This is a genomic window from Nonomuraea sp. NPDC003709, assembly GCF_040610775.1.
In the GTDB taxonomy this organism is placed as follows: domain Bacteria; phylum Actinomycetota; class Actinomycetes; order Streptosporangiales; family Streptosporangiaceae; genus Nonomuraea; species Nonomuraea angiospora_A.
In genome coordinates this window covers 57,672-115,342 of sequence record NZ_JBEXMW010000023.1, presented here as the reverse complement: position 1 = coordinate 115,342, position 57,671 = coordinate 57,672, and the positions used below count along the sequence as shown (strand labels likewise).

The following is a 57,671-nucleotide window of genomic DNA, read 5'->3' as shown; positions in this document are numbered from 1 at the left end:
GGTCGAGGTGGCGGCCTAGGCGGTCGAGCGCAGCAGCGAGGTGTGGCCGTCCGGCTGCAGCTCGTGCCGCCACACCCGGGGATCGATGGCCCGCCCGGTGAACGCGCCGTGCGCCGCGCGGGCGTAGAGCCGCCGGGTGGCCAGGTCTGGAGCCGTCTGCAGGTGCCGGCGCAGCCGTACGTCGCACAGCCGGTACCAGCGCTGCACCTGCTCAAGCTGCCCGAGATGGCCGTGGACCAGCATCAGCGCCCGGAACGCCTCCTCGTGGAACGGCTCCACCTCCAGCATCCGCTGGCACCACCTGATGACGCCGACGTGGTCGCCGCGCAGGATGTTCGTCTCCGCCAGGTAGGTCAGGCCGCACAGCAGCCTGCTGCGCAGCCACTCCCGCTGCGCCACCGCCCACTCATACGGTTCGTCCGGCAGGAAGTCGCCCGCGTACAGCCCGTCGGCGCGCAGGTAGAGCGCCGCCGCCTCCGCCCGGCCGCCGCGCCGTTGCGCCGCGTGCGCCTCGTCGGCCAGGCGGATGAAGAGCTCGAAGTCGAGCGGCACTCCGGCCGCCTCCAGGAGGTAGCCGGACTCGCGGGTGAGCAGGCGCAGGCCCGGGCCGCCCTCCGGCTGCCCGTCCAGGACCTTCCTGAGCATGTGCGCGGCGACCTTGAGCGAGCTGGAGCCCTTGGGCCACGGGCCGTCCGGCCACAACGCGTCGTACAGCACATCGCGCGAGACGATCCGCCCCTGCCGCAGGAGGAGGAACTGCAGCAGGTTGCGGGCCTTGCCCGCCTTCCACCGTCCCACCGGGCGGCCGTCGAACGCCAGCTCGAACGTGCCGAACGTGCGGACAGAGATGCGTTCTTCCACGTCTTCTCCCCGTCTCTCCGGGGACTCGAAGCTACCCGCGGGTGCGGCGGCCGGTGATGTCACATGAAGAAGGGATGCCTGGGAAACGGGGCCGCAGTTCATCCTGTGCGTATGCCATCCGTACCGCAATCGCCCGTCAGCCCGGCACAGACCGACGGTCAGGAGCGGGACGGTCATCCCAGCCGCGCAGCCCGGCCCCGTCGGCGGCGGCTCGGTGGCCGCATCGCCCTCGGCGTGCTCGCGATCGCCGTCACGATATTCGTGAGCCTGTCCATTCCGCGGTACCTCGCCTTCAACCCGAAGGTGGGCAGGATCTCGCCGGACGAACAGCCGTTGTTCTTCCCCGTGCTCATGACGCACATACTCGGCGCCACGGTGGCCATGGTCGGCTGTGTCTTCCAGGTGTGGCCGTGGCTGCGCCGCAGGCACCCCCGTGTGCACCGCGTCGTCGGCCGGGCCTACGTCGTCGCCGGCGTGTGGCCTGCCGCGACGGCCGCGGTGGTGATCTCGGTGCTGTGGGGGTTCGGCCCGGCCAGCGCGCTGAGCGACATCGTGCTGGCGTCGTTGTGGTTCACCGTCACGACCTTCGGCTTCGTGAACGCCCGCCGGGGCCGCTACGCCGAACACCGCCGGTGGATGTTGCGCAGCTTCACCCTCACCATCTCGATCATCTTCAACCGGCTCCTCGGCTTCCCGATCGGGATGATCCTCGCCAACCAGCTCGACACGACGTTCGGCGGCGACAAGCACGCCCTGGAACTGGCGGTCTCGGCGAGCGTCACCTGGCTGCCATGGACGCTCGCCTTCATCTTCATCGAGTGGTGGCTGGACCGTGAACAGCGCCACACCGTACGGGAGACGGCATGAGCGAGCTCGACTGCGTGGTGATCGGCTACAACGAGGGCGACTTCGACGACTACCGGGTCATGTGTGAGCGGGCCGGTCCCGGCACGCCGGAATACCAGATCATGCGCGCCGAGCACCTGGTGGTCGACGGTGCGGCGATGCCGTGGCTGGACGCGTTCAGCCGGCTCAGGAACCGCGGCACCGGCCGGGCCGACAGATACCACGTCGGCGAGGTGTTCAACCTGGCGGCGCTCTACCTGACCAGCTACCTGCGCAGGCGCGGCCTGCGCGCCGAGCCCGTCTCGCTGTTCACCGGCGAGCGCGACCGGCTGGCGGCGCTGCTGGCGGAACGGCCCGCCGTCGTCGCCATCACGACCACCTTCTACGTCAACATCCTGCCGGTCGGCCCGGTCGTCGAGTACATCCGCCAGATGTCGCCGACCAGCCACATCGTGGTCGGCGGCCCGCTCATCGACAACCTGTGCCAGTCCGGCGTGAACGGCGCCGTCCAGGACTTCTTCTTCGCCATGGGCGCCGACTCCTACATCCAGGAATCGCAGGGTGAGCACAGCCTGGGCCAGCTCTGCCAGGCCGTACGCGCCGGCGGCGACCTGTCCGGCGTGGACAACCTGATCCACTGCCCCGAGGACACCTGGGTGCGCACCAGGCGCCGCCCGGAGGCCAACGATCTGGACGAATGCTCGATCGACTGGGCCGGCTTCAGCCCGGACCTCATCGGCCCGACCGCGCAGCTTCGCACCGCGCGCAGTTGCGCGTTCAAGTGCAGCTTCTGCGACTACCCGACGCGCGCCGGGGCGCTCACCACGGCCTCGGTGGAGACGGTGCGCAAGGAGCTTCGCGCGCTGGCCGAGCTCGGCGTCCGCAACGTGGTCTTCGTGGACGACACGTTCAACGTGCCGCCGAAGCGGTTCAAGCAGCTCTGCCAGATGATGATCGACGAGGATCTCGGCCTGCGGTGGTACTCCTACTTCCGCTGCTCCAACGCCCGCGACGAGGAGTCGTTCGACCTGGCCGCCGCCAGTGGCTGCTCCGGCGTCTTCCTGGGCATCGAGTCCGGCGACAGCGACGTGCTGGCCAACATGCACAAGCTCGCGCAGGACAGCCAGTACCGCGCCGGCATCGCCAGGCTCAAGGAACGTGGCGTGACCACCTTCGCCTCGATCATCGTCGGATTCCCCGGCGAGACCGAGAAGACCGTCGGCAACACCATCGACTTCCTCAACGAAACCGCCCCCGACCTGTGGCGGGCCCAGGCCTGGTGGGCCAACCCCCGCTCGCCGATCTACCAGCAGAAGGAACTGCTGGGCATCGAGGGAGAGGGCTACAAGTGGTCGCACTTCAGCATGACCTCCTCGCAGGCCGCCGACCTCACCGACGAGATGCTCGACCGCGTCACCGAGTCGGTGTGGCTGCCCTTGTACGACTTCGACTTCTGGTCGCTGCCCTACCTGGACGGCAAGGGCGTGAGCGTGCGGGAGCTCATGGGGCTCCTGCGGACGAGCCAGGAACTCATGGGGGTGCGCGACCGGGGCGGCGACCCGGAGCGCCTGGCCGCTCTGGAGCGGCGATTCGCCGAAAGCGTGGCCGTGCTGGACGTGGCGCCGGCCAAGTTCAGCTACTGACGCCCGGGAGAACCGCATGACCTTGCCCGCGCCTGCCGACACGACCGACCCGGCGGCCCCGGGCCCGCGTACGGTGGTCAGCCGATTCGAGCAGACGGCCGCCGCCTGCCCGGACCGTCCGGCGATCGTCCACCGGGGCGGCGTGCTGACCTACGGAGAGCTCGCCGCGCGCAGCGCCGCGATCGCGGCCGGGCTGATCAGGCGCGGCATCGGCGCCGAGTCCCTGGTCGGGCTGCTGCTGCCGCGCGGGATCGACCTCGCGGCCGCCCTGCTCGGCACGTTGCGCGCCGGAGGCGCCTACCTGCCGCTGGATCCGGCGCTGCCCATCGACCGGCTGCGTTACATGTGCCGGCAGGCGGGCGCGGAGCTGGTCCTGTCCGACCCCGTCACCCGCCGCCGCGTCTCGCCCGCCCTCGGCAGGCAGGTCCTGACGGTGGACACCTGTGCTCGCGTCGCCGCCGGAGCGGTCCCGGGCCGCGCCCCGATCCTGCCCGGAGACCGGGCCTACGTCATCTACACCTCGGGCTCGACCGGGCGGCCGAAAGGCGTCGAGGTCACGCATGGGTCGCTGGCCGCGCTCGTGGACAAGCTGGCGCACGCCGTCGGGCCGGGGTCGGCCAGGATCGGGTGGAACGCCAGCCCGTCGTTCGACGCCTCCGTACAGCAGTGGTCGCGGTTGTGCCGGGGAGACACCGTCGTCCTCGTGGACGACCAGGTGCGCGGCGACCCGCAGGCGCTGGCGGCGCTCATCGCCGAGGAGCGGCTGGACGAGCTCGACATCACGCCGTCCCACCTGGTGTCGCTGCTCGACCACCTGACCGAACGCGCCGAGGGGCCGCCCCTGCGGCTGCTCGTCGGCGGGGAGGCCGTCGCGCCCGCGTTGTGGAGCCGGCTGGCGGACCGGCGGGCCGCCGGGGTCCTGACGCCGGTCAACCTGTACGGCCCGACCGAATGCACGGTCGACGCCACGTGGGCGCCGATCGACCACACGTCCGGGCCGCACCTGGGCGAGCCACTGCCCGGGGTCCGCATCCACCTGCTCGACGAGAAGCTGAGGCCGGTCGGCCCCGGCGTCGAAGGCGAGATCCACGTGGCCGGCGACGGCGTGTCCCGCGGCTACGCCGGCGCTCCGGCGCTGACCGCGCAGCGGTTCGTCGCCGACGTGATCGCCGGCGACGGCACGCGCATGTACCGGACCGGCGACCGGGCGCGGATCGGCCCCGACGGGCGGCTGGAGTTCGTCGGCCGCGTGGACGACCAGGTGAAGCTGCGCGGGTACCGGATCGAGCTGGGTGAGGTGGAGGCGGTGCTGAGCCGCTGCCCGGGCGTGGTCCAGGCGGTCGCGATGGTCCGCGACGACATGCCGGGCGGCGCGGGTCTCATCGGCTACTGCAGGCTCGAGCGCGCGGGCTCGTTCGACGCCGATCTGGTACGGCGCGCAGCCGCCGCTTACCTGCCCGAGTACATGCTGCCTGCCGTACTCGTCGGGCTTGATCGTTTCCCGCTGACCGGCAGCGGCAAGGTGGACCGCGGCGCGCTGCCGCCCCCGGTGCGGCAGGAGCTCCCCGCTGAGGCGGCGCCGATGAGCCCGACCGAGCGGCTCGTCGCCGACGCGTGGCGCGATGTGCTGGAGATCGAGCGCGTCGGCGTGGACGACAACTTCTTCGAGCTCGGCGGCCAGTCGCTGCTGGCCATCCGGCTGGTCGCGCACCTGCGCCGCAAAGGCGTCCCGGCGATCCCGATGGTGACGGTCTTCCAGCACCCCGTCCTGGGCGACCTCGCCGCCTACCTGGACGCCTACTTGGCGGAAGTGAGCCTGACCGGCAGGTTGCAGGTGCCGCCGAGGAAGTTGGAATAGACGCGCCGGGGGGTGCCGGTCACCTCGATCCCGCCGACCAGGTCACGAAGGGCGGCCAGGGTCGCCGCGAGCTGGATGCGGCCCAGCCGCGCGCCCAGGCAGAAGTGCGGCCCGTAGGCGAAGGTCAGGTGCCGGTTCGGCGTGCGATCCAGGAGGAACCGCTCGGAACGGGCGAACTCCCGCTCGTCGAAGTTGGCCGAAGCCAGCCACACCGTGACGATGTCGCCCGCCTCGACCCGGCCGCCACCGAGGTCCGCCGGTTCCGCCGCCAGCCGGCCGAGATGCCGCGACGGCGTCGTCCAGCGCAGCACCTCCTCGACGGCGCTGTCCAGCCCGACCTCACCCGTGCGCAGCGCCCGCCACTGATCCTGGTGCTCGGCCAGCGCGAGGACCGCGCCGGTCATCGCCAGCCGGGTCGTCTCGTCGCCGCCCAGGATGAGGCTGTAGCAGTTGAAGACGATCTCGTCGGTGCCGAGCGGCCGCCCCTTGACGCGGGCGTTGGCCAGGATGCTGACCAGGTCATCGGCGTCGCCGCCGCGTCGCTCCTCCGCGAGCTCGATGAAGTAGGCGAGGATCTCGTTCTTGGAGTTCCAGCCGTCGGCCGAGGTGTGGGCAGGGCCGTGCGAGCTGACCGAGGTGGAGCCGAGCCGGTGGATGTAGGCGCGGTCGGAGTCGGGCACGGCGAGCGTGTCGCAGATCGTGGCCAGCGGCACCTGGGCGGCCACGTCGTCGCCGAAGTCGCAGTCCTCGCGCTCCAGCGCGTTCGCCACGAGCCGCCGCACCTGATCCTCGATCCGCCGCGCCAGCCGGTCGAACACGGCCGGGGTCAGCGCGCCGGTGATGATGCGGCGTACCTCCGTGTGGCGGGGGCCGTCGGTCACCGCGAGCATCTTGCCCGTGGCCGAGTCGCCACCCACGAGCAGGGTCTCCAGCACGTTGCCCGACGTCGAGGTGAAACGCCGGCCGTCGCGGAAGACGCTGACGGCGTCCGCGTGCCGGGTGACGACCCAGAAGCCCGGGTTGCCGCCCATCGGCGGGTGCCAGTAGAGCGGGTGCTCCGACCGCAGGCGCCGCCACACCGCCGACAGGTCACCCTCGGCATGGATCGTCGGTGAGGTCAGGTCCAGGGACTCCACCTGGTCCGGGTCGAGTACGGGCAGCACCTGGGACACCTCCGGTTCGCACGTGCTCCCGACTATGCCCCGGCGTGGTTAGCCGCCGGTTACGCCTCTCTTGCGTAACCGGCGGCTAACCCCTCCCGGCTAGCGTCAGTCGGCAGTCGAGACTTCTGGAGGGCATGTGCGCCGACCATCCACGCGCTGGCTGCTGCAGGAGCCGTCGGCCGGAGACGGGCCGCTGCTGTTCGCCTTCCCCTACGCCGGCTCCGGCGCGTCCTCGCTGCGGCGCTGGCCCGGGCGGATCGGGGAGGCCGAGGTCCATCCCGTGCAGCTTCCCGGCCGGGAGTACCGGATCAAGGAAGATCCGTACCGCGACTTCGAGACGTTCGCCAAGGACGCCGTCGAGGCGCTCCTGCCCTACCTGGCGCGGCCGTACGCGCTCATCGGCCACTGCATGGGCGCGCTGCTCGCGCACGCGTTCGCCACCCGCGCCATGGAGATCGGCGTCCGGGCGCCCGAGCGGCTGTTCGTGTCGGCGTCCCTGACCCCGAGCCGGGGCTTCTACGGCTACTACCACCCGTGGATGTCCGACCACCGCATCGCCGCGGAGCTCCGGCGCGTCGCCGGAGACCTCGGCGACGGGGCCATCCCGGACGAGCTGGTGTCGTTGTCGGTGCGCGTCCTGCGGCAGGACGTGCGGATGTGCCTGGACTACGCGCCGCCGGCCAAGGCGATCGGGGTGCCGATCAGCGCCATCGGCTGGGCGGACGACCTCGACGTGGGACCGGACGACCTGGCCGAGTGGCAGGAGTACGGCGAGACACGCGTCCACCTGCTTCCCGGGGATCCGCTGAACTTCCTGGCAGGTGCCACCGGGCTCAGGAAGGTCATCGAGGAAGATCTCGACTACTGATGCGAAGAGGATGAGCGCCGTGTCTGCACCCGCGACGATTCCCGAGCTTCTCGCCAGAACCGTCGGAACCCATCCGGATCTGCCCGCCGTCAGCGACGAAGAGACCAGCCTCAGCTACGCGGAACTGGCCGAGCGGGCGGACGCCGTCGCGCACGAACTGGTCAGGCTCGGCGTGCGGGAGGAGGACCGGATCGGCGTCCACCTGCCGCGTGGCGTCGGCGCCGTGGTGACGGTGCTCGGTGTGCTGCGCGCGGGAGCGGCGTACGTGCCGATCGACGTCAGCTATCCCAGGTTGCGGCGCGAGCAGATGGTGAAGGCCGGCCGCCTGCGCCTGCTGCTCACCGATCCCGGCAGGACCAGGCGGCTGTCCAGCCTGCCCGTGGAGGTGGCCGAGCTGGACTGGCGCGTCCTACCTCCCGCTTCGGGTCCGGCGGCACACGTCGCCCCGCAGAGCGCGGCCTGTGTCCTGTTCACCTCCGGATCCACCGGTCAGCCCAAAGGCGTCGTGCTGGAACACCGCCACATGGTCGCCTTCGCCACGGACACCGCCCTCCCCACGGTCGGCCCCGGCGACCGGATGGCGCAGGCGTCGAACCTGTCCTTCGACACCTTCACCTTCGAACTGCTGCGTAGCATGGCCGGCGCCGCGGATCTGGTCGTGATGCCCGCCTTCGCCGACCTCATCGGCGCCGACCTGCGGCGGCAACTCCGGCGGCACCGCGTCACCGCGATGCTGGCTCCTGCCATCGCGCTCAACCAGGTCGCCCGCCACGACCGCGAGGCGTTCGCCTCCCTGCGGGTCCTGTGCTCGGGCGGCGACGTGCTGCTCGCCGACACCTGCCGCGAGCTGCGGGCCGGAGGCTTCTCCGGGGACCTGCTCAACCTGTACGGCCCGACCGAGGCCACCGTGGCCTGCACCGCCCAGCGTGTCCAGGAGCTCCCCGACGACTGCACCCGGGTCCCCATCGGCCGTTCGACCGCGTCAGCGCGTCTGTACGTCCTGGACGATCAGTTCGCCCCCGCCTCCACCGGTGAGCTGTACGTCGGCGGCGCCGCCGTAGGACGCGGCTACCTGGACCAGCCCGGGCACACCGCGCAACGCTTCGTCGCCGACCCGTTCGCCGCGGACGGCACCCGCATGTACGCCACCGGGGACCTGGTGCGTACCGGTGCCGACGGAGCCCTCGAATACCTCGGCCGCGTCGACAGCCAGGTCAAGATCTCCGGCCACCGGGTCGAGCCCGCCGAGATCGAACGCACCTTCTACCAGCACCCGCACGTGGGCGAGGTCGCGGTGACGGCGGTAGGAGAGCCCGGCGACCTGCGCCTGGTCGCCTTCGTCATCCCCGTGGCCGAGGAGTTCTCACCCGTCGGCGTGCGCGCCTTCCTCACCGAGCGGCTGCCCGCCGCCTACGTCCCCGCCGAGTTCGTCGTCCTGGACTCCATGCCGCTGGACGCGCACGGCAAACGGGACTGGGCGCGGCTGCGCGAGGCCGCCGAGGACCGCTCCCGGCGGCGGCGCACCTACGAACCTCCGCGCACCGCCACCGAGCGCTACCTCGTCCAGCTCTGGGAGGAACTGCTCCGCGTGGAGTCGATCAGCGTCCACGACGATTTCTTCGGCCTCGGCGGCCACTCCCTCCTCGCCGCGCGCGGCCGCATGCGCATCCGCCGCGACCTCAAGACCGACCTTCCACCTGAGGTGGTCTTCGAGAACAGCGTGGTCGAGGACCTCGCCAAGGTCATCGACCAGACCAGACCCTCCGTCGCCTGACGGTGCTTGCCGGTCCGCCCGTGCGCGAGCCGGCTCGCGCGCCCGCTCGGTTGCGAGCCCCGCGTGAACGGCGGAATGTCGAAGGTTCAACTCATTCACAGAATGATCGTCTGCGCGCTACTCTGCCTCCGGCCCAACGGAAACGGAGACCGTGGATGCACAGATTAGCCAGATCCCGTTTTGCCCTGCCCTTGGTCGGGGCCATAGTCGCCGCCACCCTGATCGCCACCGCACCCGCCGCGTCAGCCGCGCCCGCGCGCGGCAACGGACACCGGGTCACCGTCATGGTCCACGGGTTCGACCGTGAGGCCGACATCAGCTGCTCCGGCGCATGGAACAGCGCCAAGCAGGTGCTGAACGCCAATGGTTGGGGCGACGTCGTCACCTTCGGCTACTACAACAAGGCCACCAACTGCGACCTCAGGCTCCAGGGGACCACCGACACGCGCATCCAGGAGGTCGGCCGCCAGTTCGCGTGGACCGTCTACTACCTGTACTCCAGCAAGGACGTGGCGATCGACGTCGTCACGCACTCCATGGGCGGTCTGGTCGCGAAGGCGGCCATCGAAGGCGTCAACAGGTACGGCGTGGGCAAGCCGCCGCCCGACCTGAGCGGGCTGACGGTCGATCCGAACAACCTCGGCGCCACCGTGTGGCCCAGAGCCTGGCCCCCATTCCTGTACATCGAGGACATGGTCACGTTCGCCACGCCACACCAGGGCATCGGCAGCGCGGTGGTGACCGCGTGCGCCATCACCCACGAGCAGTGCAGCGACATGCGTCCGGGCAGCGGCTTCATCAGCTGGCTGGGAAAGCAGCCGCTCTCCCAGATGGGCACGGACTACACCTTCCTCGCCTCGAAGCACGATGACACGGTCAGCTCCGACTCGGCGACCAACAAGCGCACTGCCCACCATTGGGCGCTCTACGGCTCGAACGCCGATGGCGGCACGCTGAGTCACACCTCCATCCGGAACACCTCGACCGGCGACTGGCAGGCGTCGTACGGGGGAGAGTTCAGCGACGAGGGTGAGGGCTCGTACCCCGCGCCGCTCCTGCGGATGATGGACGGCCTGTACGACCAGCAGGCCCAGTAACGCGCGGACGCGTCCTCCCCCTTTCGGCAAAGGGGAGGACGCGTCGGTGGGTTATGGGTATTCGGTGAGGTTTGCGACGTTTGTGGAGGAGTTGCTCGGGCCTCCCGTGGAATTGATGACGTGGGCGATGGTTCCGGTGCCGCCCAGGGAGACCGTCACCATGTGGTGGAAGCGGACCCCCGGCGTGTTCGGCACCTCGAAGGCCCGGTCGGCCACCACCCCGGGGTTGGCGCTGAAGTAGCAGTAGCTACCCAGCCCCCAGGCCTCATGCGAGGTGACCGAAGCGGCGACCTTGTAGGCGGCCCAGCCACGGGTGGAGCCGTTCATCCAGGACGCCTGGTTGGGCGGGTCGTAGGGCATCTCGTTCTGGAAGAAGTAGGTCCGCCCGCCGTTGCCGTTCCAGATGACCTGGTACTGGTGGTAGTGCTCGACGAACAGCCCGTAGAACGTCACGTTGTCGCCGTTGACGACGAGCCCGTTGACGGTCGTGTTGGTGTTCCACCCGACGCCGCTGCCGTGGTCGGCCCGCCAGATCCAGGTGTGATCACCGATCACGTCGTCGCTGTTGATCACCAGGCTCTGTGACGCCTTGCCCACCCCGGCGCCGCCGACGCGGAAGAAGACGTCGTGCAGCGAGGTGGGGTTGGCCGCGTGTGAGGCCGCCGAGCCCGCCGGGCCGACCTGCATGAGCGTCGCCGAGTTCACGGTCCCGGCGTCGATCAGCAGCCCGGCGACCTTGACGCCGTCCACGTCGGCGACGGTCATCGCCGTGATGCCGTTGTCGGGTACGAACGTCGCCAACCCGAGACCGAGCACCACGGTGTCGGCCCTGGTGACCCTGATCGTGTCGTTCAGATGGTAGACGCCCGGCGTGACCAGCAGGTTCTTGCCCGCGGCCAGTGCCGCGTTGATGTCGCCGGCGGTGTTGCCCGGCTTGACGACGAAGAACTGGCTGATCGGCAGCGACGTGCCCGCACCCGGCCACGACACCCCGGCGGAGTTCGACTTCAGCGCGGGCACGAACACCTGGTAGGCCCCCGCCGCGTCGATGTAGAGGAACGGCTTCTCCCGTACCACCGGCGCCTGTCCCACCGTCGTGTACGGCGGGCTGGGGAAGGTGTTGCCCGGCGCGCCGGACACCCCGACGAAGGTCATGTTCCAGTTCGACCCGCTCCAGGACCCGAAGGCCGAGTTGCGGGAGATCCACTGCTGTTGCGACCCGGACCTGACCTGACCGTCGATCCGCGAGTCGGAGATCCACCCGCCGCTCGACCAGCCGCCGTCGTCCAACTGCAGGTTTCCGCGCACATGCATGCGCCGGTACGGCGCCGCCTGCGAGACCGCCCACCGGTCCGTGCCGCCCGCCGGGGTGACCGAGAGGTTCTCGGCGGAACGCCAGAAGTTCTGCGTGGCGTTGCCGCCGAACCAGTCGGCCTCGGCGTGCACGGCCCCGTTGATCGTCACCGCGTCCGGTGTCTGTCCCAGGCCGAGGACCTGGGTGTAGAAACCGACGTTGACGTCCACGTTGTAGGTGCCCGGCTTGAACAGCAGCGCGTACCGGTTGGACCCGAACTGGTTGGACTGCTGCTGGCCGAACACCGAGTTGAGCTGCGACTGGATGGTGGACGCGGGCATCGACGGGTCGAAGACGCGCACGTTCGGCCCCAGGTCGGGATCGGGGCCGCCACCGCCGCCGCCCGGCAGGGTGAACGACTGCGCCGCCGTGCCGTTGCAGGCGTACTGCTGCAGTTGCACGCTGTCGGCCGTGGAGGCGCCCGACACGTCGAGGCACTTGCCGCTGTTCCTGTTGACCAGGTGGTACGTGCCGCCGGATTCCTCCACCGGCAGCCACTGCTGGTTGTTGCCGCCGCCGTAGGCCCACAGCTGGACCGGCGCGCTGTCGGCGGTCGAGACACCGGTCACGTCCCAGGCCTGCGCGGCGTTGAGCGAGCTGTTGACCCGGTAGTAGCCGTCGCTGGTGGCCTGGAACTGCCAGAGCTGCGCGCCGCTGCCGTTGCACGCGTACTGCTGGACGGCGGTGCCGTTGGCGGTGGCGGCGCCGCGGGCGTCGACGCACTTGCCGCTGTGCTTGGCGACCACGGTGGTCAGGCCGGTGGGGACGGCTGCCTGCGCGACCGGCATGAGGACGAACCCGGCCGCGACCAGCACGAGGACGACGAGGGCACGCATCAGAACCCCGCCGTCAGCCGGGTGAAGTCCCAGGCGTTCTGGGAGACGCCGCTGCAGGTTTCGGACAGGCCTCCGGAGCAGGGGCGGTCGCGGTTGACCGACCAGAAGGCGAGCCTGGTCAGGCCATGGGAGTTGGCGTAGTCGCGGATCTGGGTCCAGGTGGCGACCGAGGTGACCTCCGACTGGTCGGACAGGCCGTTCATGCCGGAGATGCCCATGTGCGCGTACGCCGTGGCGTCCGACCAGCCGAACGCCGACTTCAGGGCGTTCTTCAGCCCTTCGGCCGCGTTGACCGTGCTCTGGTACATGTTGGACCCGCCGCCGAAGTCGAACGGCATGATCGTGTAGTTGTCGATCGGGACGCCGAGCTCCTTCGACCGGTTGATCAGCCGGGTGCCCGCGCCGGCCGGGCCGCTGGTGGAGGTGCCGAAGGTGACGACCACCTTGACGTTCGGGTTGTTCGCCTTGACGATCTTGAGGCCGTTGAGTATGCGGTCCTGGACGGTGTAGTTCTCGTACTCGTCGGTGTTCTCGATGTCGAAGTCGACGGCCGCGGGTCCCAGGGCGTTGATGACCTGCTGCACGGCGCCCGCGTACGCCTCAGGCGTGGCGCAGTTGGGCCCGAGCTTGTTGCCCGACCAGCCGCCGAAGGAGATCTGGACGCTGCCGCCCTTGGACTTGATCGTGTTGATCGCCTGCTGGTCGGCGCCGCCGGTCAGCGCACGCGAGCCGTCCCAGCGTGGCGTGCAGCCGCCGCCGGACAGGATGAAGGCCATCGTGAAGGACTTCACGCCGGTCGCGTCCATGACCGTGCCCGGGTTGGGCGGGCTCCCCCACCCCATGTAGAGGTACGGGGCGCCGGGCAGCTTGCCGGGACTGGGGGTGCCGCCGCCGGAGGGCAGCGTCCACTTCTGGTTGGCGCCGGTGCCGCAGCTCCAGATCTGCAGGGGTGTGCCGTCGGCCGAGCTGACGTTGGTGGCGTCCAGGCACTTGCCGAGCGCTCGCAGGGTGCCGTCGGAGGCGGCCGTCCACTGCTGCGCGGCGGTGCCGTTGCAGTCGTAGATCTGCACCTTGGCGCCGTCGGCGCTGCTCGCGCCGGCCACGTCCAGGCACTTGCCGAGTGCGCGGATCGTGCCGTCGGACTGCGTGGTCCACGACTGGGCGGTGGTGCCGTTGCAGGTCCAGAGCTGGACCTGGGTGCCGTTGGCGCTGTTGGCGCCCGCGACGTCGACGCACTTGCCGCCGTAGCCGGTGATCTGACCGGTGGCGGCCGAGGCCGGGGAGGCGAGGCCCGCCACGGCTAACGCCGTCACGGACGCGAGGATGATTCCTCGTCTTTTCATGGGGGGTGTCACCTTCTGTGGGGGGTGTACGCCGGCGGCCGGCCGCCGGCGTGGGTGAGCACCATGGCTAAGAGAAATCCACGGTCGTGACCTCATGGTGACCTTACGGTGACCTTACAAGAGCGTCAATACTTAATTTAAGGGTTGACGGAAACGTGGTACGGCTCTTGAATCAGGTGGGAAAACAGGCCCTCAGGCGCCCAGGAACTGATCCACCACCAGGATGGCGGCGCCGAGCTTGACGCCCTCCGACCCCAGGTGGGCGGCCCCGATCGCGACGCGGTCGTAGGAACAGCGCAGCGCGGAGCGCTCCGTGGCCGTCAAGATCGCGGGCAGGTGGTCGCGGGCGAGCAGCAGCCCCGCCCAGCCGCCCAGCACGATGCGCTCGGGATTGAGCAGGTTGACCAGGCTCGCCAGCCCCGCGCCCAGGTGGCCGACGGCCTCGTCGAACAGGGGACGCGCGCCCGGGTCGGCCAGCAGCGCCGCGAAGGCGCTCTCCTCCTCGACGCCCGCCAGGTCGATCCCCGCCCTGGCGAGGACCGACTCGGCGCCGACGTAGGCCTCCAGACAACCGCGCGCACCGCAGCGGCAGGGGCGGCCGTCGGCGATCACCGTGGTGTGGCCCCACTCCCCCGCCCCACCGGACACGCCTCGGACGGTGATGCCGTCGGTGATGATGCAGGCGCCGATCCCGCTACCGATCAACACCATGATCATGTAGTCGCTGCCCCGTCCCGCGCCGAACCAGTGCTCGGCCAGGCCCAGCGTCATGGCGCCGTTGTCGACGAACACGGGCAGGCCGGGGAGCAGGTCGGCCAGCCGTACCCCGCTCCAGCCGAACGTCGGCGAGTCGACGACCGAGCCCCGCACCATGCCGGGGACGCCGACACCGACGCCGAGGACGCGGCCGGGGTCCACGCCCGCCTGCGCGATCACCGCGGCGACGCCTTCACGGATGTGGCCGGCCACCAGGTCGGGAGCGTGCCGTCCCGGGCGCAACGGGGTCTCGGCCTTGGCCCGTGGCGTCATGGACAGGTCGAACAACTCCACACCGACGCGGGTCTCCCCCACCTCGACGCCGACCGCGTAGGCGTGGTGGGCGTTGACGCGGAGCTGGACGCGCGGCCGGCCGCCGTCCGACTCGACCCTGCCCACCTCGACGACGATCCCGTCGGACAGCAGGCCGGTGACGACGTTGCTCACCGTGGCGGGGCTCAGGCCGGTCGCCTGGGCGAGCTCGAACCTGCTGCGCTCGCCGTCGAAGAAGAGCGTGCGCAGCAGCACGGCCCTGTTGGTACGCCGCACGTCACGCGACGTCCCCCGCTGCGGCCGGATCATAGGGTGAAGTCTAGGCTCCCCTTCCTCACCAGGCCGGCCAGCAGGTCCTTGACCTCGGTCGCGTCGTAGGAGTCGCGGTCGAAGGGGCCGATGAGTAGCGGGCCGTCTTCGGGGCTGTCGGGCAGGCGGCCGTGGCTGCCCCGGACCGGTGCCGGGTCGAGTGGTACCACGGGCATCGTGTAGCGGAAGCCCAGTTTCTTCTTGGCCAGTGCGGTGGCGGCGCGGAGCTTGACGAAGGGGTCACGTGGGTTCATGAACAGTTCGGCGGGGTCGTAGCCGGGTTTGCGGTGGATGTCCACGAGCCTGGCGAAGTCGGGGGCGCGGTCGTCGGAGAGCCAGTAGTAGTAGGTGAACCAGGCGTCGGGTTCTGCGACGGCGACGAGTTCGCCGGCGCGTTCGTGGTCGAGCCCGTACTTCGCCTTCCCCGCCTGGTCGAGTACCTCGTCCACGCCGGTCAGCTCGGCGATGACGGCGCGGGTGCGGTCGAGGTCGGCGGGGTCGCGTACGTACACGTGGGCTATCTGGTGGTCGGCGACGGCGAAGGCGCGGGATGTCCAGGGGTCGAGGTATTCCATGCCGGCCTGGGTGTGGACCTCCAAGAGCCCGGCGGTGCGTAGCGCCCGGTTGATGTCGATCGGGTGGGAGGCGGGGGTGATGCCGTATTCCGAGAGCACGACCACCTCTGCCTCTTCGGCGAGGAGCGGGGCGAGGGCGGTGTCGATGGCGCGGGCGGCGGCGATGGCTTCGGGTCCGGCGGGGCCGTACCGTTGCAGGTCGTAGTCGAGGTGCGGTACGTAGACCAGCAGCAGGTCGGGGCGTTCGCGGGCCAGGATGCGGCGGGCCGCGGCGATGATCCATTGGGAGGAGGTGATCCCGGCGGTCGGGCCCCAGTAGGTGAACAGGGGGAAGGGTCCGAGGGCGGTCTCGAGGTCGTCGTGGAGTGAGGGTGGGCGGGTGTAGCAGTCGGGCGATTTGCGGCCGTCGGCGTGGTAGATGGGGCGTGGGGTGACGAGCAGGTCGGTGGCCGCGCCCATCGCGTACCACCAGCAGACGTTGGCGGTGCGCAGGCCGGGTACGGCGGTCCATAGTTGGTTGCCCTGGATGAGTGCGTTGTGCTGGCGCCATAGGAGGACTTCGCCGAGGTCGCGGAAGTACCATCCGTTGCCGACGATGCCGTGGTCGCGGGGCATCGCGCCGGTCAGGAGGGTGGCCTGCATCGAGCAGGTGACGGCCGGGAGCACGGGTCGCAGTGTGGCCGCCGTTCCCATCTTGGCCACGTTCGGCATGTGGGCGAGCAGGCGCGGGGTGAGCCCGACGACGTTGATCACGATCAGCGGTGCCATCACTGCTCCTTCATGCCGAGCGAGGTCAGCCGGCCTCGCATCCAGTCGAGTTCGGCGGCGATGCCGGCGGCGAGATCCGGGGACGCGCCGGGGAGCACGTTCCAGGTGTAGGTCTCCACTTCGACGTGCCGGGTGAGCGGGCTGGGGCCGCCGAGGAGCACGTTGAGCAGGTCACGCAGGTAGGGGGCGCTGGTGGTGAGCGGAGGGGGCGGGTCCGCGTGCAGCGGGACGTGGAAGTGCACGCGCCAGCTCTCGTCCGCGGGCAGGCCGCCGGCCAGGGCTTCTCCCAGGTCGTCGGCGTATCCGGTGGCGGAGCGTGTCTGGTGGAGGAACCTGGCCTCGTCGAACGCGGCCAGCGCCTGCTGTGCTCCGGGCGGGGCTTCCAGGGCGCATGACGCCTGGAGCTTCACGATGGGGAGCCCGGTGCGGGCGCCCGCGCCGGGTTCCTCGAAGCCCACGGCCATGTGGCAGGCGTCCAGGCACAGGCCGAGGTAGTCGTGGTCCACGTCGCTCAGCAGGGCGGTCGCCTGGGGTGTGACCTCGATGACACAGCCGGGCTCCGGCTCGAAGCCCACCCGGATCACCTTGCCGGTCCGGTGGGTCAGGGCCCGCAGCCCCTGGGCGAGCGCGTCGAGATTGGCCATGACCGCAGCCGCCTTGTCCCGTGTCCATGCGGTGCGCCAGGCGAGGGGGAGGGTCGAGATTGTGCCCTCGGTGACGTCGTCCGGCAGCAACGCGGCGAGGATCTCGGCGAGCCCGAGCGTGTACTGCAGCCGCTCCGCGTCGGCCCAGTCGGGCTGGTAGACGCGGTATTTCACGATCTCGTCGTGGAAGCCGCGGTAGGGGAACCCGTTGAGGGTCACGACCTCCAGCCCGAGCGCGGCCAGCCGCTCGCGCAGCGCGGCGAGTTCGTCGCCCCGGGCGAGCAGCTCACCGGCGGCCTGCCGGGGCAGCCACAGCCCGAGCCCGAGCCGTTCGGCGCCGAGCAGTGTTCTGACCCGCGCGGCGATACCGGAGAGTTGGCGGTGGATGCCGGGGAGATCCTCGGCCGGGTGCACGTTGGTGCAGTAGGCGAGGTGGATCGTCGAGCCGTCCGGGTGGCGCAGCCTCATGAGTCAGCCTCGCTTGATCGTGTTGCCGGCGTAGTCGGGGGCCGCCTCGGTGTCCGCCTCCAGGCTGAGCCGACCGCTCTGCCCGTAGAAGGCGACCGGATTGCGCCAGAGCACCTGGTCCACGTCGTCCTCGCCGAAGCCTGCCGCGAGCATGGCGTCGGCGACCTCGCGTGTCTTCAGCGGATCACTGCGTCCCCAGTCGGCGGCCGAGTTCACGAGCATCCTGTCCGTGCCGTGCTCCTTGAGGACGGCCACCATCCGGTCCGGGTCCATCTTGGTGTCAGGGTAGATGGAGAACCCCATCCAGCAGCCCGAGTCCGCGACCATGCCGACGGTCAGCTCGTTGAGATGGTCGACGAGCACCTGCCCGGGGGCGAGGCCCGCGGCCCGCACCACGTCCAGCGTGCGGCGGGTGCCGGCGGCCTTGTCCCGGTGCGGAGTGTGCACGAGGACGGGGAGATCGTTCTCCCGTGCCAGGGCGAGCTGTGCCTCGAAGGCCCGTTCCTCCTCCGCCGTCATCGAGTCGTAGCCGACCTCGCCGACCGCGACGACCGAGTCCTTCAGCAGGTATCGCGGCAGTTCATCCAACACGCCCGCGCACCGCGGATCGTTCGCCTCCTTCGGGTTGAGCGCGAGCGCGCAGTGATGGCGGATGCCGTACTGCGCGGCGCGGTACGGCTCCCAGCCGAGCAGCGCGTCGAAGTAGTCGAGGAAGCTGCCCACGTTGGTACGGGGCTGCCCCAGCCAGAAGGCGGGCTCCACCACGGCTCGGACTCCCGCGGCGTGCATGCGCTGGTAGTCGTCGGTGGTCCGGGAGGTCATGTGAATGTGGGGGTCGAAGATGCGCATTCAGATCCTCTCCAGGACGTCGCGCGGGACGGGCCGGCCGGCCGCCCGCAGCTCCGCCGCGTAGTCCGACAGCATCCGGGCCAGCTCAGCGTCGAACCGGCGCTCCAGGCCGGTCACCGAGGCCAGCGGGATCGACATGAAGACGCACTTGAGCACTCCCTGGCGGAAGGCGTGGTCGTCCAGCCACGCCGACCCGTACGGGCCCAGCGCCGCGGCGACCAGCCGAGCGTCGTTGGCGCGCAGCGCGTCCTCCACCAGGTCGACCGCCGCCGGGCCGAGATCGAGCTCGGACAGCGCGGACAGGATGGCCAGCCGCTCGCCGCTGTCGCCGCGCTCGTACAGTTTGCGGATCACCGCGTGGTCGCCGCCCAGCGCTTTGAGCAGCGCGCTCCGGGCGGTGGGGCCGCCCCGCCGTTCGGCCTGCGGGAAGAGCAGGTGGATCGCGTAAGGGTCAGCCTCGACCCGCCGTACGGCCTCTGTCTGCCACTCGTCCCTCATGTGCCCTCCTCAGGAACTCGATCGAGCGGCGGGCGACCTGCGGAGCCGCGTGCCCGTGCCGGGCCAGCTCCACGGCCACGAGACCGGGGTAGCCGCGCAGAGCGGCGAGCACCGGGACGAAGTCGATCTCGCCTTCGCCGAACTCCAGGTGCTCGTGGACCTCGCGGCGCATGTCCTCGATCTGGACGTGCACGGTGTACGGCAGCGCCCGCCGGACGCAGGCGGGCAGATCGTCCCGCTCCACGCAGTGGCAGTGCCCGATGTCGAGGGTGAGGCCGAACCGGGGATGGTCGCCGAGCATCCGGCGCAGCCGCTCGTAACCGTCCAGGTCCCGGACGAGCATCCCGGGTTCCGGCTCGAACCCCAGGGAGACGCCGGTCCTGTCCGCCTCGTCGAGCAGCCGCTCGCACTGGTCGGCCAGCCGTGCGTACGCCTCCTCCTCCGTCATGCCGTCAGGTTTGACCCCGCTCCACAGATGGACCACCGGGGCGCCAAGATCGGCGGCGATCCGCATGGCCGTCGTCAGGAACTCCGCTCTCCGGCCCGCGTCGTCGCTGATGAGGGTCGGATGATGCTTGCGCCACGGGTCCAGGGTGTAGCGTCCGCCCGTCTCGACGACGGCATCGAGGCGGAGGCGTTGAAGGACTCCGGCGATCCGCGACACCTCCGCGGCCAGGCCGGGGGCATAGGGGTCGAGATGGCCGCGGTCGAGCGTGATCGCCGCACCCGTGTACCCCAGATCGGCCAGGATCGCGAGCGCCTCGGGGAGCCGGTGGTCGGCGAAGCCGTTGGTGCAGTAGGCCCAGTTCATGACGTGGCCAGCCGGGACGAGAGCCATCTGCCCAGGGGCAGCGAGCACAGCAGCGCGCCCGCCGCCCCGAACCGCCCGCCACCGGCGAGCGCCGCCGCCTGGAGCGGGATCAGGGCGAGGATGCTCAGCCGGACGGCGTGCCGCACGTTCTCGGGATCGGGGTGGGTCCGTAACCCGGCCTGGACCGGGAGGGTCGAGGCGAGATAGCCGGCGATGAGGACACCGGCGCCCGTCCGGGCGGCGGCTCCCCTGCGCAGGCTGGCCGCGGCCGCCAGACCGGCCGCCGCGGTGGTGGCGGCGAGGGCACGCTCGGCGGTCCCGGGTGCCGCCCCCGCCACCTCGGCCCGGCCGAGGATGCTGATCCCGTAGGTGTGCGCGCCTATCGCCAGCGCCATCGGCACGGCGGCTCTCCCGTCCGCGCCGGCGCCCAGGAGCACGTCCAGGGCGCGGCAGGCGGCCATCGAGGCGGGGCCCGCCGCCGTCCGTTTGAGGCCCAGGTCGTAGGCCCACACCGCGCCGGCCAGCAGGCCGGCGACGGTGAGGCCGCGGCGTCCGCCGGCGACGGCGGCGGTGGCCAGGCCCGCGCCGGTCAGGGCGGCCGCGAGCCCGAGTGCGGCGCCCGGGCGGACCCGGCCTGACGGGATCGGGCGCTCGGGCCGCTCGATGGCGTCGGCCTCGCGGTCGGCCCAGTCGTTGAGCGCCATGCCCGACCAGTACATGAGCACCGAAGCCACGGCCAGCCCCGGGTTCGGGCTCCGTCCCGCAGCGACCGCACCCGCCATGGTGTCCCCCGGCACCGACAGCGCGGCCGGCGCGCGAACCAGCTCCAGCAGCGCCCTCACGACAGCTCCCCGGCGAAGGCGAGCAGGCGGGCGTATTGGGCGGCCAGGGCGTGTTCGCCGGTGCCCAAAGGGTTCTTGAAGAAGTAGCCGAGCTCGGGGAGCACCCCGCTGCGTCCCTTCTCATGCGCCCGCGCGACCAGCCGGGCCAGGTCCAGGACGAGGGGGGCCGCCAGCGCCGAATCGCAGCCCTGCCAGGTGAACTGCAGCGCCATCCGCACGCCGAGAAAGCCCTCGAAGGTCACGTGGTCCCAGGCGGTCTTCCATTCTCCCAGGTCAGCGACGTAGTCGATGTGCGTCCGCCCCTCGACGGGCTCTCCCACGACCCCGGCGACGACCTGGTCCTTGGAGAGCTCCTTGCTCGACCTGGCGGCCGGATCGGCGAGCGTCGCCCCATCCCCTCCGCCGAGCAGGTTGAGCCCTGACCAGGAGCGCACCCGTAACGCCCGATCGGCGAACATGGGCGCCAGGGCGCTCTTGACCAGGGTCTCGCCGGTCTTCCCATCACGTCCCGCGTACGGCACGCCCCGCAGGCCGGCGAGTTCCGCCAGCGCCGGCAGGGTCGGCCCGGTGGAGGGCGTGAACTCCACGTAGCCGCACCCGGCCTGGAACGCCGCATAGGCGTACAGGGAACTCGGCGGCAGGACGTCGTCCCCCGCGGCGAGCCGCTCCTCCAGATCGGCCAGCCTCTCGAACTCAGGACGCGGGCCGACGGGAGGCTCGGTCGACGACACGTTGACGACGACCACTCTGGCCAGCCCGTGCCGGGCGCGGAAGTCGGCGATGTCCCCGCTCAGGCGGGCCGCGGCCGCGGCCTGCCCGCCGTCGCCGCGGACGTGGCCGCGCCGGATCTCGGCGTCGGCGGCGTCCAGGTCCGCGGCGATCAGCCGTGGCAGGTCCGGCGGGATCACCCCCGCCCTGCTCAGCTGTTCGGCGCGTTTGCGTAAAGAGACCTCGCTGATGTCGTGGCCGCCGAAGACCAGGCCGGCGAACGGGACGAGCCTCGCGGGAAATCCCGGGGACTCGGTCACGCATCCCTGCGGGGGCGCGAGCCCTGCCCTGATCGCCGCGGCGCCGGCGGTCGCGGTGGTCGCCGCGGATCCCCGTGCCCCAATGAGCCACACCCCGACCTTGTCCATGCAAGCTCCTACGTGTCGGGCTCCATGCCGGACGAGAGATACGTCCGATATGTCACTAGCCGCGATGCTAAGAGCGACTTTTACCGATGGTCAAGCAGAAGAGGACCGGCCTGCGTCCTATCGCCCGTCGATCGGATGCGACAGACGCACCCGGCGGGCCATCACGTAGGGATCACCCAGACCTTTGGCCAGATTTTGGCGAAAGTCTTGACATTTGGTCAAAAAAGGCGCGTACTTCCATCGGCGGTCACCCTAACTACCACCCTCGACTCTCTGTGATTCCCACTCTTACACGCTCGCTCCCGAACCACACGAGCAGCCGCACCCAGCCCTCACGCGAGTGGGGCGCCGTCACCGATTGGGGAACCATGACCGAGGTAGGCAGAGGCATGGCGAAAAGCCTGTTCTCCCGGCGTGCCTTCACCGCCTCCGCGGCGTTCGCCGCGGTCGCACCGTTAGTAGCATCCAGCCAGGCCGAAGCAACGATCGACAAGCCCGCGGACAAGCCCGGCAAGGGCAACGTCCGCCGCATGACCCTCTACGCCGAGCGGCTGCCGGACGGCCGGCTGGGCTACGGCCTGGAGCCCGGCAAGCCCACAGTCCCCGGCCCTCTCCTCGAAATGGTCGAGGGCGACACCCTCGAGATCGAGATGGTCAACAACCTCGACGTGCCGGCCAGCCTGCACGTGCACGGGGTCGACTACGACGCGGCCAGCGACGGCACCCGACTGAACAACAGCGTGGTGGAACCGGGCGGCCGGCGTACCTACACCTGGCGCACCCACGCCCCCGGCCGGCGCCCGGGCGGCAGCATCGAGCCCGGCAGCGCCGGCTACTGGCATTACCACGACCACGTCGTGGGAACCGATCATGGCACAGGGGGGATCCGGCAGGGGCTCTACGGGCCGCTGGTGGTCCGTCGTAGGGGCGACATCAGGCCGGACAAGCAGTTCACCGTCGTCTTCAACGACATGTCGATCAACAACCAGCCAGCCCACCAGGCACCCGAGTTCGTCGCGAAGCTCGGCGAGCGGGTGGAGTGGATCGTGATCACGCACGGCGAGTTCTACCACACGTTCCACATCCACGGGCACCGCTGGGCCGACAACCGCACCGGCCTGCTGGAACACCCGCAGGACCAGAGCCGGATCATCGACACCAAGATCACCGGACCGGCCGAGTCGTTCGGCTTCCAGGTGATCGCCGGGGAACGCGTCGGCCCGGGAGCGTGGATGTACCACTGCCACGTCCAGAGCCACTCCGACATGGGGATGGCCGGGATCTTCACGGTCACCGACGCGGACGGGAACGTCCCCGATCACTCGGGTGACGGCCACGCGGGCCCCACGACGAGCCCCACGACGAGCCCCACGACGGGCGCGCATCACTGACGCGGCCCAGGACCCGGCCGCGGCAGAACCCTCAGCTCTTCCCCAGCAGGTCCCGAATCACCCTCAACCCGAAGGAGCGAACGATGGGCCGAAAAGCCCTCTTACCGCCCCGACCAACCGCTTGGCGCCGCTTACTGATCACGATGTCGAGCGCCGTCCTGATCCTCGGGCTGGCGACCCCCGCCGCCGTACCCGCCCAGGCACAGGCCGCCGCCCCGAAGCCGCCGGACCACGGCCCCGGAAACGGCCCTGTCAGCGTGCTGGTCTTCCACGGCCCCGCCGACAAGCAGGACGACCCGGTCAAGCAGGCCACGGCGGCGATCAAGGAACTGGGCGGGAAGAACGGCTTCTCCGTCGACGCCTCGCAGGATCCGGCGGTCTTCACCACCGACAACCTGGCGCGCTACCGCGGCGTGGTGTTCCTGTCCGCCAAGGGCGCGGAGCTGAACGACGGCCAGCTGGCCGCCTTCCAGGCGTACATCAGGAACGGCGGCGGGTTCGTCGGAGTCCACGACGCCGCGCGCGCCCAGGCGGACTCGGCCTGGTTCACCGAACTGATCGGCACCCGCCCCGCCGGCGCCCTGCCCCCTCCGGAGAAGGTGGTGGAGAGCGCCGCCAGCGCTGAGAACCCGCCGAACGAGACGAAGGACAAGCTGTTCGACGGGAGCAACGACACCAAGTGGCTGGCCCGGACGCCGACCGGATGGGTCCAGGGGAAGCTCGAGAAGCCGGTCGCGATCGCGCACTACGCGTTGACGTCCGCCAACGACTTCCCCGGGCGTGACCCGAAGGACTGGGCCCTACAAGGCTCCCAGAACGGGACGGACTGGACCGACCTCGACAAGCGGAGCGGGGAGAGCTTCCCCCAGCGGTTCCAGACCAAGGAATACACGTTCGCCAACAGCACGGCGTACCAGTACTACCGGCTCAACATCACCGCGAACAGCGGCGAGCCCCTGATCCAGCTCGCCGAGCTGCGGCTGTTCGGCCCCACCGCCGGAGAGCCCCCGGAGAGCAAGCCGCAGGAGGCCGTCGTCGACCTCGTCGACCGCCAGCACCCGGCGAACAAGGGGCTGCCCTTCACCGTGAAGCGCACCGACACGTGGATGAACTGGAGTCCCAACCCGCTGGGCAAGGTCCACACGGTCGCGCAGGTCGGCGAGCACACGTACGACCAGGGCCTGAACGGCAACGGCGCGTTCCATCCGATCTCGTGGTGCCGCGACTACGACGGTGGCCGGTCGTTCTACACCGGCATGGGCGGCACCAAGGCCGGCTACACCGGCGACGAGCAGTTCCAGAGCCACCTCGGCGGCGCCATCCAGTGGGCGGCCGGCCTGGTGCGCGGCGACTGCCAGGCGACGATCGCCTCGAACTACACCGTCGAGCGGCTGACCGCGCAGAACAAGCAGGGCCAGCTCGACCAGATCGGCGAGCCCCACGGTCTGACCATCGCCCCGGACGGCAAGGTCTTCTACATCGGCAAGGCGGCCTGCACGACCGGCCCGATCGCCGACTGGAACGACCCCAAGGTCGGCCTCGGCTGCGGCACCATCCACCAGTGGGACCCGAAGACCAAGCAGGTCAAGCTCCTGACCACGCTCGCCGTCATGGGCAACCGCGGCAGCGGCGACGAACTGGTCAAGAACGAGGAAGGCCTGATCGGCATCACGCTCGACCCCAAGTTCGAGCAGAACGGCTGGGTGTACGTCTACTGGATGCCGCACGAGTCGATCGACAGGGACAAGCGGATCGGCAAGCGGACGGTCTCCCGGCTCACCTACGACGCCGCCAACCAGACCATGGACCAGGCCACCCGCAAGGACCTGCTGCAGTGGGACACCCAGATCCACAGCTGCTGCCACGCGGGTGGCGGCATGGCCTTCGACAAGGACGGCAACCTCTACGTCGGCAGCGGTGACAGCAACTCCTCCGGCGGCTCGGGCGGCTACTCCGGCAACAACTGGACCGCGGACTACAAGGGCGTCTCGTTCCAGGACGCCCGCCGTACCGCGGGCAACACCAACGACCTCAACGGCAAGATCCTCCGTATCCACCCGGAGCCCGACGGCACCTACACCATCCCCAAGGGCAACCTGTTCACCGGCAAGGAGGAGGGCGGCGGCAAGACCCGCCCGGAGATCTGGGTGATGGGCGTCCGCAACATCGCGCGCATCGCCTGGGACAACGTGAACAACTGGCTGACCGCCGGATGGGTCGGTCCCGACGCCGGCGGCCCCAGCGAGATCTGGGGTCCCGCCAAGTACGAGACCGCGACGATCCTCAGGTCCGCCGGCAACCAGGGCTGGCCGTACTGCATGGGCGACAAGCAGCCCTACCGTGACCGCAGCAACGTCGACGCCACCCAGCCCGCCGACTGGTACGACTGCGACCACCTGAAGAACACCTCACCGCGCAACACCGGCCTCGTCGACATCCCGCCGGCGCGCTCCAACATGATCTGGTACTCGCCGCAGGGCGGCGGCCCCGTCTACCCGAAGCGGAACGACGGCAGCGGCCTGCCCACGTACAAGCCGGGCGAGGAGACCCTGACCATTCCCTACCTCAAGGGCGGCGGCCAGGCGGTCATGTCGGGGCCGACCTACCATCGCTCCCAGGTCGACACCGACAGCGGTGTGGCGTGGCCGGCGTACTGGGAGAACAAGTGGTTCATCGGTGACGAGTCCAACGGCAACAACCGCGTCGCCGTGACCGTCGACCCGAAGACCGTGCCCGAGGCGGGCCGGCCCGTGTTCGGCGAGGACCTGCGCCAGATCATCCCGGGCGGCGGCGGCACCACCCAGATGCAGTCGTGGATGGACGCCAAGTTCGGGCCGGACGGCGCGCTCTACATGCTCGACTACGCCGGCGGATTCTTCAGCCTCCACCCCAACCAGAAGCTGATCCGCGTCGCCTACAAGGGTGGTCCGGCGACGCCGAACCCGAGCTTGGCCGTGGCGCGTCCCGTCCGGCAGAGCGACCCCAGGACGATGGCGTTCTCCAGCACGAAGGCCGGCGGCGTGTCGTGGGAGTGGAACTTCGGCGACGGCGGCAGGCCCTCGAAGGAGGCGAACCCCACGCACTCCTACAAGGACTTCGGCACCTACAAGGCGACGCTGAAGGTCACCTACGCCGACGGGACGACGGCCACCGGCACGATCGACGTCAAGGTCGAATGCACCGCCCCCGACGCCCGGCCGACGGTCCGGCTGCTCGACACCGACACCGGCGTGGCCAACCGCGTGGCCGGCGGCGGCTGCACGCTGAACGACCTGATCGACGACGAGCGCGACTGGAAGAACCACGGCGAGTTCATGAGCCACCTCAACGACGTGGTGAACAAGGCCCGCAAGGACGGCGTCATCGACGACCGCGAGGCGTCCGCGCTCAAGAAGGCGGCCGCCGAGTCCCAGATCGGCAAGACGAACGGATACGAGACCCTCTTCGACGGGACGGCGCAGTCGCTCCAGGGATGGACGCAGGCCCCGTCGGGACAGTTCAGCCTGCAGCCGGACGGCACGATCCGCGCTTCCGGCGGTCTCGGAATGCTGTGGTACTCCAAGAAGGCGTACGCCGACTTCTCGCTGCGGCTGCAGTTCCGTGACGTCGCGCCCGACGCGCTCCGCGCCAACAGCGGGGTCTTCGTACGGTTCCCCGACCCGAGAACGCCGCTGGAGCAACGTCCGGCGGGAAGCTGCGGAACGACCGGCTCGGCCCGTACGTCGCCCGCCTGGGTCGCGATCTTCTGCGGTCACGAGATCCAGATCTACGACGGCGACACGGGCGAGCCGCAAAAGACCGGCTCCATCTACAACTTCGCCGCCACGGGCCTGGACAAGGCCGGGGTCACCCCGAAGGGCACGTGGAACGACTACGAGGTCCGGGTGGTCGGGCAGCACTACACGATCACCCGCAACGGCAAGGTGATCAACGAGTTCGACAACACGCCGGGCAAGACGTCGTCCCGCGCCGGCGACCCGCCCACGGACCTGCGCCAGTTCATCAGCGGGTTCGTCGGGTTGCAGAACCACAGCAACAACGACGCGATCGAATTCCGCAACATCCGGGTGCGCGAACTCTAGGCCGGTCCATCGGCCGGGTGCCGGGCCGGGGCGCCTGCCCCGCCCGGCACCCCACCCCAGCCGCGCAGACTTTGAGAGGTGCATCGATCCCATGCATGTCCGATTGATCCATGCCTTACGCAGGACGTTCAAAGCCGCTGCCACGGCGCCGGGCCTGGCCGTGGTGCTGCTGGCCGTGGGGCTTCCCGCGCTCTTCCTGTCATCGGTCCAGGCCGGCGCGCAGCCCCCCATGCGGCTGACGGCCCAGGCGGACCAGGTGCTCACGTGGAACGCCGACAACAGCATGACCGCGTACAAGTCGACGCCGGACACCGCCACCGCGGGGCCCACCACCATCGTCTTCGAGAACAGTGCGGCGACCGGCAACACCACCGGCATGACGCACACCCTGACCTTCGACGTCTCCACCCCCGGCTACAACCACGACGTCAGCCTCAACATCATCGCCAGCCCCTTCGACGCGAACGGCGGCCGGCACCAGGCGCAGGTGAACCTCACCCCGGGCAAGTACCGCTTCTTCTGCGCGATTCCCGGTCACGGCCAGATGGTCGGCGAGCTGGTGGTCACCGACGGCGGCGGCACGGACACCACCGCGCCGCAGGTGTCGGCGCAGGTGGCGGGCGACCGGAACGACGACGGCAACTACGTCGGCTCCGCGACCGTCACCCTCACCGCGACCGACACCGAGTCGGGGGTGGAAACGGTGGAGTACGCGCTCGACGGCGGGGCGTTCACGGCCTACTCGGCTCCGGTGACGGTCAACGAGGTGAGTGCGCACACTGTGCGTTACCGCGCCGCCGACAAGGCCGGCAACACCTCCGAGCCGGGCACGACGACGTTCACCGTGGTGGCCCCTCCAGGCCAGGACACCACTCCCCCGCAGGTGACCGCCCAGGTGACAGGTGACCGGAACGACGACGGCAACTACGTCGGCTCCGCGACCGTCACCCTAACCGCGACCGATGCCGGGTCCGGGGTCGACACGGTGGAATACTCCCTCGACGGCCAGCCGTACGCGGTGTACGCGAAGCCCCTCGCCGTCACCCAGCCGGGCGCCCACACCGTGACCTACCGGGCCACCGACAAGGCCGGCAACACCTCCGACCCGGGCACGACGACGTTCACGGTGGTGGCGGAGCAGGAGAAGGACACCGCTCCCCCGCAGGTGACCGCCCAGGTGACCGGTGACCGGAACGACGACGGCGACTACATCGGCTCCGCGACCGTGACCCTCACCGCGACCGACACCCAGTCCGGGGTCGACACCGTGGAGCACTCCCTGGACAACGGCGCCTTCACGGCGTACTCGGCTCCGGTGTCGGTCAACCGGGCGGGCGCGCACACCGTGCGCTACCGGGCCACCGACAAGGCCGGCAACACCTCGCCGGTGGGCTCGGTGACGTTCACCGTGGCGGCTCCTCCGGGAGAGGACACCACTGCGCCGCAGGTGACGGCGCAGATCACCGGCAACATGGACTGGGCCTGGAACTACGTGGGCTCCGCCACGGTGACACTCACCGCGACCGACGCCGGGTCCGGGGTCGACACGGTGGAGTACTCCCTCGACGGCCAGCCGTACGCGGTGTACGCGAAGCCGCTCGCCGTCACCCAGCCGGGCGCCCACACCGTGACCTACCGGGCCACCGACAAGGCCGGCAACACCTCGGCTGTCGGCACGGCCAGGTTCATGCTGGTCAAGTCCGCACCGGGCCCGGGATGCCCGAAGCCGGGCAAGGGCTGTAAGGACACGTGACCCCAGCCGGCGGGCGGCCTCCCTCTTGAACGCCGCCCGCCGGTCTCGGCGCGTATCCCTCGCAAACCGCCCTCGCAGACCGAGAGGTCGGCCACGCAGCTCGGTGATACTCGTTGATCAGTCCAGCACCGGTCCTTCGGCGAGCCAGTCGGTCGCCCCCGCCGCCCACTTGCGGAGGCCGCCAGGAATGTCTCCGCCACTACGTCCTCGGCTTGGGCTGGGCCGAGGCGTTGGGAGACATAGAAGTCACTCCCGGAGTCTGCTTCCGGCCGGAAGTAGAGCAGGGTCGGTTACGCCTCCGCACGGGCGGTTGACCTCAACTGCGGTTGAGATTGCACGATGACGGCCGGGGCGTTGCCCCACATCCGACCGTGAGGAGTATGTCCGTGGGCACGGATTCCGGTTTCTATTCCATCATCGACCACACCGTTGATGGCTTTGACACGCAGCGTGAGCTGGTGGAGGCGTTCGCGGAGATCCAGGAACGGTGGGTGCGTTTCTATCCCGGCTACCGCTCGGCCCGTTTCCATGTGAGCACCGACGGCACCCGCGTATACAACATCGTGCACTGGGCGAGTGAGGCGGACTACCGCCACTTCGTGGAGACCTCCGACACCGATGGCCCGAGATCATCTGGCGCGGCTACGAGCTCGCACCGGACGAAGGCCGAACCCCCGGCCCGACCGCCGCAGAGGCCATGGCCGGCTGGTGGGGCGAGCAGGCGCCCGCCCGCATCGCCCGGATCCGGTCGCTGGGCGCGGCCGAAGGCCTGGAGCTGAACCTGCATCTGGCCCGCCCGGTGAACACCTTCGACGCGCACCGGCTGGTCAAGCTCGCCGCTGACCGCGGCCGGGCCGACCAGACGCTGGAGCTGCTGCTGCACGCGTACCACACCGAAGGGCTCAACGTGGCCGACCTGCAGGTCCTGCGGCGCCTGGGCGGCGAGGCCGGGCTGAACGCCGGAGAGGTGCGCGCTGTCCTGGACGGCGACGACTACGCCGACGAGGTCCACGCCGACCGGCGCCGCGCGACCGAGCACGGCGTCACCGGCGTGCCCAGCCTCGTGATCGACGGCCGCCCGCCGGTCTCCGGAGTCCTGCCCGTCGCCGATCTCCAAGCGCTCCTGCGGTACGACCCGACCGGCTCACACGGCCTCCCGATCAAGCCCGACCAGCCACGCTGACGGACGATCCGGTCACGCTGGATCGGCTCACCGCAGTAACGGCGTCCAACGGCCCGTGGGCCCGCGACCGGCCACACCCGGCGGGCCCGCCCTGCTGTTCGGCGGCAACGCGAAGGCGACCTCCCCCGTCCGTGGCCTCAGGGCTCCCCGCACGCGCGGCGGGTCGAGGACACACGTGGTCGGCTCATTGAAAGGTCGGGCCGGGCGTCACCGAGGGCGAGCTGGTCCGGTCGCCGCGCGCCGACGCTGCCGAGCGGGCGGCCGCCGCGAGGCCGCCGCCCGGCCGGAGGCCGCCCAGCTGACGCTCCCCCGCGTCGGCCGACTTATGATCCCCGATGCCAGTGCCTGATCCGGACCGCCACCCGGTACACCGCTGATGTGCGGTGGAGCGGTGGGTGCTGGGAGGGCGGTTGGGGGTGGTGGGAAGAAGAAGTGGGCCTGCGACGAAGGATGGATGAAAGCAATGATCACCGTCCGGAAGGCACACTCATGACGGAGACGGACACGTGACCGCCGACGTGGGCGAGCAGGTGACCGACGCCGACCTCGTAGCCGGTTATCGGCGGAACCCCGAGCTGTTCACCGCCGTGCATGACCGCTATTTCCGCGACATCTACCTGTACGTGGCGGGCCGCCTGGACACGCAGGTGGCCGAGGACATCGCGGCGGAGACGTTCCTGCTGGCGTTCGATCGGCGGGATCGGTTCGACCCGGAGCAGGGGGGATTACGGCCTTGGCTGTTCGGGTTCGCCACGAACCTGGTGGCCAGGCATCGCCGTAAGGAGGCCCGCCACTACAAGGCGCTGGCCCGGCTGGACCCCGCACCGGTCGTGGAAGGGCACGAGAACCGGGTCGTCGCTTCGGTATCCGCCCAGCGCATGCAGCCACAGTTGGCCATGGCGCTCGCCTCGCTGAACGGTGGCGAGCGTAACGTGCTGCTGCTCCTGGCGCTGGGAGGGCTGAGCTACGACGAGATCGCACAGGCGCTCGGCATCTCCATCGGCACGGTGGGTTCGCGGCTCAGCCGGGCCCGCGCCAAGATCCACGCCCGGATCGACGGCGCCCTTATCGACAGCGCACTCAAAGGCAAGGAGACCCCATGAATGACCTGGAGGAGGTGGCCAGCCTGCTGGCCAAGCCGGAGCCGTCCGAGGAGATGGCCGCGCGCAGCCGAAGCAGGCTCCAGCACAGGACGCGGGGCCACAGGACGCTGGGCCGGGGGCGCGTCAGGTGGTTCGTACCGGGCGTGGCGCTGGTCGCCGCCGGGGCGGCCGCCGCGGTCGTGATCGCTACGGGGGCGGTCACGAACGGCGGCGCACCGGCGCAGGTGATCGCCGCGGCTCCGGTCTCGGGCAAGGAGGTCCTGCTCATGGCTGCCGTCAGCGCGGAACGTATGCCGCAAAGCTCCGGGACCTACTGGCACGTCACCGCCACGTGGTCGCAGAGTGACATTCCCCCCATGGAGAGCTGGACCTCGCGCGACGGCAAGCGCTGGACGAGGAACGGGCCGGGCGACCCTCCGGGCGACGTCGTACCGACCCCGGTCTCGCTCGCGCTCAAGGGCGCCGACGTGAGCTTCGCCGACCTCGAGAAGCTGCCGACGGATCCGGAGGCGCTGAAGGCGTGGATCGTCCAGCGCAAGGGCAACCCAAACGACATGTCCGCGTCCGAGATCCAGGGCGACCCCACCCTCACCCTGCTCGCGCTGATCACGGAGCTACCCGTGCCCGCGGAGGTCCGTTCCGCGGCGTTCCGGGCGCTCGCCGCGACACCGGGAGTCGAGAACAGGGGCGCGGTCGAAGGCGGTCAGGCCCTGCGGATGCCCGACCCCGACGGCAAAGAGAAGCCGATCGAGCTGGTCATCGATCCCGAGAGCGCCCGGGTCGTCCGTGCCAACCTCCTCCTCGCCGGTGACGGAGGCGTGGCGCTGACCGACGGGTACATCGCCGTGACCACCGATTGGACGGACGAGCTCCCCGAGACGCCGAAGGGCCGCCCGTGACCAGAGGCAAGGCATTACTCGCCGCCGTCCTGGTGACGGCGGCGACCACGGCCGCGACGCCGGCCCCCACTCAGCAAGCCACCCAGCAGCCCACCCAGCGGCCGGACAGCGTGACCCTGATCACCGGTGACCGCGTCACGGTCACCGGCCAGAGGTATCGCGTGCAGCCCGGTCCCGGCCGTGAGGTCTCCTTCACGCGGCAGGTCCGGGAAGGCCATCTGTACGTGATCCCGTCCGACGCCCTGCCGCTGCTCGCCCAGGACGTACTGGACCGGCGCCTGTTCGACGTCACCCAGCTCCTCCAGTGGCGCTACGGCGACGCCGACACCTCCGACATCCCCGTCATTTCGCAGGGGTTCACCAGCTCCCAGGGCCAGGTACGGCGGCTGTCCGCCCTCGGCATGAGCGCGGCCCGCCTGCCCAAGGCGAACGCCGCCCGGACCTGGCACGACCTCACCCGAGCCCGCACTCTGACGGCCGGCCGTACCAAACTCTGGCTGGACGGCCGCAAGGAGTTCACGCTGGACGAGAGCGTCAAGCAGATCGGCGCTCCGCGGGCGTGGGAGCAGGGGTTCACGGGCAAGGGCGTCACGGTCGCGGTCCTGGACTCGGGGTACGACCCCGACCATCCGGACCTGAAGGGCGCGGTCGCCCAGGAACGGAACTTCACCACCGACCCCGATATCCGCGACGAGAACGGCCACGGCACCCATGTCGCCTCGATCGTGGCGAGCCGCGATGAGAAGTACCGCGGGGTGGCGCCGGAGGCGAACCTGGCCATCGGGAAGGTGGGTGGCCGGAGCGGCATGACGGACTCGACCATCCTGGCCGGCATGGAATGGGCCGCCACCGAGGTCAAGGCCAAGGTGGTGAACATGAGCCTCGGCGCCCCCGACGGCCCCGACCTGGACCCGGTGGAACAGGCGGTGAACACGCTGTCGGAGCGTACCGGCACGCTGTTCGTCGTGGCGGCGGGCAACGACCGGCCCATGGTCTTCACTCCCGGCAGCGCCGACGCGGCGCTCACTGTGGGTGCGGTGGACAAGCAGGGCCGGCTGGCCGACTTCTCCGGCTCGGGCCCGCGAGCGGGCGACCACGCGATCAAACCCGACGTCACCGCGCCTGGCGTGGGCATCGTGGCCGCCGTTCCCGGAGGCGGTCACGAGTCGAAGGACGGCACCTCGATGGCCGCCCCCCACGTGGCGGGGGCGGCGGCGATCCTGGCCCAGCGCCATCCCGACTGGACGGGCGCGCGTCTCAAGGCCGCGCTGATCGGCAGCGCCGCGCCGGTCCAGGGGGCGACGCTCTACCGGCAGGGCGCCGGGCTGATCGACCTGGTACGCGTGCTGCGCCAGGACGTCGTGGCCCAGCAGGCCAACGTGTGGGCGGCGTTCCCGTACAACGGCTCGGACGAGCGTACGGCGACCAGGACGATCACGTACGCCAACGCCGGCGAGACCCCCGTCACCCTGGCCCTGGAGGCGGACGGTGAGACGCTGAAGCTGCCGGCCGGCCAGATCACGGTCCCTGCCGGGGACGAGGCGTCGCTCACGCTCACGATCGACGCCGCGGGGAAGGCGCCCGGCGACTATCCGGGCACGGTGACCGCCAGGTCGGGCGAGACCGTGATCCGCACGCTGGCCGGCGCGTACGTCGAGCCGGAGTCGTACGACGTCACCGTCAGCGTCGTCGGCAGGCAGGGCACCCCGGTCGACCCGATGATCTGCGAGATCTACGACGCGAGGACCGGGACCGTCCACGCCCTGTTCTTCCAGAACGGCGCGGCCAAGGCCCGGCTGCCCAAGGGCGACTGGAACGTCTACGCCTACATGTACGAGAAGATCGACGGCAAGACCGTCGTGACGATGTCCGACAGCCCGCTGAGGGTGGACGGCGACCAGCGGTTCACGGTGGACGCGCGTCAGGGCCGTCCGGTCAAGATCGCAGTGGACGATCCGAGCGCGGAGCTCCAGCCGGGGTTCGACGACGAAGTGGTCCACGGGGCCTGGAGCAACGGCGGAAGCCAGAGCCGGATAAACGCCAACAGCCAGCTCTTCGTCGTCCCGAGTTCCCAGGCCGGGCTGACGTACTCGCTGAGGACCACCTGGCTCAGCAAGGACCGGACGCCCAGCCCGTACGTCTACGATCTCGTCGACCGGCGTACCGGCGGCCTTCCCGAGGATCCTTCGCGCGCCTTCAGGCAGCGGAACCTGGCCAAGGTGACCGCGACCTACCGGGGTTCGGGGGAGTCGGGCAGGCCCATGCTCGGGCTGAGCTCCCGTTATTCGCCCGGCTCGACCCTCAGCGGTCCGGTCGGCGAGATCCCGCTGCCGGGGACGCTGGTCCAGTACCTGACGCCCGGGCTGGCGTACGAGAGCGGGCTCCAGGTCGGCGACGCGCTGATGTTCGGCGGAAGCAGACCGGCGAAGCGCGGTGAGAGCCGCAGCGAGGTCTGGAACGCCGCGGTCGTCGGGCCGTCGTTCCTGCTGCCGGCCGGCACGCGCACCGGCGACGAGCTGGTCTTCGCGGGGACGGGGATGTTCGCGGACGGGTTCGAGCGCAGGACGGGCTCGGACACCGCCGCCACCGGCACCGCCACGCTGACCAGGGACGGGGCGGAGGTGGCGCGGGCGGAGTTGTCCACCTGCGACGCCTTCGATCCGGGACGCTGTGAGCTGCGGGCCGCCTTGGCCGCCGGGACGGGCGCGTACACGCTCACCGCGTCGATGCGGCGGTCGTCGTCGGCGCTGTCCACGGCGGTGGAGTCGGTGTGGACGTTCCGCTCGGGGACCACCGCGAAGGAGCAGGCGCTGCCGCTGATGGCGGTCCGTTTCCGGCCCGAGGGCCTGGACGACGCCAACCGCGCCGCCGGCGGGAGCGTGACCCGGCTGCCACTGTGGATCGAGCGCGACCCCGGCTCAGGGCCGGCGGACGTACGGTCGCTCCGGCTGGAGATGTCCGCCGATGACGGGGCTCACTGGCGGGCGGTTCCGGTGGTCCGGAAGGGGTCCGGCTGGACGGCGGCGGTGCCGAACCCCCGTACCGCCGGGTTCGTCTCCCTCCGAGCAGTCGCGACCGACATGTCGGGCAGCGCGGTGACCCAGACCATCACCCGCGCGTACGCCGTGCGCTGATCGGCTGGCGCCTGGTGGCAGGTAGACCTGTCCCCAGGCGTCAGCCCAGGTCGCGGTCTCCTCGCGCCCGCATGGACCGCCGGGTCAAGCGTGCTCACGGGCGCCGCCGAGATCGCCCAGCACTCACCCAAGTACAGGGACAACGGCCGGCCGTTGAAAGCGTCTCCCCAGCTTGGGCCGTACGGCGCGGGTCTGTCCTCATCGGTGGAGCAGCGGCTTGTCAGCCAGACAGCCGGTGGCCATCGCCGGTGCCGAGCATGACCTTCCCGCGGTTGGCACGGGACTCCAAGCGCCGGTGTGCTTCCGCTGCGTCCTGCAGGGCGAAGACGGAATCCACCGGCACGCGCAGCTCGCCGCCGGCCACCTTCGCGATCAACTGCTCGAGGTCGGCACGCGGGTCGTATCCGAGCTCGACGAGGTTGGCGGACTGGTAGCCGTGGATGCTCACGTTCTTCGGATAGAAGTCGCGTGTGTCGATCACGCTCGGCGCCAGGGCGACGTTGGCCAAGGCCACGACCCGCCCGCCCGGCGCGGCGGCTTTGAGGCTCAGCGGGAAGACGTCGCCGCCGACCGTGTCGAGCACCACCTCGGCCCCGCGTCCGCCTGTCAAGGCTTTGACGTGGCCGAGGAGGTCGTCGCCGGACAACTGCCGGGAGTCGAGCACCTCGTGCGCGCCGAGTTCGGCGACCCACGTGGTCTTCTCCTTGGTGCCGGCCGCCGCGATCACCCGCGCCCCGGCCGCCGCGGCGATCTGCACCGCCGCGCTCCCCACGCCACTGGCCGCCGCGTGGATCAGCACCGTCTGACCGGGTTGGATCTGGCCGAGGGTGGTGAGGCAGTACCAGGCTGTCAGCCATGCGACCGGCAGCGCCGCCGCGTGGAACGGATCTACGCCGTCCGGCAGCGCCAGCACCCGCTCGGTCGAGACCACAGCCTGCTCGGCGTAGAAACCAGGTGCGTTGGGCTCCCCTCTCATCAGGACCTTCTGCCCGACGCGGAAGCCGTGCGTGCGCTCGCCCAAGGCGCTGATCGTCCCGGCCGCCTCCAGGCCGAGGATCACGGGCGGCGGGTCGGCCCGGTGGTAACGGCCCGATCGGAGGAGCGCGTCGGCCCGGTTCACCCCCACGGCTTCGATCTGGACCAGCACCTGGCCGGGGCCGGGTGACGGATCGGGCACCTCGACGACGTTGAGGACTTCCGGACCTCCGAATGCCTGCACCACTACAGCGCGCATGACTCTCCTCCGTGACACCGTTTGAACAGGTGTCAGCCTGCAACACCGGTTCAACTGGTGTCAACTGGTAGGGTGCTGCCATGAACCCGCAAACGTCCGAGGCCGAGCCGCTCCCCGCCTTCGTCTTCGTCGGCGGCCGACCGTGCCTGGACCTGGTGGACACGCTCGGCAAGCGCGGCACACTCGACATCGAGCGCCTGCCCACACCCGAGCGCCTCGGCAGGTGGCTGCGCGAGGTCGGTCTCGCCAACAAGCCACCGCCGGTCTCCGAGGACGAGCTGGACCAGGCCCGCAAGCTGCGCGAGGCCGTCTACCGGCTGGTGCGCTGCGTGCTCGACGGGACGCGACCGGACCGGCACGCGCTGGCGGTGATCAACCGGATGGCAGCCGTCGCCGATCTTGCGCCGCGACTGGAGGTCGCCACCGCTTCAGGGACGAGCCCGCTCACCGCGCGATGGCCAACCCTCACGCCGGTCGACGCGGCGCTGTCCACCCTCGCGCGGGACGGGATCGACCTGCTCAGCGGGCCTCTTGCCGCGAGGGTGAAAGAGTGCGAGAACCCTGACTGCACACTGGTGTTCCTCGACGACTCGCAGGCGCGCCGCCGTCGCTGGTGTTCGATGGACCGCTGCGGCAACCTTGCCAAGATCGCCAAGTACCGCTCGCGCGGGCGCGACGCCACCTCGTCCGAGGGTGCGGCCGATCGATAAGCGGGCACTGCTGGGTGGTTATGGCGAGAGGCGGCCGGCAGGATGCCGGGTTCGCCGCCTACGCACCCGGACCGGCCCGGTCGCCTGCCTGGGGCACGCCATTTCTCTGAACTAATCAGAAGTCGATGCCGAACCGGTGTCGCGAATCAGACTCTCGGTCAATCTGCGTCCTCGCAGCAAGAACCCGCCCAATGCACCATTGAACTCCTCAAGCGCCCTCTCCCATTCTTTGAGGCTCCGCCTGGCCTCGTCGCGAAGCCTGGCGCTGCGGAAAAGGAGGCCGGCGTTGCCCCTTACACCCAGATCCTTGTACCAGTAGATCGCCCCGACCACCAGCCTTATGACGAGGTTCTGCTGTGCAGTCGCCACCTGGCAAATTGGCGACAGCCTCTCCAGGGCACCCTGCGCGACCTGGAGACGCTTGGCCGCCTCGTCAAGGATCTTCACGTCTTCGTCCAGATCCCACAGAATGCGAACACGCCGGAATTCCAGCATCACTTGGCTTCCGAGATACTCGCACTCGAAGCGGACTTTATTCACACACGACGTCACATGGTCCAAATCTTCGTGGTACCCCACCACAAGATCCCACAGCTCCACTGCAGGGCTGTCCTCGTATCGCGCCAGGTCCCAGATACGTGAGGTGTGGCGTACCCTCTGCAGGGCCAGTCGGGACATCGATTCGTTGAGCATTCTGCTGGCCGTGGCACGTTCCAGGCGCTCAGCCTGGCGGCGGGTGATGTTCTGCAGAAACAGCAGGGCTATGGGAACCGCGAAGAAGAAGGCAGTGATACTGGTGATGAGGTTGGTGAGGAAGGGGAAGCTCGCCCACATCTTCGTCACATCTCCGAAGACGCCCAGGACGACGAGGGAAATCCCGGCTGCCCACATCAGCATGACGCCTCGTTTGAGGTGAGAACTGGCGTCAGTCCAAGAGTCGCCACAGAAGCGTGCGAAGCCGCCGACCACGTCAAGCAGACGTTCGCGATTTCCGGTGCTGTTGTGCATCGGCGTCTCCAAGCGGGAGGTGTTCCCCACCATGAGGATCATCTTGTCTACTACGATCGCAACGAGTCGAACGGCAGGCCTGGTTCCACGGCTGCCAAAGGGACGCTGGGCTGGGTCCGGCCGGAGGAGTGAACAAGGGACACAAGCTTGCTCATGAACGCAAGGAGTCGGCGTTCAGGGCTGCTTTCCAGCGGGTGATCCAGCGCAACGGGCACGGCTGGCATACTCATCATGATCTGGTTGCCGCGGTAGCGCAGGTCATTTGTGCTGTGTGGATTTTTGGAGCGCCACTGATGAGCACCGTCGTTGTCGTGTTGTCGATCCTGCTCGGTCTGCTGTTCCTCGGGACCGGCGGGGTCAAGGTGCTGAGTCTGCCGCAGTCGCTGGCGATCCGCGACCATCTCGGACTCCGGCCGAGGTTGTGGCAATTGATCGGCGTGTGCGAATCAGCCGGGGGTCTGGGGCTGCTCGCCGGACTCGCGGTGCCGTTGCTCGGCGTGGCCGCGTCGATCGGACTGGTCCTGTTGATGGCCGGTGCAGTCATCAGCCGGATCCGGGTGTCCGACTCGGCGGCGACGATATCCGTCGATGTCCTGGTGCTGGCGTTGGTGGCGGTTCTCGTGGTCGTACGCGCGTCGGCCTGACCCACATGCCCCGCCGACGGTTTCCATCCTCGGCGGACGTCACACCGGTGTCCCGACTCGGCCTGCTGACGACGGGCGCGGCCACCGTGCGCCATGGCCTCGAACGCCAGCGGCCGCGACCGTCATTTCGGGCCGTGACCCTTTGTCTTGATCTTCTTCGTCTTGACCTTCTTAGCCTGTCCAGGCGGGATGCCGGCCACGTCGGTGGAGAGGGGCGGTCCCGTACGAGCGCGCTCCGGTTCGCTCCTGGCGACCCGGCGCTGGCCCGAGATGAGGTGGGCCGGCAGCGCCGTGTCCGGCTCGATCGCGGTGGGCGGGGGCGAGGCCTCCGTCAGGGGTGGCGAAGGGTGCGTGCTCGGCTCGACGCGCCACCACGAGGTGGTCGCCAGCACGCTGACGATCAGCGCCGCGATGACGGCCGCCTGCCGCCAGTGCTCGACAGCCCACTGCCGGTACGGCGCCCGTTCCCCAAGCGGACGGCCGACGGGCGAACCGCTGATCTGCCCGCTGTCACCGTCAACGGTCGGAGGGTCCGAAGAGATCGGAATGACCGGTTGCTCACACAGAGTGGACAGTTGCTCGTGAAGGCGAGCCGCGTCCGTACGCCGGGCCGGATCCTTGTCCAGCAGCCCGGCGATGATCGAGGCGAGCGGCCCTGCGTGCTCCAACGGCAAGGGGTCCGAGGCCATCACCGCGGACAGGGTGGCCAGCTCACTGCTGCACCCGAACGGGGCACGGCCCTCGACCGCCGCGTACAAGGTGGCGCCCAGCGACCACAGATCGGCCTGCGGGGTGGCGGGGCCACCGCGGGCGCGTTCGGGGGCGATGTAGGCGGGTGTGCCGACGACGACGCTCTCCCGGGTGCGGCGCGCCTGGTCATCCAGGGTGCTGGCCAGCCCGAAGTCGGTGAGGATGGCGTGCCCGTCGTCGGTGATGAGGATGTTGGCGGGCTTGATGTCGCGATGCACGATGCCGCCGGCGTGGGCGGCGCGCAGGGCGTCCAGCACTTCGAGCCCGATTCGAGCGACCGCGGACGAGGGCAGCGGTCCCCGTTCGGTGATCACCTGGGCGAGGCTGGGGGCGGGGACGAGCTGAAGTACGATCCACGGCCGTTCGTCGGCGACCACGACGTCGTACACGGCTGCTATGCGCGGGTGGCTCAGCCGCGCGGTCAGGCGAGCCTCGCGCAGGGTTCGCCTGAGCAGCGCCTCGCGCTCTGGCCCCGGCCGGTGCGGGATGCGAATCTCCTTGACCGCCACCTGCCGATCCAGTAGCTCGTCATGAGCGCGCCAGACCCTGCCCATGGCCCCTCGGCCCAGCTCGGCCAGCAACCTGTACCGAGCCCCCAATAACCATCCTTCATAGCCTGTAACGGGCATGACGACATGCGTACCCGATCATCGTCCGTACATGCACACCCGCGATCTTTCGACTGTTGGTTCCCGGAGAATGTCGCCGGCCCGTCGATCACCGAAGCGATGGCCTCCTCGCCGCAGTGGCCAGGCAGGCGGCCGGCAGCGGGAACCAGCGCAGCCGCTCGAAGTCGTCCGGCAGGCCGGGCGGGCGCAGGTCGATCTCGTCGGAGCGGGCCGCCAGGATGGCGCGCGCCTCCTCCAGGTAGCCGGGCAGGGCGTCCTCGCCGGCCCGGACATGTGGGGCGGGCGGCGCGCCGGGGTCGTCATAGCGCAGGTCGGAAAGGTGCAGTGGCGGCTCGGCGGAGTCGCGGTGGTGCCGCCACAGCCCGGTACGGGGCTCGAAGCGGTAATCGGGCAACAACCGGTGGCCGTACCGGGCGACCAGTTCGACGGCCTCGATGAGGTAGTCGCAGACCGCGTCGGAGACGAAGTAGTTGAAGTTGATGCGTACCCAGCCCGGTTTGATGCCCTGGCAGCCATGCCCGATCTCCTCCTCGAAGGCCCGCGAGCGCGCGGCGTCGATGGCCAGCAGGCGGTGGCCGTAGGGACCGGCGCAGGAGCAGCCGCCGCGCGCCTGGATGCCGAGCAGGTCGTTCAGCACCGCCACCACGTAGTTGTGGTGCAGGAACAGCTCCCCGGACCGGATGCGGACCGACACGATGGACAGCCGGCGAGAGTGCCGGTCGCCGAGGATCTCGATGTTCGGGCTGCTCTCCCATCGTCGCAGGGCCCGCTGCCAGAAGCGTTCCTCACGAGCCTGGATGAGGTCGGTGCCGATGGCCTGCTTGAGCCGGAAGACCAGCCCGGCGCGGATCGACTCGACGATGGCCGGTGTGCCGCCCTCCTCGCGGGCGACCGCGTCGTCGAGATAGCGGTGCCCGGTGGGGTCCACGAACAGCACGGTGCCGCCGCCCGGCGCGGTGGGCACCCGGTTGCGGACCAGTTCGCGCCTCACCACCAGGACACCGGGCGTCTGCGGCCCGCCGACGAACTTGTGCGGCGACAGGAAGATCGCATCCTTGTGGTCGTTCGCCCCGGGCGCGCTGGCGGCCATCCGGATCGGCACGTACGGCCCGGCCGCCGCGTAGTCCCAGAACGACAGCGCGCCGTGCTCGTGGAGCAGCGCCGCGATGCGCTCGGTGTCGGACAGGATGCCGGTCACGTTCGAGGCGGCCGAGAAGCTGCCGATCAGCAGCGGCCGGCCGGCGTGGCGCGCCAGCTGGACACGCAGGTCGTCGCAGTCGATGTGGCCGTCGCGGTCCTCGCCGATGGCGACGGTGTCGGCGATGGACTCGCGCCAGGGCAACTCGTTGGAATGGTGCTCGTACGGACCGACGAACACCACCGGCCGGTCCTCCTCCGGGACCATCGGCGCGTACCGGCCGGGGACCCGCAGCTCCAGGATGCCAACGAGCTTGTTGATCGCCGCGGTCGCGCCCGAACCGCAGAAGATCACCACGTCGTCCGGGCCACCGCCGACGGCGTCGTGGACGGCGCCGCGGGCCTCCTCGCGTAATCGACTGGTCTGCAGCCCGGTTCCGGAGCTCTCGGTGTGGGTGTTGGCGTAGCGCGGCAGGACGTGGTCGCGGACGAAGTCCTCGATGAAGCCGAGCGACCGGCCCGAGGCGGTGTAATCGGCGTAGATGATGCGGCGCGGTCCGTACGGGCCCTGCAGCACCTCGTCGTCGCCGATGACGGCGGCGCGGATGCGCTCCAGCAGCGGCGAGGTCGGCGGTTCGGAGGCGGATCGTCGTGTCTGCACGCATCCAGGATCCCCCGCTCGCCGGCCCGGGCAACAGGCCGCCGCGGGGATGCTCGCCCGCACCTGGCCGGCCTTCCGCTGTCTGGAATCCACCTGGTCACAGGCTCCGACCGAGCTACGTCCTGTTCCCGTTCATCACGGGATCAGGGCTGTCGGTGCTTCATGTCGCTTGCTTCCTGCTGACGGAGCCAAAGCCCGGGGCCGCAGGAAGGTCGCGCCCGCGCACATCGCGGCCAGCAGGAGAATGCAGGCCCACGCGAACCAGTCGCCGAACCTGGTGTACAGGGTCCGCACCGCACGGTCCGGCAGGTCCGCGGTCACCGACACGAAGGAGGCTTCCGTGGTGCGGGCCTCGGCCAGCAGGCGACCGTTGGGGTCGCTCACGGTCAGGGCGCCCTGCCGGGACGCTCGCGCCACCGTCAGGCCGTTCTCGATCCCGCGCGCGATCGCCATCCGGCTGTGCAGCCAGGCGTCGTCGCCGAAATCCCAGGCCGGTACGAACAGCGCGGTCGCCCCGTCGCGCCGGTAGTCGCGGACCAGGTCGGGGAAGTCGAGATCGAAGCAGATCGCGATCGCCCATCGTCCGCCGGACCCGGGTACGAACGCCTGCGCCGTTCCTGCCTGGAACTCGCTCTCCAGGCCCGGGACGAGGTGGCGCTTGACGTACTCGACGGGCCGGCCGCCGTGGGAGGGGAAGTCGATGGCCGCGTTGTACTCGCGGCCGTCCCTGGTGAGGATCAGCCCGACGATGATGTCGAGGCGATGGTCGGAGGCGAGCCGGGACAACGGCCCGGCGAGCGACGGCAGGTCCGCCTCATCTACCCGGAACACCTTCTCGGGAAGTACGACGACGTCGGCACCACGCTCGGCCAGGGCCGGGATGCGGCTCAGGTAGCCGGCCAACAGGGTTCGCCCTTCGGGACCGGTCACCGCCACCGGGTCGATCGACCGGTCGGTGGCCAGCAGCGCCACCTTGACCGCCGTTCCCGCTTCGGCCGGCCGGAGCTGCCAGAATCCGTATCCCGCCGCCACGGCCGCGACCAGCGCGGCGGCCACGGCCACCCGTACCCGGCCGACCGCAGCGTGCGTCAGCAGGGCGGCGGCCGCGGCCGGAGCGCCCATCAGCAGGAACGTCACTCCCCATGGCCCGGTGGCCGAGGCGATCTGGATGACGGGAAGGACGTCGGCCTGGGTGTAGGCCAGGCTCCACCAGGCGCCGTTCGGTGTGACCAGCGACAGCGCGTACTCGATGACGGCCCACGCCGCCGGTACGACGCCGACGGCCATCAGCGGGCGTCCGCGCAACGTCAGGCCCCGGTAGGCGATCACCACCAGGCCGAACAGCAGCGCCGAACCGATGAGCAGGAGGACGACCATCACCGGCGGTATCTGCACCGTGTTCAGGAAATATCCCCACATGGGGGTCTGGCCTGCGAGCCAGGCGACGGACGCAGTGGCGAACGCCGCGCGCGCCGAGCAGCGTGGTGCCAGGACGAGGACCGGGATCGGCGCGATCCACGTACACCAGGGCACCGGCCGCAAGCCGGTTCCGAACCAGAACAGCGTGGCCGACAGCACCGCCGCGGCGATCAGCCACCATCGTTGTGATCTCATTGAGCAGACTCCTCCACCTGGGAACTGCCTCGATCCTCCGCACTGGAGCCCTGCCGCCACATCGGCGGGAAGAGTGATCTCCGCACTCCCCCTCACGGACCGCTCAGGCGCCTCCGGCGACGATGAGTCCCGACTCGTAGGCGAACACGACCGCCTGTACCCGATCGCGCAGCCCCAGTTTCGTCAGGATTCGGCTGACGTGGCTCTTGACCGTGTACTCGCTGACGACCATCTCGCCGGCGATCTCCGCGTTGGACAGCCCCCGGGCCACCAGCCGCAACGTCTCGGCCTCACGACTGGTCAGCTCGGTGAGGCGGGCGGCCAGCCGGGGCGCCACCCCATGATTCGGCCGCAGAACCAGGTCCTCGATGAGACGTCTGGTCACCGTGGGCGCCAGCAGCGACTCTCCCGCCGCCACCACGCGCACCGCCGCGACCAGTTCGTCGCGACGGATGTCCTTCAGCAGGAATCCGCTGGCCCCCGCGCGCAGCGCGTCGTAGACGTACTCGTCCAGATCGAACATGGTCAACACCAGCACCTTGGCGGACGTCGCCGAGCAGATCCGCTCAGTCGCCTCGATCCCGCCCATGCCGGGCATCCTGATGTCCATCAGCACGACGTCCGGGCACAGCTCGGTGGCTGCCTGAACGGCCTCGGCGCCGTCGGCCGCCTCGCCGACGACGGTGATGTCGGCCTGAGCGTTCAGGATCATGGCGAAGCCGCCCCGGAACAGATCCTGATCGTCGGCCACGAGCACGCGGAGCATACGTCTATCCAACCGGAAGCGTGGCCACCACCACGAAGCCTTTGTCCCCCGGACCGGCGTGCAGCGTCCCCCCGCAAGCGGTGGCCCGTTCGCGCATCCCGATCAGGCCGTGCCCTCCGGCGGCGCCGTCCCCGCCCCTGCCGTCGTCGGTCACCTCGACCCGCAGCGCGCTCGGCGTCCAGCACAGTCGTACCCGCGCGGTGCGCGCGTGCGCGTGGCGCAGCACGTTCGTCAGCGCCTCCTGCACGATCCGGTACGCCGCCACGTCGACCTCCGCGGGGATCGGCCGCGACGGGCCGTCGCTGGTCAAGGTCACCCGCAGCCCGGTACGGCCGGTCCGCTCGACCAGGTCCGGCAGGGCCGCGAGCCCGGGTTGCGGCTCCCGGCGACCGTCCTGGCCCGAGCGCATCGCGCCGAGCAGGGCCCGCAGCTGGGCGATCGCGCCCCGGCCGGTGTCGGCGATCGCGTCGAAGGCGGCCTCCGCACGTTCGGGATCGGCCCGGAGCATCAGCGGCCCGGCCTCAGCCTGGACGACGATGAGGCCGACCGAGTGGGTGAGGATGTCATGCATGTCCCGGGCGATGCGAGCGCGCTCGTGAGCTGCGGCGATGGCGCGCTCCCGCTCCATCCGCAGGGCGCGTTCGGCCAGCTCGGCGGCTCGGGCGCGGCGGGCGCGGGTGCTGGTGCCCAGCGCGTACGCCGCGACGAACGCCGTACCCACCACCCGATAAGAGTCCAGATCTTCCTGCGGCAGGACGAGCGAGATGTACACCCCGGCTCCGATGACCGGGACGGCCACCAGCCGCAGCAGCGGCGGGCTCAGCGCGGCGATGGTGTAGGTGCCGACCAGCGGCCCGTACGGCAGCATCGGCTTCTCCCACATCACCAGCGCCGTCATCGCCAGCCCGACCACACCGGTCACCACGAGTGGCGCCGTCCGCCGCCACAGCACCGGCACCGAAGCCAGCACGGCCAGCGCGACCACCCACCACGGCTGCCGGAAGGGGACCAGCGCGGGACCGACGGTGGCGGCCGACACGACGACAGTGATCGCGATGTCGACCACGCGTGGGGGTACGTTCTGGAACCGGGTGCGCAGCCGCTCAGTGAGTCCGGGCATCTCGCCCAGTATCAGGATTCATGCCGCCCGGCGCATCCCTCTCACGACGGACATCGTCCTTCACTCTCAGGAGTGGTCCTGGTGCCCGCGTCGCCGAAGAACGCGTCCGCCATCCGTTCAGCGCCCTTTGGAGAACATTCTACGTTCACCGTCTATTTAACATGGGACGTTGGACGTAGGATGTCCCCTCGTAACCTTCTCCCGTCAGGAAGGGCGTGGACATGCACGATGGCCATCCCCCGGAGGGCCGTGCCGGGCGTCGCTCCCGGCGCCGCCGGGCGGGCGCCGTAGTGGTGCTCGCCGGCTTACTCGTCAGCGCGTTCGCCGGGCCGGCGACCGCGGCACCGGCACCGGCACCGGCGGAATCGCTCGCGGCCGGCGCGACCGCCGAAGCCGCACCGTTCGTGGACGAGCAGGTGCTCTACAAACAGGGCGACTTCGGATACGGCTGCTTCCGGATCCCCGCCGTGGTGCGGGCCACGAACGGCATGCTCCTGGCGTTCGCCGAGGGACGGGTGAAGGACTGCGGTGACGACGAGGACATCGACCTCGTGGTGCGCCGTTCCGCCGACAGCGGCCGGACCTGGGGCCCGCTGCAGGTGATCTCGGAGGGCAACGGCACGACCCACGGCAACCCGGTGCCGATCGTCGACGAGCGCACCGGGCGGATCGTGCTGGTGAGCACCCACAACGGTCCGGAGCCGTGCCCCAACGGCTGTGACCGCGACCCCTGGGTGCAGTTCAGCGACGACCACGGGGCGACCTGGTCGGCCGCCAGGGAGATGACCGAGGGCAAGCGTCCGGAGTGGAACTTCTGGTACGCCACCGGCCCGATGCACGGCATCCAGCTCAAGCGGGGCCCGCACGCCGGGCGGCTGGTCGTCGGGGCGAGTTTCGAGAGCTGGGACCGGGTCGGCAAGCACATCTACGGCACACACCTGCTCTACAGCGACGACAGCGGGGCGACGTGGAACATCGGCGCCGAGACGTCCCGCGATGACGGCACGGTCATCGCCCAGGAGGTGACCGTCGTCGAGCTGACCGACGGGCGGATCTACGCCTCGGCCCGTGAGCGCGGCACCGACGAGGGCAGCCGGGCGTACGCGACCAGCAGCGACAGCGGCCAGACGTGGGACGCCCCGTTCCGCACCATGCCGGCGCTGGCGACGACCGACGTCCAGGCGTCGCTGCTGCGGTTCAGCGACGGGCGCATCCTCTTCTCCTCGCCGATGCACCCGGGCGCCCGGGAAGCGATGGGGATCCGGTCGTCCTACGACGAGGGGCGCCGCTTCGAGACCTGGGACGAGGGCAAGATCTTCTACTGGGGGCCGACGGCGTACTCGGACATGGTGCGTCTGGACGGCGACGAAGCGGCCCTGATGTACGAGGCCGGCACCATCACGCCGTACGAGCAGATCCGCTTCGCACGGTTCAACGAGGCGTACCTGGAGACGCCGAACGGCACCCCGCCCGGCATCCCCGGCCCTCCGGCGCCCGGCCCGACGACGCCGGACAAGTCGCCGTACCGCAACCAGGCGTATGTCCGCGGTGGCGCTCAGACCACCGACGGGCGGTTCGGCAACGGGCTGGCTCTGGACCGGGTGGACGACCGGGTGGAGGTCCCGTTCAACGACTCCATCGACCTCGGCGCGAAGGACTTCACGCTGACCTCCTGGATCCGGTACTCGGAACAGACCGGCTCGCACGCGATCCTCTGGTTCCACCGGGTGAACAGGGGCACCAACCCGCCGGCGCTGTGGCTGCGGGCCGAACCGGCCAGCAACCGCATCCGGGCGGTCCTCTCCGTCGACCGGTTCAACGTGACCGTGCAGTCGCCGAGCGCGTACAACGACGGGCAGTGGCACTTCGTGGCGCTCCAGCGGGTACGCGGCGAGCTCCGGCTCCTGGTGGACGGCGTACAGGTCTCGTCTGCGGCGGCGCCGCCCGGCTCGCTGACCCTCGGCAAGGAGTTCGGGCTCGAGGGAATCCACATCGGGCAGCGGCTGGACGGGGTGGACCGCTTCCGTGGGTCGCTGGACGAGGTACGCGTCTACCGGCGTGCCGTCACCGACGCCGAGCTGGACCTGATCCGGCAGTGGAACCTCCCGGTCGGCGGTCGGCTCGGGCTGCGGCTGCCGTTCGATCAGGTCAGCTGAAGCCGTTCGGCGATGGCGCTTGCCGGCCCCGGCGGGCGCCATCGCCGAACCTTGACGGCGAAGGACGTCCTACGTCCTGTGCTCATCGCCGGGGAAGAGCTCGGGCAGTTGTGCCCGGGCCAGTGGCCTGAGCCGTACGGCGAGCGAGGCGTCGACCGACTGGTACGGCCACCGGACTCGAGTGCCGATGTCGGCCCAGCCGCCGAGGTGGGCCAGGAACTTGTCCAGCGCGGGGTTGGCGTACCCGCTGTGCTGGAGCGGCTGGACATGCGCGGCGAAGAACTCGTGGATCCGTCGTTCCACGTCGAGCGCGGCATCGGGTTGCGCGACCATCATCCGCTGCCATGCCATGGCGCCGGCCGGGCTGAGGGCGGCGATGTTCGAGTAGGAGCCGGCGGCGCCGTGCCGCCGTCCGGTCGCCAGGTCGTGGCCGGCGACGAAGACGGCGAGGCCGGCCGCGTGGCGCCGCATCTCCGCGTACCACCCCGCGTCGCCGCCGGCCACCTTGATCCCGATGACCGCGGGAACCTCACGGCGGATCACCGGATACAGGTCGGCCGGCACCTGCGTCTTGGCGTGCGGCGGGTTGTACAGCACGAGCGGCACCGGGTCGGCGGCGGCCGCGACGCGGGCCAGGAAGCGCACCACCTCGCCGCGCGACAGCGGCAACCAGTCCGGCAGCGTCACCTGGATCGCACCGGGCCGGAGCACCCGCGCGCGGGCCACCCGGGCCAGGCAGGTCTGCGCGCTCATGTGGCCGGCGCCGATCTGGAACGGGAGCCCGTGCCGTTCGCACCGCTCGGCCATCAGCGCGTTGACGCGGTCGTACTCGTCCTCCCCGAGCGTGTGGAACTCGCCCGCGGTGCCGTGCGCGTACAGGCCGTCAAGCCCCGCGGCGACGAGCACGTCCAGTGCCGCCTCAAGGCGTGTCCAGTCGATCGACTCGTCGTCCCGGATGGGCAGCAGGACCGTGCCCCAGGTGCCGCCGAGCGACCCCGGCGTCAACGTCTCCACGGCGCCCCGCCATCCGTTCGGTACACGTAGAACATCCTATGTCCCCGGATGAGCGCGCGAACAGGCCATGTCCGCCCGGGGAGTCATCTGTGTCGTCGGCGTAAACTTTCCTCTACCGGGCTGGCCTTCCGGGACCAAGAGGCGGGATGTTTGACGCAAGGCCTTCGACGAGCCTGGGGGTGGCATGCGTACACGTGACGATGCGTCACTTCAGGAGCGTATCGTCGCCCTGATCCACGAGCGCGGACTGGCCCCCGGGTCACCGATGCCGACCGAAGTGCAGTTGATGGAGCTGCTCGGGGCGAGCCGCAACAGCGTCCGCGAGGCCGTGCGGGCCCTGCAGGCGTTGGGCATCGTCGAGATCCGGCACGGACATGGGACGTTCGTCGGGCACGCGTCGCTCGACGCGCTGACTCCGTCGTTCGCCTTCCGGGTGCGTTCGGGGCCGGGCGGGATCCGCGCGCTGCACGATCTGGTCGAGGTCCGCGAGCTGCTCGAGACCGGGCTGATCGGCCAGGTGGCTCAGAGCACCAGCGCCCCCCGGCTCGCCGCGTTGGAGGCCCTGGCCAATGGCATGGATCGGGACCGGGAAGCCGATCGGGCGTTCCACGCGCTGCTGTACGACTCGTGCGGCAACGAGCTGGTGCTGCAGCTGATCGGCCTGTTCTGGGACGTCTACCACGAGGTCGAGCCGACGCTCGGCCCGCCGGAGGAGCGGAGCGCCGAGATCGCGGTCAACCACCGCCGGATCGTGGCGGCGCTTCGCGCTCGGGACGCCGAGGCCGCACGGGAGGCGATGCGGCTGCACTTCCGCGACGTCAAGGCGCGCATCGAGCGGGCGGAGGCCCGGGCCGTACCCGCGCCGACCTGACCCCGGTCACACCGGTCCGACGACAGCGAGGCTGACCGTAACGCGCATTCGGCGCGCTTTGCCAGGAAGCCTTAAGGATCAATCGGTTGATCGCCGTATTGAGCGCTATTAGCCTGCATCCCACCCTCATCGTCGGACAATTGTAAAGAAGGCGGTCATGGCGATAGCCCGACATATCCGCAGAACCTTAGCGGTGGCCACCGCGCTGGTCCTCAGCCTGAGCCTGGTTTCGCAAGCAAGCGCGGGGACGGTGACGGTCGCCAAGCCCCAGCGGCCGAACATCATCTTCTTCCTCGTCGACGACATGTCCGCCGACCTGCTCGCGTACATGGACACCGTGCGCGGCCTGGCCGACGACGGCACGACGTTCAGCAACTACTACGTGTCCAACTCGCTGTGCTGCCCGTCACGCGCCTCGATGTTCACCGGCCAGTTCCCGCACAATACCGGCGTGGCCACGAACAAGAACTCCGATCGCGGTGGCTACAAGGCCTTCGCACCGCACGAGTCCAGGACCTACGCCGTCTCGCTGGAACAGGCCGGATACCGCACCGGCTACCTCGGCAAGTACATCAACGAGTATCCGGTGGACGCCGACTACCACGTCCCGCCCGGCTGGGACGAGTGGCATGTGGCGGCCGGCGGCGGCTACAGCGAGTTCAAGTACCAGCTCACCCGCTACGTCAAGGGGGAGACTCCCGGCCTGGACACCTCCGACGGCACTTACCTGGTGGACGAGCTCGCCAAGCGGGCCACGGACTTCATCGAGCGCTCACGCGAGCGCGCCCCGGACCGGCCGTTCTTCCTCCAGGTCTCGCCGTTCGCGCCGCACTCCAGGATCGGCGCCAAGCCGGGCGACAAGGAGCCGCGCTTCCCACCCGCGCGCCGCGACCGGCCGAAGACCCAGTTCCCGGCCGGGGAGTTCCCGCACGGCGACTGCGGCGGGCCCGATTGCAACGACATCGACGTGAGCACGTTGCCGGCGTTCAACGAGGACACCGCCGACAAGCCCTCGTGGGTACGCCGCGCTCCGCTCGCCCCCGCGCTGGTCAAGGAGCTGCGCAAGGATTTCCGCGACCGGATCCGCATGGTGCAGTCGGTGGACGACATGGTGGCGCGTGTCCTTTCCACGCTGACGGACGCCGAGAAGCGCAACACGTACGTGGTGTTCACCAGCGACAACGGCTTCCATCTCGGCCAGCACCGCCTCGTACGCGGCAAGTCCACCGCCTACGACCACGACGTCCGGGTGCCGCTGCTGGTCAAACGGCCTGCGGCGGGACGGCACGGCGACCTGGTGACCGGCGCCATCGCCCAGAACGTCGACCTGTTCGCGACCTTCCTCGACATGGCCGGGGTCGGCGCGGCCACCCGTGACGGCCGCGACGGGCGCAGCCTGCTGCCGCTCATCCAGGGCCGCAAGGTGAAGGACTGGCGGAAGGCGGCGCTGATCGAGCACGTCAAGCCCAACCCGGCCGCGCCGGGCGAGCCGGACCCCGATGCCGAGCCGCTCGAGGCGGGGAACTCACAGCCGCCCAGCTACGCGGCGGTGCGCACTGCCGGAGAGCTGTACGTGGAGTACGAAGGTGAGGCGAAGCCCGAGTACTACGACACGGTGGCGGATCCGAACCAGGAGTCCAACGACCCCGGCAACGCGAGGACGTCCGACCTGGGCAAGGTCCTCGACGCCATGGTGGGATGTGGGAAGCCTGGCGCGCCGGACTGCTGGACCGCAGCCCGACTCTGACCCGGCCCGGGCAGACGCCGGGGCCGCCGAATCTTGAGGAGCCTTGCCCAGGTCAGTCGTCCTCACCCGCCAGGATCCGCCGTACCTCCTCGGCCAGGTAGGGGGCGTCGTCCGGCCAGGAAGCCGCAACGCGTTCCAGGAGTTCGCGGTGGGCGTCCAGACGGTCGCCGTTGGCCAGACCGGCGGCGGCCTGTACCTGGATCTCCACCTCGGGCCGGTGGAGAGCTCGCAGAAGGTACGCCGTGGCCTCAGGGGCCTGGCAGCCCTCGAGAGCCGAGAGCATCCGGACGCGCAGCTGGAGCGGACGGTCTGCGTCGTCGATGTAAGCGGCGACCAGCGCGAGGAGGCGCACGTGAGGAGGGCCTTCGGTGTGGAAGAAGGCGGCGCCCGCGGCGTCGGCCGCCGCCTCGACGACCGCAGGGTTCGTCGTCCGCTCCAGAGCGTCCGCGATCAGGTCGCAGTCCTGTTGCTCGGCGACGTTCATCATCGCGTTGAGGGCGCTGGCGTGGTTCGCGCCCGCGCCGGTCTCCGGGCTCATGTCGGCGGACGAGGGTGGCTGCCGTAAAAGCTCACGAGCAGCGTTCAGCACCTCGGCCTGATGGGCGCCGTACAACGGGGCTCCCCCGAATCGGCTGAGCGCGCTGGATCGCTGGAACACGTCCAACGCGATCCCGACCGCGGCCTGGTCGCCGCTCCGCAGGAGAGTGAGGAACGGGCTGATCGGCCCCGACCAGGTTTCCGCGACGTCGGCCTGAAGGGCCTCGCAGGCGGACATCAGCCGCTCGTCGGAGAAGCGCGGGTGCGTCCAGTAGGAGGAGCCGTACATGCGAACGGATCTTGCCACGGCGCACTTGCCGTGCGCAGGCGAGTTTCGGTCCCCCTCGACGCAGGCGCTGGATCTGGTTGGTGGTTCTTCGCGTACCAGATCCGTCACCTGCCGCAATAAGGCTCTTGACCTGGGCTTTCTGCCGGCATCCTCACTCAGCCATGTGCGGCTCTTTCACCCTCTGACGGAACAGCGACGGAACAGAGAGCGGAGAGGGTCGAAGGCTGCAGCGCGCTGTCAACGTGGGTGCCTCATGGCGCCCGCGTTTGGTACTGGTGAGGTTCAACTGTCGCGAGCTGGCCGCTACGCTCCCGGCGACCACACACGGTCATCGCCAATCGGCCGAACTGACGACAGTTGAATGAGCGACCTCACCAGTCTCATCTCCCGACCACGAGACAAGGTCGACGTTGAAACCCATCCGCGCCGACCCCGAGGACGCCGGCAAGCTCCCCATAAGTGCCAGGCGAACTGTCAGCTTGTCGCGGTGACCATCCGGTACGCGCGGATCACGGTCTGCTCGACGGCGTTGCCGGAAGTGTCGATCGACGTGGCCCGCAGCGACACGAACCCGTCACGGTTCGGATGGCGCAGAACGATCCTCGAGTTCCGGACCTCCGCCTTCGCCCAGGTGGCCCCGTCATCGTAGGAGACCTCCACGGACAGGTCCCGCGCGCGGCCCGCCGCGCTGCCAGGCAGCGAACGCACGCTGACCGGCACGGTGAAGATCCGGCCGGCCGGTGCGGTGTTCCGCGCGTCGAGCTCAGGAGTGAAGCTCACTACGGACACCGGCAGCCGGGCGAGGACGTCTGTGGTGTCGGAGTGGAACGTCCAGGCCACGGACACGCGCGTGGACAGCGTTGCCGGAGCTCCCCGCTCCGCCTCGGCGACGAGCCGGTACGCCGCCCGCCCTGCGGGCACGGGAAAGTGCGCGGTCAGGGACGGCGCCTCGCCGACGAGCACGCCGTCGCGGTAGAGGGTGGTATGTCCGGTGGCCCGCGACGAGTAGCCGAGCGAGCCCCGCCCATCGCCGAGCATCCCCAGGTCAGTCGAGATGACGTCGCCGGTGCGACTGACACTGTCGCCGAGCTGGTCCCCGGACGGCAGGGAAGGACCGAACACACCCCGGTTCCACAACTCGGTGGTGACCTGGCCCGCTCGGTAGTGCGTGAACCCGGATTGGAACTCGTTGACCCGCCCGTCGGTGCCAATCTCCCGCAGCCGGTGCTGCCAGCGGATACCTCCCTCAGGGTTGACGTGTACCCTCCGCACCGCGGGGGCAGTGAACTCGGCCCCAGAAAGGTAGGAGGGGATCCTGTCGTCGCGCGGCCAGGCCCGGCCGTACGCCCTGAGCTCCGCGTCGGGTAGGTGAGCGGCGTAATCCATGCGTATGGTCGCCAGGTTCTTGGGGTCCACCGACCGTTTGAAGCCGGTCACCACTCGCCCCGGCTGGAACCAGGCCGCGCAAACCTACCGCCGCATCCGGCCGTGCCTCCGGCCTCTCCCACGCCGGGTCCTGCGGACCACGAGCGGCGGTCACGGCGTCGACGTCGTGCTCGACTTCGTGGGCACCGGCTCAACGCTTGATCTGTCCGCCGCGAGCCTCCGCGCCGACGGGGAGCTCGTGGTAGTCGGCAGCGCAGGTGGACGGCTGAGCGTCCGGAAACCAGGCCCACTCCCCCATGGCGCCCGGATCTCACTACCGTTCTCGGGCACCCGCTCCGAACTCACCGAGGTGATCCCGCTCGGCCGTTTCTGCGCGCCCGAGGCGCCGGGCGGCAGACCCGCGCCTGTGCCGCCCGGCGCTGCTCACCTGCAGCACGATCTCGACACCACGACCACCGAGCTGAGTGAGGTCACCGTGTGACGACCACTGTCTCCTCTGTGTCGATGGATCCGCTCCCAAGGAGCGCAGTGACTGCCGAGCCACCGGCGAACGCCATGGCCAATGCCATCGCCACGATCACAGGCCGCCGCCAAGCTGCGTGCCGCAAGGGGGCAGCGATCGGAGCAGCAGCCGTCCTCTTGATGATCTTCGTGCGGGCGGCCACCCACGCCCGCACGTGCTCCTCCCCGGGGCCGCAGCCTCTGACGAACGCCACGAGGAGTTCCTCGCGTGGCAGCCGGTTCTTGCCGAGCATGGTGGAGGCGGTGGAGGAGGGAAGCGTGTCACCGGCGGCGGACGCACGGCGTTCGAGCTGCCGGAAGCTGAGGCCGGACCAGGCTTTGAGGGCTCGTAGCCCGGCCATGAAGGTGGCCTCGTCGGTGGCTGCCGCCGGTGACGGCGGTGGTGTGGTGGTCATGGTCGCCCCTTGGGCCAGTAGCGATCGATTGCCGGACGGCACGGGGCTGAGCTGGCCGTACACCGTCCCGCACAAACCCGGACACCCGGACATGTTGATCAGTTCCGGCCGCGTCGGTCAACTTGTGACCCCCGGACAATCACTTGTGGAGGTCACATGAGCCGGATCCGCACCGGCGCGCTGCTCATGGTCGTGCTGGCCCTGGCCGCGTGCTCCCCGGCATCCGACGAACCGGTCAGCGATTTCCTCGCTCGCATGCTTCCCAAGGAATCTGGCGGCACGGTCATCGCAGCGCGCAGCGATCAGATCTCCTACTGTCAGGGCTTCGGCCTGGCCGACCGCGACGCGCGGATCGCCGCGACCTGCGACACGGTGTACGACATCATGTCGATCACCAAGCAGTTCACCGCGGCCGCGATCCTGAAGCTGGAGATGATGGGCAAGCTCCGGACGAGCGACCGCATCAGCACGTACCTCGGGCCGGTCCCCGCCGGCAAACGCCAGATCACCCTGCATCACCTGCTGACGCACACCGCAGGCTTGGTCGAAGGGCTCGGCGACGACTACGACGTACTGTCCCGCGACGACATGCTGGCCAGGGCGCTGGCATCCAGACCGCTGTCGGAGCCAGGAGCGGAATTCCACTACTCCAACGTGGGCTACAGCATGCTCGCCGCGATCGTCGAGAAGGTCTCCGGCCTGAGCTACGAGCGATTCCTGGCGACCTTCCTGTTCACTCCCGCGGGCATGACCAGCACCGGGTACGTACTGCCCCAATGGAAGCCTGGCCAGGTCGCCGTGGAATACGACGCCAAGGGAAACAGCAAAGGCCGCCCGTACGAGCATCGGTGGGCGGCGGATGGCCCGTACTGGAACCTACGCGGCAACGGCGGCATGCTGTCCACCGCACGCGACATGTTCCGCTGGCATCACGCCCTGACCGGTGATGCCATCCTCTCGGCGAGCGCCAAAGCCGAGCTCTTCACCCCCCACGTACGGATCCCCGCCTCGCAGGAGTCGTACTCCTACGGCTGGAGCGTCCGCGACACCGACGACGGGCGGGTCGCCTGGCACGACGGCGGCAACTCCTGGTCACTGGCCGCCTACGTCAGGTCCCTTCACGACGGCATCATGGTGTTCTGGGTCAGCAACCACGCCTACCAGCAAGGGCGGTGGAACCTCGAAGACCGAGCGTCTGACCTGACGCTGGGCATCATGAACCGTACTCGCTCCGGCGCGGCCTGAAGATCGGGCGGAGTGACACGTCCGGTCCGGCCCGCAACTCCTCTTGCAACGGCAAGCCACCACTCGGTGGATCAGTGGGTACGGCGGTGAGGTGCCAGAACCTCGGCGACTTTCTACGTCGGGCTGGGGGTGAAACCCCGTCAGGACAAGGGAAGCAGCACGGTGAAGCGAGCGCCTTCGCCGGGCGCCGTCCTGAGCTCGACGCGGCCGCCGTGGGCCGCCAGGATCGCGGCGGTAATGGCCAGGCCGAACCCGGTGCCGCGAACGGGCGCTCGTCGTACTGGTCGACGGTGGTCGAGTCGATCACCGGCAGTACCGGCCCGTCCGCGGTGGCCGGGGCGGACAGCTCCGGCGTCCCGTCGGTGCGGAGCCCTGGATCGCGAAGTCCGTAGGCAGACCGTCAGACTTGCGCTCAAGGTCCTCCGGCGACGGCGACCGTCCACCCGTTCCGCGGGCAGCCGCAGTGAGTGGCCGACGCCTCGGATGGTGGGGATCAGCGGTGGTTCCACCGAGTCGATCTTGCGGCGCAGATAGCTGATGTACGGCTCCACGATGCGGCCGTCCCCGCCGTAGTCGCAGGTCCACACCCGGTCGAGGATCAGGGCGTCGTTCGGCGGGCGGCAGGTCCCTGATTTTGGATGATGTACGGGCGAAGCCCGTGCCCTTGTGGTGGTTCGGATAAGATTTGTCTTAACCCCGCGCCCTTTACTTAGTAGATTTCCTAGGAGACCAGAAGGTTTTCGCACGGTCGGCGTCGCGGTCGGCGCAGGGCGAACTCGCTCAGCTCCGCGGCCAAAGCAGTGCTGCCGTAACCGCGGGCGTTGGCACCTCCGATGAAGTCATCACTGTTCGGCGATGGCCGACACCACCCCCGGACGCCCTTGCCGGGTTGGCCGTTGCTGCCGCGTCCGGCGTTCTTCGCGTCCCGGTCACCGTCAGCCGCCCTTGGGTGGGTCCACGAGTCGTTCGCCGTCTTCGGCGCGGGCACAGCACGTCCGTGCTGATGAGGCGTCTGGAGCCGGCCGTGGTGGCGGTCATGAGGCGAACCCGAGGCCGAGACGGTCCAGGGCCGTTTCCGCACCATCTCCAGCTGCGTCCGCTCGGTCTGCCGGCCGGATAGCAGGTCGAGCATGACGTCGGCGGCGAACCGCGATGCGCCCACGCCGAGGCCGGTGAAGCCGGTTTGGTCCCTGTCTTCGTGCTCGGGTCTGATCGACCGGCCGTAACGGTAGATCGCGTCGTAGCGCGTGACGGTCGGCTCGCTCGGCTCCGGCCAGAGTTCACCCCTTCTGCGCCGCTGCCTTCTTGTCCAGGGGGACGGTGGGCGGCGGCCACTGTGCGGTCGCCGCCCGGCCCGGTGGGTCATTCGGAGGAGAAGGCGGCGTCGAAAGCGGCGGCCGGTGGGGTGATGGCGTTGAGCGAGCGGATGTAGGCGAGGGATTCCGGCGCGCCGTGCAGCCGGTCCATGCCCGCGTCCTCCCACTCGATGGAGATCGGGCCGTCGTAGCCGATGTGGTTGAGCGCGCGGAAGCACGCCTCCCACGGCACGTCGCCCCGGCCTGTGGACACGAAGTCCCAGCCACGCCGGGGGTCGGCCCACGCCAGGTGGGAGGCCAGCCGGCCGCGCCGGCCGTCTCGGGTGGCCACCCGGGCGTCCTTGCAGTCCACGTGGTAGATCCGGTCGGCGAAGTCGAGGATGAAGTTCGCCGGGTCCAGGTCCTGCCACACCATGTGCGACGGGTCCCAGTTCAGCCCGAAGGCCGGCCGATGCCCGATGGCCTCCAGCGTCCGCACCGTGGTGTGGTAGTCGTAGGCGATCTCGCTCGGGTGCACCTCATGGGCGAAGCGCACCCCGACCTCGTCGAAGACGTCGAGGATCGGGTTCCACCGGTCGGCGAAGTCGGCGTAGCCCGCCTCGATCATCGACGGGGGCACCGGCGGGAACATCGCCAGCGTGTGCCAGATCGACGAGCCGGTGAAGCCGACGACGGTCGTCACGCCGAGCGCGGCCGCCGCGCGGGCGGTGTTCTTGATCTCTTCGGCGGCGCGCCGCCGTACGCCTTCGGGTTCGCCGTCGCCCCAGATGCGGGCGGGCAGGATGCCCTTGTGGCGCTCGTCG

General features: G+C 70.0%; 46 protein-coding genes and 1 pseudogene (2 of these 47 cut by a window edge). 22 read left to right on the top strand and 25 right to left on the bottom strand.

What is annotated here, in order from left to right; translation table 11 throughout:
• Nucleotides 1–19 carry the final stretch of a cytochrome P450 gene (locus ABZX61_RS49225; protein ID WP_355205782.1) on the top strand. The gene continues 1,190 nt to the left of window position 1, outside the view, so only the last 19 of its 1,209 coding nucleotides appear in the window; its start codon lies beyond the left edge, outside the window; it ends in the stop codon at nucleotides 17–19.
• On the opposite strand, the gene ABZX61_RS49220 is transcribed toward ABZX61_RS49225, so the two are convergent.
• Nucleotides 16–861, bottom strand: a complete 846-nt coding sequence (locus ABZX61_RS49220) for a BTAD domain-containing putative transcriptional regulator (protein WP_355205779.1) — start codon at nucleotides 859–861, stop codon at nucleotides 16–18. The two genes, ABZX61_RS49225 and ABZX61_RS49220, sit on opposite strands and share 4 nt — an antisense overlap.
• Before the next feature lie 111 nt (nucleotides 862–972).
• Between ABZX61_RS49220 and ABZX61_RS49215 the strand changes: the two genes are divergently transcribed.
• From ABZX61_RS49215 to ABZX61_RS49205, 3 genes are read left to right on the top strand one after another with little or no spacing between them, the layout of a single operon-like run.
• A complete protein-coding gene (locus ABZX61_RS49215; RefSeq protein ID WP_355205777.1) occupies nucleotides 973–1,728 on the top strand; it encodes a DUF2306 domain-containing protein in 756 nt (251 codons plus the stop codon).
• The gene (locus tag ABZX61_RS49210) at nucleotides 1,725–3,350 is read left to right on the top strand and encodes a PhpK family radical SAM P-methyltransferase (protein ID WP_350737286.1); all 1,626 of its coding nucleotides are present in this window, start codon (nucleotides 1,725–1,727) and stop codon (nucleotides 3,348–3,350) included. The genes ABZX61_RS49215 and ABZX61_RS49210 overlap by 4 nt, the downstream gene beginning before the upstream one ends.
• A 16-nt stretch (nucleotides 3,351–3,366) precedes the next feature.
• Complete coding sequence (locus ABZX61_RS49205) at nucleotides 3,367–5,208, top strand: non-ribosomal peptide synthetase (RefSeq protein ID WP_355205773.1); 1,842 nt, start codon at nucleotides 3,367–3,369, stop codon at nucleotides 5,206–5,208.
• Here the strand turns inward: ABZX61_RS49205 and ABZX61_RS49200 are convergent.
• Nucleotides 5,148–6,371: a cytochrome P450 gene (locus ABZX61_RS49200; protein WP_355205770.1), complete on the bottom strand. Its 1,224-nt coding sequence runs from the start codon at nucleotides 6,369–6,371 to the stop codon at nucleotides 5,148–5,150. The two genes, ABZX61_RS49205 and ABZX61_RS49200, sit on opposite strands and share 61 nt — an antisense overlap.
• A 136-nt stretch (nucleotides 6,372–6,507) precedes the next feature.
• Here ABZX61_RS49200 and ABZX61_RS49195 point away from each other — a divergent pair, with 136 nt between their 5' ends.
• The 3 genes from ABZX61_RS49195 to ABZX61_RS49185 all read left to right on the top strand — a co-directional run bounded on the left by ABZX61_RS49195 (nucleotide 6,508) and on the right by ABZX61_RS49185 (nucleotide 10,110).
• Nucleotides 6,508–7,239 carry a thioesterase domain-containing protein gene (locus ABZX61_RS49195; protein WP_350737293.1) on the top strand — a complete coding sequence of 244 codons (732 nt, stop codon included), beginning with the start codon at nucleotides 6,508–6,510 and terminating at the stop codon, nucleotides 7,237–7,239.
• A gap of 19 nt (nucleotides 7,240–7,258) precedes the next feature.
• Complete coding sequence (locus ABZX61_RS49190) at nucleotides 7,259–9,013, top strand: non-ribosomal peptide synthetase (RefSeq protein WP_355205767.1); 1,755 nt, start codon at nucleotides 7,259–7,261, stop codon at nucleotides 9,011–9,013.
• Nucleotides 9,014–9,168: 155 nt separating this feature from the next.
• Nucleotides 9,169–10,110, top strand: coding sequence for a hypothetical protein (locus tag ABZX61_RS49185; protein ID WP_355205764.1), 942 nt, complete (start codon nucleotides 9,169–9,171; stop codon nucleotides 10,108–10,110).
• 51 nt (nucleotides 10,111–10,161) lie between these two features.
• Here ABZX61_RS49185 and ABZX61_RS49180 read toward each other — a convergent pair whose 3' ends face one another.
• From ABZX61_RS49180 to ABZX61_RS49135, 10 genes are all read right to left on the bottom strand, one after another.
• Nucleotides 10,162–12,300, bottom strand: a complete 2,139-nt coding sequence (locus ABZX61_RS49180; RefSeq protein ID WP_355205761.1) for an RICIN domain-containing protein — start codon at nucleotides 12,298–12,300, stop codon at nucleotides 10,162–10,164.
• Complete coding sequence (locus tag ABZX61_RS49175) at nucleotides 12,300–13,643, bottom strand: ricin-type beta-trefoil lectin domain protein (RefSeq protein WP_355205758.1); 1,344 nt, start codon at nucleotides 13,641–13,643, stop codon at nucleotides 12,300–12,302. Before ABZX61_RS49175 ends, ABZX61_RS49180 begins: the two co-directional genes overlap by 1 nt.
• A 192-nt stretch (nucleotides 13,644–13,835) precedes the next feature.
• Nucleotides 13,836–14,981 (bottom strand): ROK family protein, encoded by a 1,146-nt coding sequence (locus ABZX61_RS49170; RefSeq protein WP_355205755.1) that lies wholly within the window; start codon nucleotides 14,979–14,981, stop codon nucleotides 13,836–13,838.
• Complete coding sequence (locus ABZX61_RS49165) at nucleotides 14,978–16,324, bottom strand: nucleotide pyrophosphatase/phosphodiesterase family protein (RefSeq protein WP_355205752.1); 1,347 nt, start codon at nucleotides 16,322–16,324, stop codon at nucleotides 14,978–14,980. The genes ABZX61_RS49170 and ABZX61_RS49165 overlap by 4 nt, the downstream gene beginning before the upstream one ends.
• Complete coding sequence (gene eboE, locus ABZX61_RS49160; RefSeq protein ID WP_355205749.1) at nucleotides 16,324–17,436, bottom strand: metabolite traffic protein EboE; 1,113 nt, start codon at nucleotides 17,434–17,436, stop codon at nucleotides 16,324–16,326. The genes ABZX61_RS49165 and eboE overlap by 1 nt, the downstream gene beginning before the upstream one ends.
• Before the next feature lie 3 nt (nucleotides 17,437–17,439).
• Nucleotides 17,440–18,285 (bottom strand): TatD family hydrolase, encoded by an 846-nt coding sequence (locus ABZX61_RS49155; RefSeq protein WP_355205746.1) that lies wholly within the window; start codon nucleotides 18,283–18,285, stop codon nucleotides 17,440–17,442.
• On the bottom strand, nucleotides 18,286–18,783 hold the full coding sequence (locus tag ABZX61_RS49150) for an EboA domain-containing protein (protein ID WP_355205743.1): 498 nt from the start codon (nucleotides 18,781–18,783) through the stop codon (nucleotides 18,286–18,288).
• Entirely contained in the window at nucleotides 18,737–19,594 is an 858-nt protein-coding gene (locus ABZX61_RS49145; protein WP_355205740.1) for a sugar phosphate isomerase/epimerase family protein, read from the bottom strand. The genes ABZX61_RS49150 and ABZX61_RS49145 overlap by 47 nt, the downstream gene beginning before the upstream one ends.
• Nucleotides 19,591–20,436, bottom strand: a complete 846-nt coding sequence (locus ABZX61_RS49140; RefSeq protein WP_355205737.1) for an SCO3242 family prenyltransferase — start codon at nucleotides 20,434–20,436, stop codon at nucleotides 19,591–19,593. The genes ABZX61_RS49145 and ABZX61_RS49140 overlap by 4 nt, the downstream gene beginning before the upstream one ends.
• A complete protein-coding gene (locus ABZX61_RS49135; protein WP_355205735.1) occupies nucleotides 20,433–21,572 on the bottom strand; it encodes an inositol-3-phosphate synthase in 1,140 nt (379 codons plus the stop codon). The genes ABZX61_RS49140 and ABZX61_RS49135 overlap by 4 nt, the downstream gene beginning before the upstream one ends.
• Nucleotides 21,573–21,961: 389 nt before the next feature.
• Here ABZX61_RS49135 and ABZX61_RS49130 point away from each other — a divergent pair, with 389 nt between their 5' ends.
• The 8 genes and pseudogenes from ABZX61_RS49130 (at nucleotide 21,962) to ABZX61_RS49095 (ending at nucleotide 35,117) form a co-directional block, all read left to right on the top strand.
• The gene (locus ABZX61_RS49130; RefSeq protein WP_355205732.1) at nucleotides 21,962–22,963 is read left to right on the top strand and encodes a multicopper oxidase domain-containing protein; all 1,002 of its coding nucleotides are present in this window, start codon (nucleotides 21,962–21,964) and stop codon (nucleotides 22,961–22,963) included.
• 143 nt (nucleotides 22,964–23,106) lie between these two features.
• On the top strand, nucleotides 23,107–27,045 hold the full coding sequence (locus ABZX61_RS49125) for a ThuA domain-containing protein (protein ID WP_355205729.1): 3,939 nt from the start codon (nucleotides 23,107–23,109) through the stop codon (nucleotides 27,043–27,045).
• 91 nt (nucleotides 27,046–27,136) lie between these two features.
• Nucleotides 27,137–28,798, top strand: a complete 1,662-nt coding sequence (locus ABZX61_RS49120; protein ID WP_355205726.1) for a hypothetical protein — start codon at nucleotides 27,137–27,139, stop codon at nucleotides 28,796–28,798.
• 380 nt (nucleotides 28,799–29,178) lie between these two features.
• Nucleotides 29,179–29,394: pseudogene (locus ABZX61_RS49115) on the top strand (antibiotic biosynthesis monooxygenase); the annotation flags it as partial.
• Between the two features lie 32 nt (nucleotides 29,395–29,426).
• On the top strand, nucleotides 29,427–29,981 hold the full coding sequence (locus tag ABZX61_RS49110; RefSeq protein ID WP_355206059.1) for a DsbA family oxidoreductase: 555 nt from the start codon (nucleotides 29,427–29,429) through the stop codon (nucleotides 29,979–29,981).
• 506 nt (nucleotides 29,982–30,487) lie between these two features.
• Nucleotides 30,488–31,084, top strand: coding sequence for an RNA polymerase sigma factor (locus ABZX61_RS49105; RefSeq protein WP_355205724.1), 597 nt, complete (start codon nucleotides 30,488–30,490; stop codon nucleotides 31,082–31,084).
• Nucleotides 31,081–31,983: a CU044_5270 family protein gene (locus tag ABZX61_RS49100; protein ID WP_355205721.1), complete on the top strand. Its 903-nt coding sequence runs from the start codon at nucleotides 31,081–31,083 to the stop codon at nucleotides 31,981–31,983. Before ABZX61_RS49105 ends, ABZX61_RS49100 begins: the two co-directional genes overlap by 4 nt.
• Entirely contained in the window at nucleotides 31,980–35,117 is a 3,138-nt protein-coding gene (locus tag ABZX61_RS49095; RefSeq protein WP_355205718.1) for a S8 family serine peptidase, read from the top strand. The genes ABZX61_RS49100 and ABZX61_RS49095 overlap by 4 nt, the downstream gene beginning before the upstream one ends.
• 220 nt (nucleotides 35,118–35,337) lie before the next feature.
• On the opposite strand, the gene ABZX61_RS49090 is transcribed toward ABZX61_RS49095, so the two are convergent.
• Complete coding sequence (locus ABZX61_RS49090) at nucleotides 35,338–36,351, bottom strand: zinc-binding dehydrogenase (RefSeq protein ID WP_355205715.1); 1,014 nt, start codon at nucleotides 36,349–36,351, stop codon at nucleotides 35,338–35,340.
• A gap of 80 nt (nucleotides 36,352–36,431) precedes the next feature.
• Here ABZX61_RS49090 and ABZX61_RS49085 point away from each other — a divergent pair, with 80 nt between their 5' ends.
• A complete protein-coding gene (locus ABZX61_RS49085; RefSeq protein ID WP_355205712.1) occupies nucleotides 36,432–37,061 on the top strand; it encodes a CGNR zinc finger domain-containing protein in 630 nt (209 codons plus the stop codon).
• 111 nt (nucleotides 37,062–37,172) lie between these two features.
• Here the strand turns inward: ABZX61_RS49085 and ABZX61_RS49080 are convergent, their stop codons facing one another.
• Nucleotides 37,173–38,069, bottom strand: a complete 897-nt coding sequence (locus tag ABZX61_RS49080) for a hypothetical protein (protein ID WP_355205709.1) — start codon at nucleotides 38,067–38,069, stop codon at nucleotides 37,173–37,175.
• Nucleotides 38,070–38,197: 128 nt separating this feature from the next.
• Here ABZX61_RS49080 and ABZX61_RS49075 point away from each other — a divergent pair, with 128 nt between their 5' ends.
• Nucleotides 38,198–38,713, top strand: a complete 516-nt coding sequence (locus ABZX61_RS49075; RefSeq protein WP_355205706.1) for a DoxX family protein — start codon at nucleotides 38,198–38,200, stop codon at nucleotides 38,711–38,713.
• Between the two features lie 122 nt (nucleotides 38,714–38,835).
• On the opposite strand, the gene ABZX61_RS49070 is transcribed toward ABZX61_RS49075, so the two are convergent.
• The 5 genes from ABZX61_RS49070 to ABZX61_RS49050 form a co-directional block, all read right to left on the bottom strand.
• Nucleotides 38,836–40,062, bottom strand: coding sequence for a serine/threonine-protein kinase (locus ABZX61_RS49070; protein WP_355205704.1), 1,227 nt, complete (start codon nucleotides 40,060–40,062; stop codon nucleotides 38,836–38,838).
• A 118-nt stretch (nucleotides 40,063–40,180) separates the two neighbouring features.
• Nucleotides 40,181–41,890, bottom strand: a complete 1,710-nt coding sequence (locus ABZX61_RS49065) for an aminotransferase class V-fold PLP-dependent enzyme (protein WP_355205701.1) — start codon at nucleotides 41,888–41,890, stop codon at nucleotides 40,181–40,183.
• Nucleotides 41,891–42,025: 135 nt separating this feature from the next.
• A complete protein-coding gene (locus tag ABZX61_RS49060; RefSeq protein WP_355205698.1) occupies nucleotides 42,026–43,504 on the bottom strand; it encodes a nitrilase-related carbon-nitrogen hydrolase in 1,479 nt (492 codons plus the stop codon).
• Between the two features lie 103 nt (nucleotides 43,505–43,607).
• Nucleotides 43,608–44,270 carry a response regulator transcription factor gene (locus ABZX61_RS49055; protein ID WP_355205696.1) on the bottom strand — a complete coding sequence of 221 codons (663 nt, stop codon included), beginning with the start codon at nucleotides 44,268–44,270 and terminating at the stop codon, nucleotides 43,608–43,610.
• Nucleotides 44,271–44,274: 4 nt separating this feature from the next.
• A complete protein-coding gene (locus ABZX61_RS49050; RefSeq protein ID WP_355205693.1) occupies nucleotides 44,275–45,390 on the bottom strand; it encodes a histidine kinase in 1,116 nt (371 codons plus the stop codon).
• A gap of 221 nt (nucleotides 45,391–45,611) precedes the next feature.
• Here ABZX61_RS49050 and ABZX61_RS49045 point away from each other — a divergent pair, with 221 nt between their 5' ends.
• A complete protein-coding gene (locus ABZX61_RS49045; RefSeq protein ID WP_355206056.1) occupies nucleotides 45,612–47,546 on the top strand; it encodes a sialidase family protein in 1,935 nt (644 codons plus the stop codon).
• Between the two features lie 69 nt (nucleotides 47,547–47,615).
• Here ABZX61_RS49045 and ABZX61_RS49040 read toward each other — a convergent pair whose 3' ends face one another.
• Complete coding sequence (locus ABZX61_RS49040) at nucleotides 47,616–48,560, bottom strand: dihydrodipicolinate synthase family protein (protein ID WP_355205691.1); 945 nt, start codon at nucleotides 48,558–48,560, stop codon at nucleotides 47,616–47,618.
• A 184-nt stretch (nucleotides 48,561–48,744) separates the two neighbouring features.
• Here ABZX61_RS49040 and ABZX61_RS49035 point away from each other — a divergent pair, with 184 nt between their 5' ends.
• Together ABZX61_RS49035 and ABZX61_RS49030 are read left to right on the top strand one after the other, a co-directional pair.
• Nucleotides 48,745–49,431: an FCD domain-containing protein gene (locus ABZX61_RS49035; RefSeq protein ID WP_350738788.1), complete on the top strand. Its 687-nt coding sequence runs from the start codon at nucleotides 48,745–48,747 to the stop codon at nucleotides 49,429–49,431.
• Nucleotides 49,432–49,624: 193 nt separating this feature from the next.
• Nucleotides 49,625–51,178 carry a sulfatase gene (locus ABZX61_RS49030; RefSeq protein WP_355205688.1) on the top strand — a complete coding sequence of 518 codons (1,554 nt, stop codon included), beginning with the start codon at nucleotides 49,625–49,627 and terminating at the stop codon, nucleotides 51,176–51,178.
• Nucleotides 51,179–51,230: 52 nt separating this feature from the next.
• Here the strand turns inward: ABZX61_RS49030 and ABZX61_RS49025 are convergent, their stop codons facing one another.
• Nucleotides 51,231–52,022: a hypothetical protein gene (locus tag ABZX61_RS49025; RefSeq protein ID WP_355205685.1), complete on the bottom strand. Its 792-nt coding sequence runs from the start codon at nucleotides 52,020–52,022 to the stop codon at nucleotides 51,231–51,233.
• Nucleotides 52,023–52,478: 456 nt separating this feature from the next.
• The gene (locus ABZX61_RS49020) at nucleotides 52,479–53,390 is read right to left on the bottom strand and encodes a hypothetical protein (RefSeq protein ID WP_355205682.1); all 912 of its coding nucleotides are present in this window, start codon (nucleotides 53,388–53,390) and stop codon (nucleotides 52,479–52,481) included.
• Here ABZX61_RS49020 and ABZX61_RS49015 point away from each other — a divergent pair.
• Complete coding sequence (locus tag ABZX61_RS49015) at nucleotides 53,389–53,871, top strand: zinc-binding dehydrogenase (protein ID WP_355205679.1); 483 nt, start codon at nucleotides 53,389–53,391, stop codon at nucleotides 53,869–53,871. The genes ABZX61_RS49020 and ABZX61_RS49015 overlap by 2 nt on opposite strands.
• Here the strand turns inward: ABZX61_RS49015 and ABZX61_RS49010 are convergent.
• Complete coding sequence (locus ABZX61_RS49010; RefSeq protein WP_355205677.1) at nucleotides 53,861–54,307, bottom strand: hypothetical protein; 447 nt, start codon at nucleotides 54,305–54,307, stop codon at nucleotides 53,861–53,863. The genes ABZX61_RS49015 and ABZX61_RS49010 overlap by 11 nt on opposite strands.
• Before the next feature lie 156 nt (nucleotides 54,308–54,463).
• On the opposite strand from ABZX61_RS49010, the gene ABZX61_RS49005 reads away from it, so the two are divergent.
• Complete coding sequence (locus tag ABZX61_RS49005; protein ID WP_355205675.1) at nucleotides 54,464–55,552, top strand: serine hydrolase domain-containing protein; 1,089 nt, start codon at nucleotides 54,464–54,466, stop codon at nucleotides 55,550–55,552.
• 140 nt (nucleotides 55,553–55,692) lie between these two features.
• Here ABZX61_RS49005 and ABZX61_RS49000 read toward each other — a convergent pair whose 3' ends face one another.
• Together ABZX61_RS49000 and ABZX61_RS48995 are read right to left on the bottom strand one after the other, a co-directional pair.
• Nucleotides 55,693–56,103, bottom strand: coding sequence for an ATP-binding protein (locus ABZX61_RS49000; RefSeq protein ID WP_355206053.1), 411 nt, complete (start codon nucleotides 56,101–56,103; stop codon nucleotides 55,693–55,695).
• Nucleotides 56,104–56,914: 811 nt separating this feature from the next.
• Nucleotides 56,915–57,671: the 3' portion of a sugar phosphate isomerase/epimerase family protein gene (locus ABZX61_RS48995; protein ID WP_344990389.1), read on the bottom strand. Its footprint extends 251 nt past the window's final position; the window shows 757 of its 1,008 coding nt (coding positions 252–1,008); its start codon lies beyond the right edge, outside the window; the stop codon is at nucleotides 56,915–56,917.

Excerpts from the sequence above, each read along its gene's own strand:
- ABZX61_RS49215 (WP_355205777.1), top strand. The coding sequence starts at position 973 with ATGCCATCCGTACCGCAATCGCCCGTCAGCCCGGCACAGACCGACGGT.
- ABZX61_RS49210 (WP_350737286.1), top strand. The coding sequence starts at position 1,725 with ATGAGCGAGCTCGACTGCGTGGTGATCGGCTACAACGAGGGCGACTTC.
- ABZX61_RS49205 (WP_355205773.1), top strand. The coding sequence starts at position 3,367 with ATGACCTTGCCCGCGCCTGCCGACACGACCGACCCGGCGGCCCCGGGC.
- ABZX61_RS49185 (WP_355205764.1), top strand. The coding sequence starts at position 9,169 with ATGCACAGATTAGCCAGATCCCGTTTTGCCCTGCCCTTGGTCGGGGCC.
- ABZX61_RS49180 (WP_355205761.1), bottom strand. The coding sequence starts at position 12,300 with ATGCGTGCCCTCGTCGTCCTCGTGCTGGTCGCGGCCGGGTTCGTCCTC.
- ABZX61_RS49175 (WP_355205758.1), bottom strand. The coding sequence starts at position 13,643 with ATGAAAAGACGAGGAATCATCCTCGCGTCCGTGACGGCGTTAGCCGTG.
- ABZX61_RS49170 (WP_355205755.1), bottom strand. The coding sequence starts at position 14,981 with ATGATCCGGCCGCAGCGGGGGACGTCGCGTGACGTGCGGCGTACCAAC.
- ABZX61_RS49165 (WP_355205752.1), bottom strand. The coding sequence starts at position 16,324 with ATGGCACCGCTGATCGTGATCAACGTCGTCGGGCTCACCCCGCGCCTG.
- eboE (WP_355205749.1), bottom strand. The coding sequence starts at position 17,436 with ATGAGGCTGCGCCACCCGGACGGCTCGACGATCCACCTCGCCTACTGC.
- ABZX61_RS49155 (WP_355205746.1), bottom strand. The coding sequence starts at position 18,285 with ATGCGCATCTTCGACCCCCACATTCACATGACCTCCCGGACCACCGAC.
- ABZX61_RS49150 (WP_355205743.1), bottom strand. The coding sequence starts at position 18,783 with ATGAGGGACGAGTGGCAGACAGAGGCCGTACGGCGGGTCGAGGCTGAC.
- ABZX61_RS49145 (WP_355205740.1), bottom strand. The coding sequence starts at position 19,594 with ATGAACTGGGCCTACTGCACCAACGGCTTCGCCGACCACCGGCTCCCC.
- ABZX61_RS49135 (WP_355205735.1), bottom strand. The coding sequence starts at position 21,572 with ATGGACAAGGTCGGGGTGTGGCTCATTGGGGCACGGGGATCCGCGGCG.
- ABZX61_RS49130 (WP_355205732.1), top strand. The coding sequence starts at position 21,962 with ATGGCGAAAAGCCTGTTCTCCCGGCGTGCCTTCACCGCCTCCGCGGCG.
- ABZX61_RS49125 (WP_355205729.1), top strand. The coding sequence starts at position 23,107 with ATGTCGAGCGCCGTCCTGATCCTCGGGCTGGCGACCCCCGCCGCCGTA.
- ABZX61_RS49120 (WP_355205726.1), top strand. The coding sequence starts at position 27,137 with ATGCATGTCCGATTGATCCATGCCTTACGCAGGACGTTCAAAGCCGCT.
- ABZX61_RS49100 (WP_355205721.1), top strand. The coding sequence starts at position 31,081 with ATGAATGACCTGGAGGAGGTGGCCAGCCTGCTGGCCAAGCCGGAGCCG.
- ABZX61_RS49090 (WP_355205715.1), bottom strand. The coding sequence starts at position 36,351 with ATGCGCGCTGTAGTGGTGCAGGCATTCGGAGGTCCGGAAGTCCTCAAC.
- ABZX61_RS49085 (WP_355205712.1), top strand. The coding sequence starts at position 36,432 with ATGAACCCGCAAACGTCCGAGGCCGAGCCGCTCCCCGCCTTCGTCTTC.
- ABZX61_RS49080 (WP_355205709.1), bottom strand. The coding sequence starts at position 38,069 with ATGCACAACAGCACCGGAAATCGCGAACGTCTGCTTGACGTGGTCGGC.
- ABZX61_RS49060 (WP_355205698.1), bottom strand. The coding sequence starts at position 43,504 with ATGAGATCACAACGATGGTGGCTGATCGCCGCGGCGGTGCTGTCGGCC.
- ABZX61_RS49055 (WP_355205696.1), bottom strand. The coding sequence starts at position 44,270 with ATGCTCCGCGTGCTCGTGGCCGACGATCAGGATCTGTTCCGGGGCGGC.
- ABZX61_RS49050 (WP_355205693.1), bottom strand. The coding sequence starts at position 45,390 with ATGCCCGGACTCACTGAGCGGCTGCGCACCCGGTTCCAGAACGTACCC.
- ABZX61_RS49045 (WP_355206056.1), top strand. The coding sequence starts at position 45,612 with ATGCACGATGGCCATCCCCCGGAGGGCCGTGCCGGGCGTCGCTCCCGG.
- ABZX61_RS49035 (WP_350738788.1), top strand. The coding sequence starts at position 48,745 with ATGCGTACACGTGACGATGCGTCACTTCAGGAGCGTATCGTCGCCCTG.
- ABZX61_RS49015 (WP_355205679.1), top strand. The coding sequence starts at position 53,389 with ATGCGTATGGTCGCCAGGTTCTTGGGGTCCACCGACCGTTTGAAGCCG.
- ABZX61_RS49020 (WP_355205682.1), bottom strand. The coding sequence starts at position 53,390 with ATGGATTACGCCGCTCACCTACCCGACGCGGAGCTCAGGGCGTACGGC.
- ABZX61_RS49010 (WP_355205677.1), bottom strand. The coding sequence starts at position 54,307 with ATGACCACCACACCACCGCCGTCACCGGCGGCAGCCACCGACGAGGCC.
- ABZX61_RS49005 (WP_355205675.1), top strand. The coding sequence starts at position 54,464 with ATGAGCCGGATCCGCACCGGCGCGCTGCTCATGGTCGTGCTGGCCCTG.